We start from the raw sequence: 56,864 nt of genomic DNA, 5'->3' as shown, positions 1-56,864 counted from the left end.
CGTCTCTTGCTATTATATAAAAAAAATCTACCCTAAAACAGGGTAGAAAGATTAAAATCCCAATATTTTCCTCAGTTTTTTGGCCTGCGCCCTGCTTACAGGAACTTCACTTTTATCCTTGTCCTCTAGAACCAGGTTGTATGTACCATTAAAAAAAGGTACTATTTCCTTCACCTTTTGCAGATTAACTATATAACAACGGTGGGTGCGAAAAAACATATTGCCACCAAGGCGAACCTCCAACTCTTTAAGGGTAAATCTGGTAAATAATTTATCACCAAAGGTCTTTATGTAAACATAATCCTGCTCGGTGAATGCATAGAAAATCTCACCTATATCGACAAGAATTGTTTTACCCAGCTTCTCGGCAGGGATTCGATTTATCTTAATCTCCTCATTATAGTCACCAGTCAATTTGTTGGCGTTAGATTCCAACATGTTAGTTACATTTATGGGCTCCATTGCCGCCCTTTCCTGCTGGGCCTTCATCACCCGGTCAATTGCCCGCTTAAGCCTCTTTTCGTCAATTGGCTTCATAATATAATCCACGGCATTTACATCAAATGCTTCCAAGGCATGTTCGTCATAGGCCGTAACAAAGATAACAAAGGGAGGTTTGGGCAATTCCTGAATGACAGCACCCAATTCCAGACCATTCATTCCAGGTAGATTAATATCTAAAAACAGCACCTGATAGTCCAGGGCCTTAATTAAGGCTAGAGCCTCTGTGGCACTGGTGGCTTCCCCAACTATCTCAATGTTATCAAATCGACCCAGCATAAAGCGGAGCTCTTGACGGGCCGGATATTCATCATCAACAATCAAAGTCTTCAACGTCATGCTCAACCCTCCCTTAAATCATCACCATCATTCAACATGAGAGGCACCCGTAACCATACGGTGGTACCAAAACCAGTTTCACTCTCTATATTAAGGCCATGTTCTTCACCAAATAATATTTTTAATCTTTCATGAACATTAGACAGGCCAACACCACTTCCAGAACCAAAGCCTGGTAGAAAAATTTTGGGCATAATGTCTGGCTGAATACCTACTCCATCATCGGTAATGGCTATTTCAATTTCATCTCCATGAAGTTGGGCAGAAATCTGAACAGTACCCTGACCCTCTTTGGGGGTAATTCCATGGCGGATAGCATTTTCAACTAATGGTTGTACTGTGAGGACCGGGATACGGTATTTTAGTAGTGATTTATCTATATTCCTAACAATCCTCAACTTTTCTCTAAATCGAGCCTTTTCCAGCACCAAGTACGTATGAATATATTCCATTTCCTCCGCCAGTGTAATAAAATGGCCATGTCGTTTCAAAGAGTGTCTGAAAAAGGCAGCCAGCCTGATAAGTAACCTTCGTGCGGTCTCTGGATTAGTGCGAATAAACATACTAATGGTATTAATGGTATTAAACAGAAAATGTGGGTTTATTTGTGCTTGAAGGGCATCCAATTCTGCCCTAGTAGCCAATTGGGCCTGGTGATCCAGCTCAGCCAGCTCCATCTGCACCCCTAACAGTTGGGCCACCCCTACTGCCAGTTTGATGACACTGCCGGGAATTTGCCCCTTATGGGTTTGATATAACTTTACAGTCCCTATCACTTCTCCCCTGCAAATAAGGGGAGCAATTACCGCCGATTCCAAAGGACAGTCACAGTCCTTAATGGGGCAGTTAAACTCACTTTTATTTTGAACCACCTTTAATTCGCCGGTAGCTATAACCTCATGGGTGGCCCTGGTTACTATGGAACCCCCCACAGGATGTCGTTCACAGCCAGCCCCAATAAAGGTCAATACCTTTTCCTTATCCGTTATTGCCACCGCAGCAACATCACTAATCTTTTGAATTATCTCTGCTGTTTGTTTGGCAGTTTCCTCATTTAAGCCCCTTCTAAGGAAAGGAAGGGTCTCATTGGCAATCTGCAGTGTAGGCGCAAAGGACTTTTCATCCATGCGAACAGTTAACACCCTTTTTAAGGGTCTCAGACAGATGACAACAAAGGTCCCCCCAAAGCTCACTAGACTAAGCAGTATTACCTCCAGCCAAAATTCAGGCCGATAAATGATAAAAGCAAATCCGATAATCAACTGAACAGCAAGTAGCCTTAGGATTGTCTCCAGTTCTGGCACCCTCATACCTAATTTTTTGTTCAGCCATTGACTTAATAATCGCAATTTTTCCATACCTCTCTTATTCTACATTTCTTAAACAGTTCCTCTATAAATAGAAGGGCAGGTATTGTATACCTGCCGATTCTCTGAATTATTAATTTATAAAGCTGTCTTCTGATTTAACAGCTGTTTAACCACCGTGGGATCAGCCAAGGTGGAAGTATCCCCTAATACCCTGCCCTCTGCAATATCCCTTAATAGCCGTCTCATAATTTTTCCGCTTCGTGTTTTGGGCAGCTCCCAGGCACAAATGATTTCCTCCGGCCTTGCAAGCCCACCAATTTTTTTGGCCACATGGCTCTTAAGATCCTTTTCTAACTCAGGAGCCCAGGCAATACCTTCCCGCAGAGTCACAAAGGCTGATACAGCCTGCCCCTTTAACTCATGCTTACGACCAATTACCGCCGCTTCGGCTACAGCCGGGTGCTCTACTAAAGCACTTTCAACTTCTGCCGTGCCAATTCTGTGACCTGATACATTTATTACATCATCCACTCTGCCCTGTACCCAGATATATCCATCCTCATCCTTGCGGGCACCGTCCCCTGTAAAATACATTCCCTCAAAGCGGCTCCAGTAGGTATCCGCATAACGCTGAGGATCCTTATAAACAGTCCTTAACATAGAAGGCCAGGGCTTGGTTATAACCAGATAACCTGTTCCGCCACGTTCAACCGGCTCTCCCATTTCATCCACCACATCCACTGATACGCCTGGCATCGGCATTGTGGCAGATCCCGGTTTAGTAGGGGTTATTCCAGGCAGCGGTGCCACCATCACACTGCCGGTTTCAGTTTGCCACCAGGTATCAACGATAGGGCAATTTTCTTTTCCGATGTTTTTATGATACCACAGCCAAGCCTCCGGGTTGATTGGCTCTCCTACGGAGCCAAGAAGCCTTAGGGAGGATAAATCCCTTTTATTAGTCCATTCCTCTCCCCACTTCATGAATAGGCGAATGGCAGTGGGAGCGGTATAAAACAAGCTGACCTTGTATTTTTCAATAACTTCCCAGAACCGATCCCTTTCCGGGTAATCTGGTGCCCCTTCAAAGAGCATTACCGTGGTTCCATTGGCCAGGGGTCCATAAACCAGATAACTGTGTCCGGTAATCCAGCCCACATCAGCCGTACACCAATAAACATCCTCTTCCTTAAGGTCAAAAATATTCCTGTGGGTAGAGGCAACTGCAGTTAAATACCCTCCGGTGGTGTGGACAATACCCTTTGGCCTGCCGGTGGTACCGCTTGTATAAAGGATAAAAAGTATATCCTCAGCATCCATAATTTCAGGCTTACAGCCACTAGGTGCAGCCTTCATTACGTCATGATACCAAACATCCCTATCGGCATCCATTTGTGTTTCAGCACCGGTCCTCTGTACCACCACCACTTTCTGAACGCTTGGGCATTCTGCCACTGCCGTATCTACATTTTGCTTAAGGGGTATTGATTTTCCTCGACGCCAAACTCCATCGGCAGTAACCACAACCTTTGATTCAGCATCATTAATGCGATCCCTCAGGGCCTCTGAGGAAAAACCTCCGAATACCAGACTATGGGGAGCACCAATCCTGGCACAGGCCAGCATAGCTATAACCACCTGTGGGATCATGGGCATGTAGATGGTAACCGGATCACCCTTGGTAATTCCCATGCCAAGTAAAACATTGGCAAACTTGGTTACTTCCCGGTACAGATCCTGGTAAGTTAGTACCAGTTGATCCCCCGGTTCTCCCTCAAATATAATGGCGGCTTTATTTCTACGCCAGCCTTCAAGGTGCCTATCAATGCAGTTATAGCAAGCATTAATCTTGCCCCCTACAAACCACTGGGCAAAGGGACTTTGCCACTCCAACACTTTATCCCAGGGCCGAAACCAGTGAAGCTTTTGTGCCTCCTCAGCCCAGAATTCTTCAAAATTTGCACCGGCCCGCTCGTAAATTTGGGCATCCCGGACATTGGCCCGGGCGGAAAAGGATAAATTAGGATGATATATTTGCTCCTCCGGAGCTAGCTGTAAAATTTTTTGGTTAAGCATAACCAGACCTCCCAAGCCTTTATTTTAATCTTATCTTACTTAATTAAGGCCTTAAGGGTAATGGTTTTCCCGTTAAAGGGAATAAAAAACCTCTGTTCCGATGACTATTCCTGCGAACGGAAGAAATCTCTACTTTGTTAGTTCCTTTAAGGTGAGCCAACCGTTGGGGGAAACAATAATGCCAGTTAACAAGGTTATTTTACCGTTCACGAATTTTTAATTAGTCTTAACCCTGGTTTAATTGACCATTAACCAAATCCTAACCCTGCAGCCATAGAATGGAAATAAGACAGGACAAGGGTGGGCTTCATTTGAAAGCATACGAATTATTAAGATCCGTTAAGGGATATTTGTCTAAAATGTTTAAGAAAAAAGGTCTGCTGCTACAGCTATTGCAAAGCTCCTCACTTTTGCAAAGGCTTGAGCTGATGTTAAAACAACGTTCAAATGTATTACTGCTTTATGTAGATGTTGTTGACTTTCATCAGGTACTTCAAGTCCATGGGGAAGCTTTGGCCAGGCGCATACTTAATGTTTTACGTACAGCTTTACACCGCAAGGCAGGAGATTTTTTAAATTGTTCCGGAGAGATAAGTGTGGAAAACCTGTGGGGCGATGATTTTTTGGTTTTATGTAGACTTGATCCTGTTTCCACCCCTGAGCAGCTCAACAAAATGTCTACAGCCATGAGACTTGCCCTGGAAGAAACATTAAAGCAGGAATTAGCAAAGATAACTACCATGTCGGTAAAACTTCACGTGGGTTACTCTATAATAAAAGGCAAACTAGGCAGCAAGCCGGATCAAGCCCTTTATACCGCCCTCAAAGAGGCACAAAAGATAGCTAAGGGGGCGTGGAATCAGCAGACAACCCATCTCCTGGGAGAATTTAACCATATCCTTGCCCAAAAAAATCTTTTGATGGTTTACCAGCCTATAGTCTCTCTGCAAAATGGTGAAATCCTAGGCTGGGAAGCCTTAACCAGAGGACCTAAGGACAGTTATTTTTTGTCACCCCTGGTAATCTTCGGCTTTGCTGAAGAGGTTGGCCTACTGTTTCCCGTGGAAAAGCTTTGCCGGGAGCTTGCTATTAATAATGTGGGATATATGGAAAGTCATCAGAAACTCTTTTTAAACATACACCCCCTTACCATCAATGACCCTCAATTTGTCAGAGGGGAAACTTCTAAGCTGTTGGCGGAAAGTCATCTTCATTCAGCCAATCTTGTCTTTGAAATAACTGAACGACAAAGTATTCATGACTTTGCCAGATTTAACAAAACCTTGGCCCACTATCGCAATCAGGGCTACCGCGTGGCTGTGGATGATGCAGGGGCAGGTTTTTCCAGCCTGCAGGCCATTGCCGAAGTACGGCCTGATTTTATAAAAATTGATTGTTCCTTAGTAAGAGATATCAATACCAACAGGGTAAAAAAAGCCCTTTTAGAGACTCTTGTTACCTTTACACAAAAAATTGGCTGTTCAATCATTGCTGAAGGAATTGAGACAGAGGCAGAATTGGCAACCCTGCACTCCATAGGTGTACAATATGGTCAAGGTTACTTCCTGGCCCACCCCGGGTACCCTAAACCGCCCGTTAATGTCGAGGCCTTAAATAAAATTCATAGTTTGTCCTCCCGCAACCCCACCGGGGTGTGGCAAAAGGCCTTTCCCATTGGAGATATCACCGAACCGGCTATAATGGTTTCAGTGGAGACACCTGTCAGGCACCTGAAGGAATTATTAGATTCCAACGAGCTTATTAATGGGGTGGTTATAACAAATAACAACCGCCCCGTTGGACTAGTGATGAGACATCATCTGGACAGATACCTGGGTACCCAATATGGCGTAGCACTGTATTTTGAACGCCCGGTTTCCTGCATTATGGATATTGATCCCCTGATGGTAGATATCTCCTTACCCATAGAACAAGTATCCCAGCTTTCCATGAACAGGGATAAGCTCAAGCTTTACGATTACATTGTTGTAACTAGAGAAGGACAGCTTTACGGTGTAGTCTCGGTTCAGATATTATTGGATACCATGACCAAAATTCGTATGGAAGTGGCCAAGGGGGCAAATCCCCTTACAGGCCTGCCAGGAAACTTGACCATTGAGGGGGAAATAAACAACCGCCTGTCAGAAATTTCTCCCTCTGCTTGTATATATATTGATTTAGATAATTTCAAATCCTATAATGACCGCTATGGTTTTGAAAATGGAGACAGGTTAATTCTTTTGGCGGCTAGGCTGTTAAGCAGTGTGGTTAAAAAGTATGGCGACCCCCAGGCCTTTGCAGGGCATATCGGGGGAGATGATTTTATTGTGCTATGCCATAGGGACCTGGCAGAGGAAATTTGCCGCCGTTATATTCGTTATTTTGATCGGTTAGTAAAGGGTCTTTATTCCTCAGAGGATCAAGTCCGGGGAGGCTTTTTCGGACTTAATCGGCAGGGACAGGAAAATTGGTTTCCACTGGTTTCGGTTTCTATGGCCATAGTGGACTGCGCAGGCCATTGTTCGCCGGAGGGATTAGCAGAAAAAACCGCCCAGCTAAAGCACTATGCTAAAACTAAGTTAGGCAGCATCTATGTCTGGGATCGTCGCAAAAATGAATTCAGCTCATAATTTGCGTCTGAAATAGAAAAGATCCGCCAATTAACCAAATGGCGGGTCTTTTCTATTTCATGACAATAACATTCAGCAAGTTCGTTTAGGGCAATCTGCTATTTTAGCGTCTATTGATTAGCCTTGAAGCTCTACTTTGGCGGCTCTTCTTTAAACAATGCTGTGGACAAGTATCGCTCCCCTGTATCCGGCAGTACTACCACGATTGTTTTCCCTCTATTCTCAGGGCGCTTTGCCACCTCCAGGGCAGCATATACAGCAGCTCCAGAGGAGATGCCCACAAGCATTCCTTCTTCCCTGGCTAAATGCCTGGCTGTCTCCAATGCCTCAGCTCCTGTTACCTGAAAAACCTCATCCAGTAAATCCATGGCTAAAATATCAGGTATGAAGCCTGCTCCAATACCCTGAATCGGATGGGGGGAGGGGCTGCCTCCTGAAAGAATCGGAGATTCAGCAGGTTCCACCGCCACGGCTTGGAAGTCAGGTTTTCTTTCCTTTAAAGCCTTTGCCACTCCCGTTATTGTGCCACCGGTGCCAACCCCGGCAACAAGAATATCAACCTTACCATCAGTATCCCCCCAAATTTCAAGGGCGGTAGTTTTAACGTGGGCCTTTGGATTGGCTGGATTGGCAAATTGCTGAAGAATTTTTGCCCCCGGAGTACTGGCCGCCAGTTCCTCTGCCCTGGCCACAGCCCCCCTCATGCCTTGTCCTCCCGGTGTTAATACCAATTCCGCCCCATAGGCCCTTAATAGGCTTCGCCTCTCCTCACTCATTGTTTCCGGCATGGTTAAAATAAGCCTGATGCCCAGAACCGCACAGGTCATGGCTAAACCTACCCCCGTATTGCCGCTGGTAGGTTCGATTAATACACTTTCCTTATTTATCTCTCCACTCTCCAGGGCATCCATGACCATGGCATAACCTATCCTATCCTTAACACTACCCCCAGGATTGAAAAATTCTACCTTAGCCAGCACTTCTGCTCCTAGTCCCTGGGTTAGTTTATTAAGTCTAACCAGGGGTGTCCCACCTATAGTTTCAAGGATACTATTATATATTGGCATATTCTCCCTCCAACTTTGTGCTTTGAAACTGTTCTAGTAAGAATAACATAGTTTTAGATAAAATTACCATTTTAAAATCGGCCTACTCTTATTTTGCTCAAATTTCAGCATGGTACACCGGCTGTCAACTTTCTTTTAACTTAGTTTTTAAAATATCTTTAGCTTTTTCCTCTATACTAGAATTCACTACTTTTCTTGTCTCTACTGCTAAATCTACAGAACCTAGAGATTTTGCTGCTGAAATCATATTTATTATGGAGTTTATTGGTTTAGTAAACTTTACCCATATATCAAATAACTACCCTCTTGCTCCTTTAATAGAATTTATCGCTTGTGTCACTTCATTAACAGTTATATTGTTTAGATATTTCTCAATTAACTTTATCAGTCTACTCCGTTCATATTCATTAAACTCAAAAGGATTCTCTTCAGTATGAAGCTTTGACAAAAAAGCAATTAGTATAGATCTCATAATCCTATGCAGATGCATCTCAAAAGTAATATTTTTTGGATTTGAAATTCCTTCTATAGGGAAATTATCATATAGAATTGATATACTCTTATCACTGTGTTCCTCAGATAAGCTCTCAAGCCTTTTTCTCCAAGCTGTTTTTCCGAAACCTCTTGGAGCTATACTACAGATGGTTTAGGCCGTTCTAAAGAACCAACTAATGATGAGAAATAGGGTGGATCTATAAAATAATCTTTTAAAAACTCCTCATTCTCCTTTTAAATTGCTAGTAAGTATTGGTAATAGACATTTCTTGAGAAGTTTCCTATTAATTCTGTCGATAACTTTTTAATAGTGCTTACTAATTTTACACCCATACGTGGGGAAATTATAAAAATTATGTCGAATAGAAATAAAATAACCCGGAAATCAGCAATAAATAGATAGGTACGGTTAGCAAAGATGGGGTTACCGTTGAGACTAACTTCAGTGTTGTGCGAAGTTTAATTCTGCTGGTAATGGATTCTTTTACAATCGGCATATTTATCTCCTCCTTGTATATTTTCTTTGAATACGGGCCCTGACCGGAGGGCCCGCTTCGCAAAAGAAAAAGCCGCCGAACATGTGTCCGGTCGACTTTGAGTTGACTATAAAGAATATTTTCCCAGTTGTCAATAAGTTTTTAGCATTATTTCCAGGTCGCCAGACACCCGTCCTGCTCATCCTGGCCAACTTCCCAGGTCATAGCGGGCCGGGTGACTTGCAGCTTACGGGTCTACTTGCATGTCTCTTATAAAGTATAATCTAGTAATGCCTTTAAGTGTCACACACAAGAGATAATATTTCTAGACTGTGCCATCAAGTAGACGAATACCCAACCCGAAACGCGTCGTTGCTTTAAGGGCTTGTCTAAATATATTTTTGTATTACTCTTAATCCAACGGGCTATTAGATACCTATGTTATAAAACATTCTTGGAGTTCTCACACAAGTGTTAGGGTTTCTAAATCTATAATTACCTTGGCTTTCAGCAAATAATCAAGCCCAATTATTCCGTCTATCTCAAATCCATAATCCATATCGCCAATCTGTATTTTAAAATTAGATATACTTCTAGTCCCTAATTGGAGCCTGTCTATGCACTTTTCATATACAAATTCTGTTCCACCAACGCCTCTGATTTGCCTAATAACATCCAGTGGTTCGGGGCCTAATCCTAAGTCAAGGGCGAGCTCAGCAGCGATGATGGTGGAGGCTGAACCAGTGTCAATAAGAAAATCATTAGAAGTTAGTGCCTTACCCTTATGTGTAAGTGTTGCAGTAACAAAGGGTAATCCATATTTTAATCTAAGATTCATAAATTGCCCTCACACCACTCCAGCGTTGCTCTATGATGTCTAATTCAGGTCGTGATGTATGCACAACATACAATTCTCTTTCTCGATATTTCCGATGTAGTTGTAAATATTGCTGCAATGCTTTGTTATTATCATCGCAAAAATTGTTGATGACGGCTATTTGGTTTACAATTCTCTTGTTTTCTTCGGTATGTGCTTCAATAGCTTCAATCAACAACCACTGATTTGGATAGGTTTTTTTTACTTCTTCCCACGTCATTGAAATTCCCCCGTTCGTTCAATTGGGTGCAATTTTTTCCTGACTATGCTAATACAATCTTACCAGAATTGAATATTAAAAACCACGATTAGAAATAGCATTAGCGTAGTTCAAAGGATACTTCGGTAATTATATTAAATATGAGTATTGATAGATTACCTGTTTGGCTGCAACTTAGGCCGTTATCTACCTACTAATGGCTGTGTGCTAGCTGAATATCTATATGCATCTCAGAAGTTCACCGAATTGATGAATAGACTATAAGAAATGTAATGACCACATTAGCTTTGTGAGCCAATGTGGTCAAAATGTGGTCATAGAACTATTTTATAACTTCCGACCCTTGATTTTACAGGGTTTAGGGGCACTTCTTACATCATGCCGCCCATGCCACCCATTCCGCCCATAGCGGCCATTGGGTTGGCACCGCCGCCTTCTTCAGGCTTATCGGAAATCAGGGTTTCGGTGGTAAGAATCATGGCTGCAATGGAAGCAGCATTTTGCAGAGCGGAGCGAGTAACTTTGGCAGGGTCAACGATACCAGCACCGATCATGTTAACATATTCTTCAGACATGGCGTTGAAGCCAATGCCCTTTTCAGTAACTTTTACTTTTTCTACAACTACGGAACCTTCAAGGCCAGCGTTGTTGGCAATCTGGCGGAGGGGTTCTTCCATAGCGCGCTTAACGATGTCAACACCGGTCTTAGCATCGCCATCCAGAACGATTTCATCTAAAGATGCAATGAGATCAACATAAGCGGTGCCGCCACCAGGAACTATACCTTCTTCAACTGCTGCACGGGTAGCGTTGAGGGCGTCATCAATACGCAGCTTCTTCTCTTTCATTTCAACCTCGGTAGCTGCACCAACCTGGATAACTGCTACACCGCCGGCCAGTTTAGCCAAACGCTCTTGTAGCTTCTCACGGTCGAAATCAGAGGTGGTTTCTTCGATTTGCTTCTTGATTTGAGCAACGCGGCCTTCGATATTTTCTTGCTCACCAGCACCACCAACGATGATGGTTTCTTCTTTCTTAACACGGATCTGGCGTGCGGTACCCAGCATTTCAAGGGTAGTCTTATCAAGCTTCAGGCCAACTTCCTCAGTAATTACAATACCACCTGTAAGGGTAGCGATATCTTCCAGCATAGCCTTACGGCGATCGCCAAAGCCAGGAGCCTTAACAGCAACAACATTTAAAGTACCACGCAGTTTGTTCAGCACCAGGGTAGCAAGAGCTTCACCTTCCAGGTCTTCACAAATGATTAGTACAGGCTTATTGCCGGTCTGAACAACTTTTTCCAGCACAGGAAGGATTTCCTGAACGGAAGCAATTTTCTTATCAGTAATTAAAATATAGGGATCGGACAAAGCAGCTTCCATTTTATCTGTGTCAGTAATCATATATGGGGAGATATAACCCCTGTCAAAATTCATACCTTCAACTACTTCTAAAGTAGTACCGATGCCCTGGGATTCTTCTACAGTGATAACACCGTCTTTGCCTACTTTTTCCATAGCTTCAGCAATCAGGTTGCCAATGGAATCATCGTTTGCAGAAATAGTTGCCACCTGGGCAATTGCTTCCTTGCTCTCGATGGGTTTAGACATAGCTTTAATTTCTTCTACAGCCTTCTCAACGGCTTTTTCAATACCGCGCTTAATGATCATGGGGTTAGCACCTGCAGCTACGTTTTTCAAGCCTTCACGAACAAGGGCCTGAGCTAAAACTGTAGCAGTGGTAGTACCGTCACCGGCAACATCATTGGTTTTGGTAGCAACCTCTTTAACCAGCTGGGCACCCATATTTTCGAAGTGATCGGGTAGTTCGATTTCCCGAGCAATTGTTACACCGTCATTGGTAATGGTGGGAGCACCAAATTTTTTATCCAGAACAACGTTACGACCCTTAGGTCCGAGAGTAACTTTAACAGCCTCAGCAAGGGCGTTTACACCCTTTTCAAGAGCTTTACGGGCATCTTCCCGGAAAATTATTTCTTTGGCCAAGATCTTCAACCTCCTTGAATTGTTTAACGTTAAACTTATTTAAGTTATTCAATTACAGCCAGAATATCCATTTCCCGAAGAATTAAAAATTCTTCTTCATCGATTTTCACTTCGTTACCTGCGTACTTAGAGAAAAAGACTTTGTCACCGGCTTTTAAATCGATGGTTGCACGCTGACCATTCTCCATTAGACGTCCGGGACCAACAGCAATTACTTCACCCTGCTGAGGCTTTTCCTTAGCAGTATCCGGCAGCACAATGCCGCTTTTGGTCTTTTCTTCCTGGGGCAGTGCCTTTACAACTACCCTGTCACTTAATGGTTTAATCACAAAAAACCCTCCTTTAGAATTATTAAGGTTTTTTTAAAATTTCGGGTTATGTTGTTAGCACTCGTTAATGTTGAGTGCTAACACCCAGTAATATAATATAGAACAAGAAAATTAAAAGCAAGCACTCCGAGAGTAAAAATTCCTAAATGAGTACTAATTTATCCAAATTACGGATAGTTATCTTTTAATTTCTCCTTCTACATTAGAATTACTGGTTTTATTAATCCCTTTTAAACCCAATTATATTTTTACCATATATCTGGTTATTTTATACTTTATTTAATAAAAATTGCCATTTTATTTAGGTCGATTTATTTCCGAATTGTTCTACTTTTAAAAGCTACCCTTGCCCGCATTCTCCGCCCCGACCAGATAAAATTTCTAGGCCATGGGGCAGCACAGGCATTATTACCTCCAGGCACTCCCTGACTCCTTTAACACTGCCGGGAAGATTTACTATTAGGGTCTTACCTCTGGTTCCACTAACGGCTCTGGACAGCATTGCCTTGGGAGTCTTCTTAAGACTTTCAGCCCTGATGGCCTCCGCCAGGCCAGGAACATTTCTGTCAATGACAGCCAGGGTTGCCTCCGGTGTGTTGTCCCTAGGACTTAGACCTGTACCACCCGTGGTAAGTATAAGGTCTAAATTATGCAGGTCTGATAATTCGACCAGGGTTGCCTTGATTACTTCCAAATCATCTGGTATAACTCTATATTGCTCAACCTGCCCCAAATTTGCTACCATTTCTTTGATGGTGGCCCCGCTAATATCTTCCCTTTGCCCCTGGGAACCCTTGTCACTCATGGTTATAATGCCTATTCTATACACGTTTATCACCTCTGTTTTTGAACTAACCTTCACAATCCTGATATATTGGGTTAAAATTAAACTAACTCGTATTAATGACCTAGGGGGTTGGGCGATGGTCTGGCACTTAAACAAAACAACTTCAAACATTGTCAAGATTAAGGGAGATAAGATTATCCGTACCGATGACTTGATCGTTCGTGAAGTCCCGGTCACACTGTTTCTTAATGGTAAAGAATTTGTGACTATGGTTTGTTCTCCTGAGGGCCTTGAGGAGCTGGCTGTAGGTTTTTTATGTTCAGAGGGTCTGGTCCAGACACCTGAAGACCTTATTGAAGTTAAGGTTGACTCGGAGAACGGTGTGATTCATGTTCAGGCCTCAGAGGGTGAATCAGAGGCAAAATTCCTCAAGAGAAATATCACTTCCTGCTGCGGCAGGGGAAGGCCGGTTTTTTACTTTGTAAACGACGCCAAAAGCATGAACAAGATAACAAGCAATTTACTTGTTAGCCCCGGACAGGTATGGGACTTGTCCGACAGGCTGGAAGAAATGTCGGTTTTATTCCGGCAAACCGGCGGAGTGCATAATGCAGCCCTTTGTGCACCCACGGAAGTGATACTCTTTTATGAAGATGTGGGTCGCCACAATGCAGTAGATAAGATCTTTGGACGGGCCTTTTTAAACCGCATTCCCCTGGATGATAAAATACTTGTTTTCAGTGGACGTGTTTCTTCAGAAATAATCATCAAGGTCGGAAAAATGGGCCTGCCGGTTATAATTTCTCGCTCTGCTCCCACTGACCTAGGCCTTGAGATGGCCAATAAGCTAGGTATAACGGTGGTTGGCTTTGCTAAGGGTGAACGTATGAATGTCTATACCTATCCTGAACGTATCCTGGGGTAAGAAGGGTAAGGGTAATCCCCTTACCCTTCTTTATTGCTTCGGGATTATTAAAACCCAGTTGTATCTTTTTCAACAAAAGGTACTCTTAAAGATTAGCTCCACTGCCTGATCCACCTGACGGCGAAACTCACCAAAGGATTCCACCAGCCTTACCCCTTCCTCAGTTAAAGAAGCACCCCCACCGGCATCCCCACCGATTTGGGTAGCTACTAAAGGAAAGCCCCAATTTTTTTCAGCGGTTTTTATCTTGCCCCAGGCAGCACGATAAGACATGCCCATAACCCGGGCGGCCTGGGAGATAGATCCATGTTCTTTGACATTGAGGAGTAAATAATACAAACCATCTCCAAAATTGGTACCACCCCGCTCCAACCAAACTTTACTATTTGGTTGAAAGAGCTCCTCAAGGGACTGGCGAAGGTACCTGGAGTTATCCTGTGCCATTTTTCCTCCTATATGCCCTGACGGTACATTACCCCGCCACAATCTCTTAAATCATAGCCCCCTAAAGCCTCTACCTGCTCTTTAAATTCTGGAGTAGCAATAACTTCCAGGAGCCTTTGAATATACGGAGTTTCCCAATATTCACCAGGAATGCAAAGGTCGTATCTTTCCTCCACCACCGGCACAAAGTCCAGTTCCAGTGCGTTAGCTGCAGCCAAAATTCCTAATCCCGCATCGGCATCACCACTGGCCACAGCAGCAGCAACAGCCATATGGGTATATTCTTCTCGACCGTATCCGTAGATAGTGTCTGGATTAATCCCCAGTTGGTTTAGCTTGTAGTCCAGTAATATTCTGGTTCCGGCACCCCTTTGTCGATTTATAAACCTTATACCTTCCCGGGCAAGATCCTCTAAGCCTTTAATGTTAAGTGGGTTACCCTTGGCCACCATTAGACCTTGCTGGCGATAGACCAGGTTTAGCAAAATTGCTGGCCGGTCACCCAATAATCTTTTAAGGTAACTTATATTGTATTCACCTGTTTCCTCATCCAGCAGGTGAGTGCCTGCACAGTGGCATTCACCCTTCTTGATGGCCGACAGCCCCCCAAGGCTTCCTACATTGGCACTGGATAAGCTGGCATCAGGAAATCTCTTGCGCAGGTGATTGGCCAGGATATCTAGGGCCATGTCATGGCTGCCTATAATTACGGTTGTTTGCCTTACCGCCTCTAGGGGTCTCATTAATTCTATTTTTACAGTTTCCCCGGCCCTATATCCCTCGGAAAGTCTTGGTACCCTTAACATGCCATCAGCTCTCACCAGTGACATGATTATGCCTGCCCCCCTAGAAATTGGCGTGGCCACAATTTTTTCTCCCACCTGGCCCAGCTTAACCCTGATAAATTCCTCCACTCCCATGGGGGAAGGCATCTTACGGGAAATAATAGCCTCCGCATATTCAGGTTCTGGAGGAACTGAGCCTAATTTTCGATATATAATTGGACGTACAAATATTTCCATGGTCAGGGCTGCAGAGACCGGGTAACCAGGTATGCCAATCACCGGCTTACCCTTTACCTCCCCAAGGATTACAGGTTTACCAGGTTTAATGGCTGCTCCATGGGTCAGAACTGTACCTAATTCCCTGATTAGCTGGGCGGTAAAATCTTCTCGCCCAGCAGATGAACCAGCATTAATTACTACCATGTCTGCCTCTTCCACCGCCGTGCAAACCGCTTCCTTAAGCTTATCCCAATCGTCCACAGTTATTGCCCGTCTGATTGGTTCGCCACCCCAGGTTTTCACCATGGCCCCAAGTACCCTTGTATTGTATTCAATGATATCACCGGGCTTAAGCTCTGTCCCAGGCTGTACCAACTCGGTTCCTGTGGGCAGCAGGGCCACCCTGGGCCTAGAATAAACTTTTATTTTACCGATACCGCCAGCTAAAATACCACCTATATCCACTGGCCGGATAGTGTGATTGGCGGGCAGGATCATTTCCGTAGCTACCAAATCTTCTCCAATGGCCCTAACGTGCTGCCAGGGAGAGGCGGCGGAGGTGATTTCAAAAACATCATCTTCCACAAAATGAATATCTTCAATCATTATTACAGCATCACATCCAGGAGGCAGCGGATCACCGGTATCCACCACCTGGGCCCTTTCACCCAACTTTATCTGCCTTGGCTCTGCATCCGAGGCACCAAAGGTAAGGGCTGAATCCACCGCAATTCCATCCATGGCAGAAGCGTTATAATGGGGGGAGGAATTGGCTGCAAATATTGGTGCTGCCGTTACCCGGCCTAATGCTTCCTCTACAGCAATTAACTCCGGGTTAGCCGGCTGCAGGGTACCTTTGGCCTCCAGGTGCTTTAGCAGACCCTCCAAGGCCTCCTCCCATGGCCGGTCATCAAGATATACATCTCTTTTATTCCTCATTTGACCGTCTCCTTGCAATATTTTAAGTTAAAACAACCATACATCTACAAGTTCTCCAGCTTCTACCCCTTCTTTGGAAAGGGGTAGGTGAGCCACACCATCGGCCTTAACCATGGTGCTGATTAGTCCGGATTTTCCTAAAACAGGTTCCGCCACTATTGAACCATCTTCTAAGCGGAGTAAAGTTACCCTAATAAAATCATCTCTGCCTGTTGCCGAGTGCATATTACGATTAATGGCCGCCCTCAAGGGAAATACCTTCCTTGCCAGGGGTAACCCAGCGGTCTCAATTATAGGTCTGGCTAAAAGGTCAAAAACAATCATGGCCGAGACAGGGTGCCCCGGCAGGCCAAAGACAGGTTTTCCCTGTACCACTGCACCTATTGAAGGTTTCCCTGGTTTGACGGCAATGCCATGAAATAACACTCCGGGTTCGCCAATGGTTTCAATTACCTTAGCTGTAACATCCCTGGCTCCCACAGAACTACCCCCTGAAACAAGCACTAAATCATTATCATTTAGAGCCTTTTCCATGGTACCCTTTAATGAGTCAAATTCGTCCTCAACTATACCGTATAGTTGGGGAGCTCCGCCCGCCTCCAGAACCTGCCCATACAAGGCATAGGAGTTAATATCCCTAACCTTTCCCAGCTCAGCCTCCTTTGACGGGTCAACCAACTCATTACCCGTTGATATGATCCCTACCCTAAGGGGTAGGTTAACAGGAACCTTGGTAACGCCAACAGCCGCTAATAGACCCAAGTCCTGTGGCCTTATCCGGTGACCGGCCTGCAGAACCACTGTACCAGCCTTTACGTCTTCGCCCCGGCGAACAACATTATCTCCTGGTGCCACCGGTTTGGTTACGCCAATGGTTAGTTCGTCCAATTCCTCAGTATACTCGACCATCACCACGGCATCCGCTCCCTGGGGCAGCATTCCTCCGGTGGGAATTGACCAGGCTTGTCCGGGCGCCACAGTACCAACTGCCTCCTGGCCCATCAATACCTCCCCGGTAACGTTGACATAGGAGGGCAAAGATTCTGTGGCCCCAAAGGTATCCTTGGCCCGGACAGCGTATCCATCCATGGTGGAACGGTCAAAACCGGGAACATCCTCCACCGCACAAATGTCCCTGCTTAAAATCCTATTTAGTCCATTTAGCAGGGGAACAATCTCTTCCCGGTTTCCCTTTGTCAGGTGCTGGGCCAAAGTGCTCCGGGCCTGTTGTACCGTTAGCACATTAAATAACTCCAAGACTACCCCTCCGCTTAAAAACAGCCTAATTCACAGGCCTTTATTTTTATTTTATTCAGATCGCAAATATCTCCTATAACCTTTGGGGGGACCTTAAACTCCCCGGCAATTTTGCGGGCAGCAGTACAAGAAAGCTTTCCTTCTTTAGCCCCTTCCCTGACAGCCTGAACCAGTTTTTCATCATACTCACTCACAAGTTTCTCCCCCTTTTTATTAAATACTATCTTTTGTGTTATTATTACATTACAATGGCAGATTATCCTGCTTGTGCCAGGGCTTGTTATGTCTTTTTTTACATAACGAGCCGATTAATAATTATTCTGGTATTCCCATAATAGAAATAATCAGATACTAAGGAGCGAAGTAAACGTGATTATTGGTCTGACTGGTGAAGCCGTAGATTACGTCGGAACCATACAAGATATAATATGGCTGTTCTTTCCCGGGGCAGAATTATTACCAAACAATACAGCAGGCACATACATCAAGCTGGAATTTGGCAATGAGGGAAACGGACTTTGGGCTGAGGCTCAGTTTTATCATCAGGGTGCTGCCAATGCCTATCGGGAAAATGGCACTCCCCTCACACCTGGGGAAGAGGCCAATGAATTTAAGAGATTGGCCAAACTGGTAATTTATCTTTCACTGGCAGCTGCCACCTCGCAATTGCCAAGTCCCTGGGGTATTATGACCGGCATTAGACCTACCAAGGTGGTTCACCGGCTTTTGGATTTCGGATGGTCCCCGGAAAAGGTGCAGGGGTACTTGGTAGATAAGTATGCCCTAAGTCAGGACAAAGCTCTTCAGATTACTGATATTGCCGGCAGACAGCGCAGCATCATACTTACAGGTGAACAAATGTCAAGGTTTATCAGTATATACATCGGGATTCCCTTTTGCCCCTCAAGATGCCTGTACTGTTCTTTTCCGTCCTATCCCATTAAAAGAAATAAGTTAATGGTAGAAGATTTCTTTAAAGCCTTAATTGAAGAAATTAAGCGGGTCGGCGAAATGATAAAATCCCGGAATTTAATCGTCCAAACAATTTATCTCGGCGGGGGCACTCCGACCAGTCTTAACCTGGATATGCTACTCACTCTCATGGATACAATAAATCTCTATTTGAAGGATTCTAATACCGTAGAATTTACCGTAGAAGGGGGACGTCCCGATACATTAAGCACCGAGGTTCTTACCTTGCTGGCGGAAGCAGGGGTGGATAGGCTAAGTATTAATCCACAAAGTATGGTGGAAAAAACATTAAAGGTCATAGGCCGGGCCCATAGTATTGAGGACATCTACCAGGCAATGGCTATAGCCCGTAAAGTTAAATTTAAAACCATTAACATGGACTTGATCATTGGTCTTCCCGGTGAAACCCCAAGGGATGTTCAAGAGACAGTTAATCGCGTAATTGAACTGGCCCCAGAAAACCTTACCATTCACAGCTTGGCAGTTAAGCGTGCTTCTGATTTAAAGCAAAGGCTGGAGGAATTTCCCCAGGCATCAGCGGAAGAAGCCGTGGAAATGTGGCAAATAACTGCCAATGGAGCGCTGGCCCTAGGGCAGCACCCCTACTATATGTATCGTCAAAAACAAATGGTGGGAAATTTGGAGAACATCGGTTATACCAAACCAGGCCATGCTTGTATTTATAACGTCCAGATGATTGAGGAGCGGCAAACCATCGTGGGATTAGGGGTAGGTGCCGGCTCAAAATGGGTTAATCCCTACGACTTAACCCTGGTTAATGAATATAATGCCAAGGAACCCAGACAATACGTCGATCGGCTGCAGGAATACTTGACTCGGAAGGTAAACTGGCTTGGCAAAGTCGGGTCAAAGGAATAGTGTCTTTTTCATTAAGTCGAAAAAAGATACTGCCACTGACCTAGGGGAAATTATTTTACCTTGATAATTCGTTCTTCTGTTACCACATATTCTACCCTGCAATCATGGGGTTCCATGTAATTGGAGAGATCTTCCATCATTTGCATTTCATATGCCAGGGCGATTGTTACTGCACCTGGTCTAACCCTGGGCAGAAACCTATCATAATAGCCTCCACCGTAGCCTAAACGGTTTCCCTTGGGGTCAAAGGCCGCCCCAGGAACAACAATTAAATCAAGGTCCTCAGCTGAAATCGGCAAAAATACAGCGGGCTCTAAAATACCATAGGGTCCTGGCACCAGTCCCCCTGGATAGCTCAAAAGCTTCGCTGCCTTCATGGATTTTTTATTTGAATTTACCACCGGGACAGCTATTTCTTTGCCATCTTGCAAGGCCCTCTCTATTATATGGCCGGTTTGTACTTCATTTTTAATGCTTAGGTAAGCCATCATTGTGTTGGCTTTTAAGAAAGCATCAAGGACCAGCAGCCTTTCCGTAATCAAGCTACTCCTATTAAAGGCATCCTGTGGACTTAATAGTTCCCTGGATGCCAGAATCTGTTTTCTCAAACTCTTCTTTTCCACTTCTTCCTCCAATGCTAACCGATGAGAAAAAGTCCCTCCCCTGTGGGAGGAACTTTTATTTAGTGATCATATAAGGTATACTTCATCTCCTGGCACAATGCGAATTCCCTTTTCCTGCAAAACCTTAATGGCTTCGTCAACCTGCTCAACTCGGAAAACTATTAAAGCTGCGGTGGCAGTTTGAGTTACAAAGGCATAAAGGTACTCAATATTAATCCCAACCTTGTCCAGGTGCCGTAAAATACTGCTCAACCCACCTGGCTGATCTGATACTTCCACTGCGATAACATCAGTGGTACTAACAGTAAAGCCTGCTTCTTTAAGAACCTGATAAGCCAGCTGTGGCTTGTTGACAATCAGGCGAAGTATCCCAAAATCCGTGGTGTCAGCAATAGATAGTGCCCGAATGTTGATATCGTTTTCACCCAGTACCTCCGTGACCTTAGCCAGACGACCCTTCTTATTCTCCAAGAAAATTGAAATCTGTTGTACTCGCATTTCAATACCTCCTTTATAATCAGGTCTATAATTCACGTTTGTCAATTACCCTCTTAGCCTTACCCTCACTGCGCGGAATGGATTTTGGCTCCACAAGCTTAATCTTAGCAGATATACCCAGGACACTGAGAATTCTCTCCTTTAATCTCCGCTCTAAAACTTCTAGGCCGGCAATCTTATCTGAGAACATTTTGCTGGAGAGCTCCACCTGAATCTCCAAATCATCCATGGCTGCTTTACGGTCAACCACCAGCAGGTAGTGGGGTTCTGTTTCCCCAAATTCCAGTAAAACACTCTCGATCTGGGAGGGGAATACGTTTACTCCACGAATAATCAGCATATCATCGGTACGTCCGGTAATTCTTTCCATGCGCACGTGTGTTCGTCCGCAGTCACATTTTTCCTCATATAGCACAGATATATCCTTGGTGCGGTAGCGAATCACAGGGAAGCCTTCTTTAGTTAAGGTTGTAAATACCAATTCACCCTTTTGACCGTAAGGAAGTGGTTGCTCTGTCTCCGGATCAATTATTTCAGGAATAAAATGGTCATCAAAGATATGCAGACCCTTTTGATGTTCACACTCCATGGCTACCCCAGGTCCTAGAACCTCGCTTAAGCCGTATATATCATGGGCCTTGATGCCAAGTTTTTCTTCTAACTGAAGCCTCATATTGTTAGACCACGGCTCAGCACCAAAAATGCCTGCCTTTAGCTTTATATTTTCCTTAATACCTGCTGCAATAATCTCATCGGCCATGAACATGGCATAGGAAGGTGTACAGGTGAGGATAGTTGTACCAAAGTCCTGCATAAGCATCAGTTGGCGAGCTGTATTACCACCAGATATGGGAACAATTGTGGCGCCTAGCCGCTCAGCCCCATAGTGAATGCCAAGTCCACCTGTAAACAAGCCGTAACCATAGGCATTTTGGACAACATCCTCCTTTGTGCCACCAGTCATAGCCATACACCTGGCAACCAAGTCAGCCCAGGTATCCAGGTCTTTTTTAGTGTAACCCACCACAATTGGCTTTCCGGTAGTTCCTGAGGATGCATGCATCCTGACAATTTCACTGCGGGGTACAGCAAACAAGCCAAAGGGGTAAGTATCCCTTAAATCCTTTTTAGTGGTAAAGGGTAGCTTCCTCAAATCATCCAAAGATTTAATATCTCCAGGGGATATACCCTTTTCCTGAAAAGCCTGACGGTAAAAGGGAACAGAAGTATAAACCCTTTCCACCAGTGCCTTAAGTCTTTTTAATTGGAGTTCAGCTAATTGCTCACGGGACATAGTTTCATGATATGTATCCCAGTACTTGCTCAACTATTTACACCTCCATACTTCCATTCTTTTAGTCCTTACTAACTGTATAAGTTTTATTGTATTCTACAGAAAGCCTTGAGTTCCTACCTGGCAAACTATGATAACAAAATTTTTACCTGTCCGAACACAAAAGTAATGTTCGTTTTATTCAACAGTTATATTCACAACAAAAATCCTTGATTGTCAAGTTATTAACAGACTTATCCACATTATCCACAGTAATTGTTCCACAGAACAGTGGAAAAACCATGCTGCAGTCACGTTTATGTATACTTAAAATTATCCCTTTGAAGCTAATATTTGTCCTGTCCAAGGGTAAGTCCCGGTATAGCATTCAATGAAAGGGGTGCAAAATCTCCCCGTAAGTACTTATAATAGCCCGCACAGGCAATCATGGCAGCATTATCGGTGCATAAGTTCAATGGTGGAAAGAAAACTTTACATCCGGCCTCACCGGCCTTTTCCAGCAGCAAATTTCTTAGCTCACCATTTGCCGCCACCCCCCCTGCCGTGATAATTGTTTTGACCCCGGTTCGGCGGGCAGCAGAAATTGTTTTATCCACAAGGACCTCAACAACTGCCCGTTGGAAGCTGGCAGCCAGATCTGCCCTGTTTATTTCTTCATTAAGCATTTTAGACCGATTTAAATAATTAAGAACTGCTGACTTCAGTCCGCTGAAACTGAAATCTAAGCTGCCCTCCTCCAGAAATGCCCTGGGGAATTTTACAGCCTGTGAATTACCCTGCCTGGCCAGATTATCTATCAAGGGCCCCCCAGGGTAGCCAAGGCCCATTGCCCTAGCCACCTTGTCAAAGGCCTCACCTGCAGCATCGTCCCTGGTTCGCCCCAGGAGTTGATATTCTCCCCTATTGGGCAAATAAACAATATCCGAATGTCCTCCTGATACCACCAGGCAAATTAGTGGAAATTCCAGCCCAGGCTGAGCTAAAAAATTTGCACTAATATGTCCCTCCAAATGATTCACACCGATCAACGGAATATCCAAGGCATAGGATAATGCCTTGGCAGCAGCTACACCAACCAGTAATGCACCTACAAGACCCGGTCCATAGGTAACAGCAACTGCTGTGATATCCTTTAGGCTAACCTCGGCCTTCTCAAGGGACTCAATAATTACAGAATTAATGTTTTCTAAATGTTTCCTGGAAGCAACCTCAGGTACCACCCCGCCGAATTTTTGATGCACTTCTATTTGAGAGGAGATGATATTTGAGCGGAGCTCTGCTCCATCCACCAACACCGAGGAAGAGGTTTCGTCACAGGAGGTTTCTATTCCTAATATAATTACGCTCATAAGTCCACCCTTTTATAATGCTTAAATTATTACAGTTATACCCAATCCCATATAGTGCTATTATAACAGTCTCTCTGAGCAACTAGAAGCTTCTCATAAAAATAGATTTAGCTTTTTCAGTTAGCAGGAAATATCGTGCTAATATCCAATTTTATAATTTATACTGGAAATTGCGCTGTGGATGGAGTGATTTGTTCATATGGATATATCCAAATACCTGGCAGGGACTAAACTAAATCCCCTGGCTAAAGAACCATTATATCTGCAATTAGCAAACCTGATAGAGGTAAAGATTAAAAACCATGAAATACAACCTGGTACAAAACTGCCCCCGGAACGGGAACTGGCTTCTCTACTTGATGTAAGCCGAACTACAACCATTAACGCCTATCGTCACCTTGAACATCGTGGTTTTGTAAAAACAAGGGTGGGTAGTGGTACATATGTATCAGATCCCTTAGCGGAAATGGGTAGTGAGCGGCCAGGTATTCCTTGGCCACAACTATTTATTCCCTACAATCAATCACCTTTTTCCTCTATTTTAAGGGAATTAGTGGCAAACCCCTTGGGTTTGGAAAGCATATCATTGGGCACCGGCATGCCGGATCCAAAGCTATATCCCCTAAAAATATTCCAGAGCTTAATGGAGAGTGAGCTTAATGCCCTCAATTTAGCAGATCTTGGCTATATACCAACCGAGGGTTATACCCCCCTGCGGCAAACCTTAGCAGTCTATCTTCGGAATAAAGGAATAAATGTAACTGCTGAAAACGTAATGATCCTCTCAGGAGCACAGCAAGGACTTTACCTGATTACCAAAACCATTTTGGTGCCTGGTGATTATGTGGTGGTTGAGTCTCCAACCTATATCGGTGCCATTCAACAATTCCAAAATGCTGGCGCACGACTTTTGACCTTACCCTGTTCTGAGCATTTCCCATTGGCCCTGCTGGAGGATTATTTAATTCGTTATCGCCCTAAGCTGCTTTACCTAATTCCTACCTTTAAAAATCCCTCCGGCCGTGTAATCCCGGAACATCAGCGTCGGGAGCTTTTACAATTGGCAGCCCGACATAGATTAGTTATCCTTGAGGATGACCCTTACAGTGAATTATATTACCAGGACGCACCCCCACCATCCCTAAAGGCCCTCGATAACTACGATGGGGTAGCCTATTTAGGCACATTTTCTAAAATTTTATTTCCAGGCTTGCGTACAGGCTTTATTGCAGCTAATCCCTCCCTAATCAATAGATTAGCTTTAGAAAAACAATATGTTGACCTCCACAGCAATAATTTAACCCAGTGGCTGGTGCAGCTTTTTTTAGAGCAAGGAAACTTGTCCGACCACCTCGCTATGGTAAGAAAGGAATATAAAAAACGCCGGGATACCCTGGTCAGGGTTACCCAGCGACTTTGTGGTGACAATCTCACATTCCTTCCACCCCAGGGAGGCTTTTATCTCTGGTGCAGATTAACCAAAAATACATCTTCTACCAAACTATTACACGAGGCAACTAAAAACGGTATTTCTTTTGTTCCTGGCCAAGCCTTTTATCCTACTCTTGAAGGCGATCAGGAACTGCGTCTCTGTTTTGCCACTCATGATGAAACAGTTTTGATAGAAGGAGTTAAAAGGTTAGCAAAAAGTTTTTCTCAAATTCACAAAAAGGGTAAATACACAGGTTCGGCAATATCCTCTTCTGTTCATCCAATAATCTAATGTTACTGTTCCAGGCAAGGGAATTCTACCCACATAATTATGGCATCCTCATTTGTATCTGTATAATATTTTTTGCGAAGTCCCTTTTCTTTAAAGCCAAGTTTTTTATATAGTTCCCTGGCAGCCATGTTGGAGGGGCGTACCTCAAGGGTCATCCTGACAGCCCCTCTAATAATAGCCTGTTGTATCATTTCCAGCATCAAGGCTTCTCCAATACTTTTTCCCCTGTATTCTGGATGAACAGCCACATTAGTTATATGGGCCTCATCTAGCACCAGCCACATACCGGCATAGCCTATTACCTTATCCTGTTCCTTTGCCACCAGATAATAGGCAAAATTGTTGCTCAAAATTTCATAAGTAAAGGCCTGCTGCGACCAAGGAGTGGGAAAAGAAACCTGTTCAATCTCTAAAACCCCTGGGATATGATCCACTGTCATTTGAACCAGCTGAACACCCATTATAGCACCTACTTCCTACCCTGGCAGGCTAGTTTAACCTCAGCCTCAGATAACCTTACATACTGGGCTTGAAGTTCTAATGGCCCAACACCTCCGCCCCTGGCCATTTCTAAATGACCAATCTCAGCCACTGCACCACCCCTGGGCAGCATGGCAGACTGTGGAGCAAAAATAGCCCGGTCTCCTAATAGGCTTAGGATCTCCTCCCTATATTCTACAACCGCATCCCCCAGAAAAATGACTGTTTCCTCATATCTTGATAAGATAGAGGCAAGGTCTTTTACACTAAGGGCTAGAGGCCCCTCTATGTTATGGGGTCTACCTAAGATTGCACCCCTAAAAATACTAGTATAAACTTCATTTTTACGGGCATTTAAGATTGGGCAAATCAATTGCCCCGAAGAAACCACCGGCAGCGCCAGCGCCTCCAGGGTAGAAACTCCAACCACTGGGACTCCCCAGGTCAAGGCTAAGGTTTTTGCAGTTGTCAGTCCAATGCGGAGTCCTGTAAAAGAACCTGGGCCAGAGGATACCGCCACTCCATTAATTTGTTCTTTCTTTATGCCAGCCTCCTCAATAACTGCTTTAATCATGGGCAGTAGATTTATTGAGTGGGTGCGGCGGTTATTAACCAGTCTTTCAGATAAAATCATTCCTCCCCCACCAACAACAGCAACGCTGGCCACAGGAGTTGCCGCTTCAATTCCTAATATGTACAAGATTACTCAACTCCTCCAGTAGCAGAAGATAACGTTCTCCCAGTGGTATTAGCTTAATCTCACGCAGATCCTCTGAATCTTCATGCCTACTAATAAAAACATCCAAGCGTTCCTGGGGCAATACTTCCTGAACCCTCTCTGCCCACTCAATTAGACATATGCCTTCACCATAAAAGTATTCCTCATAGCCAAGATCATACATCTGTTCCGATCCATCTAATCGGTATACATCAAAATGGAAAATCGGCATTCGACCATGATATTCGTTAATAAGTGTAAAGGTAGGACTAGTTACGGGAGCCTTAACTCCTAACCCCGCCGCAACTCCCTGGGAAAAAGCAGTTTTTCCTGCCCCTAAGTCTCCATTGAGGCAGATAACATCTCCCGGCATAAGTAATTTTGCCATAGCTTCTGCTAAAGCCCTTGTTTCAAGGGGCGAATTGGTCTTAATGACCAAATTATTTGCTACACCCAATAGATCACCTTCATTCATACTAGCTGCAATTAGCTTATTAGATTAGCGCTATTAGTACCTAACTCAACAAACTATCGTTATTATATAGCAAAGATTCCTATCTGTAAAAGACTCACAAACAAAACTCCAAGGTATTCACCCCGGAGTCAAATACTGTTCTCAGATTTGAAATTGCCCACCTCTGCTTAATAGTACCATAACTAAAAAGCCTATGGCTAACCAAAACCACCATTTTTTGTAAATTTCTGTTTTAGCCTTTTGTTCGGACATTATGATTTCCCTCCGTTATATCAATTAGTTATATATTACCCAGGTACAAGTAGCTTTAGTCAAAGGCTATATCCTCTAATTTGTCACATCTTGCAGGAATATCGCATATTTTACCATATCAGAAATAAAGGAAGTGAATATATGTTTTCCCCGGATATTGACCCCGCAATTTTAAAGCGTTATCTTCCTACCATGTCTAAAGAGGATCTGGAAGATATGCTCAAGAAAGTGGAAGAATGCCTGAGATATGAAACCAATGGGCAAAAGCTCATGAGAATAATGGATAATCAGACCATACTTGAGAAGGCAATTGATACCTATTACAACTGCTAAGCCAGATAGCAAAGACCCCTATTCAAAAGGATAGGGGTCTTTGCTAATTAGGAGGGAAGAAAGAATCGAAACAGCTGATAGGTCAGAGAAAACAATGGCCATAGGGCAAATACTGCCAATATGATGCCAGGTGTTTCACCCAAACCCAGCTTGTTGGTAATTGCCGGTACATGCCTCATAAGCCTAAAGGCTGCCCAAATCCAAAACAAGAAAGTAGTAATTACAAAAATAATCGTAACAATCTGATATAAAAGGGCATTAATGCTCAAAATAATTCACACCCCTAATGATACTCTTACAAGTATTGCCAGATACAAAGAATTAAAACATCTTGCTATTTTTTTTATAAAAGTATAATATATAGTTACTATAACGCCGTACGATAACGAGGTGCGATAATGTTAAGGGAATTGTTTTTGGGGTTTATACGGGTTCATATTCTATATCATGCATCACTGGCACCGGTCTATGGTCTTGAGTTAATTCGAGAATTGGAGGATCACGGTTATCATGTAAGCCCAGGTACCATGTATCCCATCTTAAGTAAGCTAGAAGCCGATGGACTGCTTATTTCCGAAAAGATTAACGTTGAAGGAAAGATTAGGAAGTATTATAGCCTGACCAAAGAGGGCTGTGCTATTTTGGAAGAAGCAAAGGTAAAAGTCAAGGAGTTAGCCTTGGAAATATTCGAGGAAAGGTAGCTATGATGTTATTTAGATTTGAGGGTATTACTTATACACTGGGTCTTCGTCAAGAACGGAAAATATCTGTTTCCGGTTCCCTTAATGAGGGCTTTGCCCTAATTGTCCGAGGCCCCTCAGGTGCCGGCAAATCTACCCTGCTCCGAGTATTAGCCAAACTGCAAACCTGTTTAGCCGGAGAAGCTTATTTGGAGGAAAAGAGTTGGCAGGAAATCCCTGTAACCACGTGGCGCTCTAAAGTGCATTACCTTTCCCAAAAGCCAGCCTTATTTGATGGCACCGTTGCAGAAAATCTAGCAAGGCCCTTTGGAATACTCGCAGGGACTAAGAAACAATTTGATCCGAACCTGGCAGCTAGATTAATGAAAGAACTGTTGCTTCCCTCGGATTTATGGGACCAGGATGCAAGAACTTTATCTGGTGGCGAAGCCGCACGACTTGCCTTTATTAGATCCTTGCTCATCGATCCCATGGTATTACTATTAGACGAACCTACTGCCTCCTTGGATGAGAAGTCCCGGTGTGCTTTTTATGAGGTTTTATCTCGGTGGCTGGCTCAACCAAGTAAGGCAGCCCTGCTTATATCTCATAATAATGACTTTAGAGAGCTTTCTCAATTAGCGTACCTTGATATTGATAGTAATCCAAGGAGGTAATAAATATGGACCATTCAACTATTCCCATATCTAATCTCCAACTGGCTTTCTCAGTTTTGCTAATCCTGATATCAGGTGCCATATCGTCATTGTTAAAATTAGGCTTACTAAAACCTCTTTTATGGGGTTCAGTGCGCACCTTTATACAACTGACCCTTATGGGTTATGCTTTAACCTATTTATTTATAATTAATAATCTATGGCTTATTTTAGTTATCGTCACGTTGATGTGTTACATTGCCTCTAAAACTGCAGTAAAAAGAACTCCCAATGTTCCAAATTACCCCTCTATGTTGGCCTTTTTTTCCTTATTGGCCAGTACCTTTTTGGTGGGTTCAATAGTTACGGGATTAATCATCTCCCCCGAACCATGGTATTCCGCAAGAATTGTCATTCCTATCTTTGGCATGATATTAGGAAATTCCATGAACGGCATAGCTTTAGCCTTAGACCGCCTATATAGCGAAGCTAGGTCCCGTTCGACAGAAATTGAAGCACTGCTTACCTTCGGGGCCACTCCCTGGGAAGCCATTCGCCCTAGTCTGCGAGAAGCTGTCAGGGCAGGTATGACACCTACTATTAATTCTCTGATGGTGGTAGGGCTAGTTAGTTTACCTGGGATGATGACTGGTCAAATATTAGGTGGCGCAGACCCTCAAGAAGCGGTACGTTATCAAATCGTTGTAATGTTAATGATTTCAGCAGCGGTTGCCATAGGCTGCCTATTACTGGTGGGCCTATCTTATAAAAAACTTTTCAACAAGGATGGTGCCTTGGAACCTTTTATTCTACACAGCCGACAATAAATAACATTAGGGATCTGTTTCTGCAGATCCCTAATGCCAGTATAGATGTTAGCCCTAAGCTTTGTCCTAATAAATATGTCAAAGAAACCATAATTTAGGACATTAATCCCATTTACTTACAGTACATAATTCATTTACACTATATAAAACTTCAATTTCAGAATATTTCTCTAAGCATAATTTTCCAGACAGGCTTGTTCAAAAGAATTAAAGTGACTTTTAAACTCTTCCAGCAGGTGTTTTATTTCCTCTACATCAAAGGGCTTACTCATACACCTAATAGCACCCTTCTTAAGGGCAAGGGTAGCAGTATCATCAGCACTATAGGCGGTCATCATTACAACCTCTGTTCTAGGAGAAATCTTCTTTATTTTACCTAATGCTTCAAGTCCCCCCATAACAGGCATGCGAACATCCATAAAAACTAAATCTGGTTTAATAGTTATTACCTTATCCAAGGCCTCGACACCATTTTGAGCGGTATATGCTTTATGCCCAGATTCCTTTACCAGAATCTCTAGTAAATAGCGTACCCCCGCTTGGTCGTCTACTATTAAAACATTCAGCGCATTATCCATTTTTTCTACGCCTCCCGACAAATTGTGACATTGTTCCATAAAAGTAACATATTACCATTTTTTATATAGTTTCGACGGCAAGTCAAATATTCCTTCTTAAGATTAAAAACTTTGTACAATTTTTTTCTTGTTAGGGAATAACTTGTTGTCCCGATACTAATAGTGCTACTACTTGATAGTTTGGGTCGAACAAATGTCGGTCAATTATTATTATATCTGCATCTTTACCAGGTTCTAGGGAACCAACCCTTTTATCTATTCCCACCAGCCTTGCTGCGTTAATTGTTATTGCTTTTAATGCTTCTTCCTCTGGCAATCCACCCTTTACAGCCAGCCCCGCAGAAAGGGCCAGATAATTGACCGGAACTACCGGATGGTCAGTCATAATAGCAAATTGAACCCCAACCCTATACAAGGCCATAGCTGTCTCCAGGCTTCTATTCATTAATTCCACCTTAGCACGGCTGCTTATTACCGGGCCCACCACTGCCTTTACACCAGCTGACGCTAGCCAAGGGGCTATTAGATGTCCTTCAGTACAGTGTTCAACTATTAACTCCACATTAAATTCCCGAGCAATTCTCACGGCTGTCATTATATCATCGGCCCGGTGGGCATGAACCCTGAGGGGTATCTCTCTATTCAATACTCTGGCCACAGACTCCATCTTTAAACATCTTTCGGTAAAAATATCTTTCTCGTGGGATTGTTCCTTCTTAGCTAAGTAATTTTGTGCCTTAACTAAAGTCTCCCTTAACAGTGCCGCAGAGGCCATCCGGGTTGAGGGCATTTTCTGTCCCTTGCCATACACCCTTTTAGGGTTTTCCCCAAGGGCACATTTTAGCCCAGCCGGAAACCTAATGATCATATCATCCATAATTTGACCGTAGGTCTTCATGGCCACCATTTCCCCACCGATAATATTGGCACTGCCAGGACCGGTTACTACAGTGGTGATCCCTGCTGCAAGGGCATCCTTAAAACCAAGGTCAGCTGGGTTTATAGCATCAATTGCCCTTAAATGGGCAGTTATAGGATCTGATACTTCGTTTGTATCGTCCCCCTCAATTCGAAATACCTCCTCCATAATACCCACATGAGTATGTGCATCTATTAATCCTGGCATAACAATTTTACCCTTTGCGTCAATAATCTTCATATGATCTGAAAGAGGGATATCTTTACCTACTGATACTATTCGACTTCCTTCAACCAATACTGTACCCCTAGAAATAGATTGGCCAGCCATAGTCATGACATGGCCGTTTACAATTGCCAGCATAATTTACCCCCTGATTATTACATTACTTTCTTGTGGAATTAACAAAAGCTTTAAATATATTAAGAATTCTTTCATCCTTATCCCACATGCATTCCGGGTGACATTGGAGCCCAACCACAAATTTGTGCATTAGGCTTTCTATTCCTTCTATTACACCATCATTGGACCAAGCGGTAGCCCGAAAACCTTCTGCCACCTTGTTAACGGACTGGTGATGAAAGGAATTAACAATAGTTTTCTCTCCAAGGATGGAGGCCAGTTTACTGCCAGGTAAAGTTTTTATGGTATGGGTTCCATGCCACCTGGGACCAGATTGATCATGCTTAAGAGGTTTTGCAATGGATGTTACTATATCTTGAAAAACGTTTCCACCGGCTGCAATGTTTAATAGCTGAATTCCTCGACAAATGCCAAATATAGGAGTATCCTTTTCTAATGCGTACTTAGTTAGGCTTATTTCAAATAAATCTCTCTGGGGACATATATCCCCCATGGCTGGTATTGGTTCTTCTCCAAATAGTATTGGATCAACATCCACTCCTCCAGAAAGGAGCAAGCCATCAATAGATTGGATAATCTGTTCAGAGTGTCTTTCAGATAATACACTTGGTAGGATAAATGGAGTTCCTCCAGCAGCCTCTACTGCCTCAACATAGTACCTACTTAAGAAGGTCCTTCCCGCTTCCCTGTCATAGGAACTTGTTATACCAATAATTGGTGCCATAATTTTCCCCCCCAAAGAAAAACACGCCTAAAACATTGTCCTAATGCGTGCCTTCAATACTTTTCCTTAATCCATTCCATAATATATTACTTTTAAGCGCAAAAATACACCCCTTTTGGAGTGTATTTACTGCTCAAATTTCCACTAAACCTAAACTTATTTCCATGGCTCTGTTCACCTTATACATAAGTTCCTCGTTTAGGGATGAAACCTTTTCAAACAACCTACTTTTGTCAATTGTCCTTAGCTGTTCCAGCAGTATCACGGAATCCTTTTCCAATCCGCTAACCTTAGCCTGGATTTCCACGTGAGTGGGTAGTTTTGCTTTGGCAATTTGAGAAGTAATAGCTGCGATAATTGTTGTTGGACTATACTGATTCCCGATATCATTCTGTAGAATTAATACGGGCCTGATGCCACCCTGTTCCGAACCAACCACAGGGCTTAAATCAGCAAAAAATACGTCTCCTCGCCGGACATGCATGGGTAAATTATCCCTCCGCTTTGGCCAGCTCATAACCAAGATTTACATTTTCCATCCTCTGATACTCGATGGCCAGAGCCAGATTTAATTTTGCCATTTCCAGGTAACCCTTTTTCATTTGTTCCCTGAGAATGCGGCGTTTCCTTTCTGCAATGTATAATCTCATTGCTTCCCTAATAAACTCACTGCGGTTGACGCTTTCTGCCTCGACAATATCGTCTACTTCTGCCAGCAGACTGTCGGGTAGGCTAATCATGATTCTTTTGATTTGAGCCTGAGACACCTACCGGACCCCCCTGTCTTCAATACTTATTATATATACCATTATATATACCCAATTACGGGTAAATTATGTCAGATAACTATCCGGGGCATCCTTGGCTGCACCGGGTCCCCGATCAAGGGATATTTTCCCTGTGCGAACCATTTCTACTATCCCATGTTCCCTGAGTATGGCACAAAGGGCATCAATTTTTTCCTCGGTTCCAGTAAGTTCAATAACCATTGTTTCACTATTGACATCTACCACACTGGCCCTGAAAATATCCACAATATTTACAATATCGGCCCTTCTGCCGGCATCTCCTGCCCGAACTTTGATTAATGCCAATTCACGATTAATAGAATCCGAGGAAGCCAATTCGTGTATTTTTATTACATCTACCAGTTTACTAAGCTGCTTGACCACCTGATATAAAATATGGTCATCACCCTGAACCACCAAAGTTATTCTGGTGATATTGGGATCTTCGGTATAACCTGCTGCAATACTTTCTATGTTAAACATTCTTCGACTTAAAAGGCCCGAGATTCTGGCCAGAACACCGGGTTTGTTTAATACCAGCACGGCCAAACTATGTCGCATCAATAAACCTCCTCAACAACCCGGTTGTTACACACAAAGCCGGTAAAAAATCTTAACAAGCTGGGGCCAAAATTACTGTGCAGCTTGATTTGTTAATATTTCTATAATTCTTTGATAGATTCCTTTATATCATCCAATGTAATATATGGATGCTTATTCAGTTACCTTATCGCCACAGGCAGGGCAATATTTTGCCTCTTCGGGCAACTCTGCATTGCATTTAGGACATATCGGTGGTTTAGGTGTGAGTTTAGCAATTTGTTCATTTAACATATCAATTTCTTTTTCTAGACCCTGGGTACTTTGGTTTAGGCGCTGAATTTCTTCCCCAAGGCCCTCTTCTCCCTTGAAGTTTCTATAGCTTAGCTCACCGATAGCCTCCAGGTTGTTCTTAACAATTTTTTCTAATTTATTAACTTCGTACCTCATTTTGGTTACTTCCAGCAATTCCCCTGACCTTCTTGTTAAACCTTTAGCCTTTTCTCCAATGTCCTTTGCCTTTTCACCGATGTTCTTGATGAATTCCATAAGACATTCCTCCTTTATTCAAGGTCTATAATAACTGCACTCTCTTCGCAGTTGGGAAACTGTGGACAATTGACACATTCTTTCCAAACCTTTTGGGGCAAATCCTCTTTATCAATTAATCTAAATCCACATTTAGCAAAAAAACCAGGCTTGTAGGTTAATGCAAACACCCGTGGTAGTTCAAGGTCCCTTGCCTCTGCTAAAAAAGCATTTACCAGCAGCCTACCCAAGCCCCGCTTAACATATTCAGGAGCAACTGCCAAGGCCCTTATTTCAGCTAGATCATCCCATAGGACATGTAAGGAACCTGCAGCAATCACCCTATTATCAGTCTCAACTACCAAGAATTCACGAATCCCCTCGTAAAGGGTTGTCCTGGCCCTGGCTAGCATTTGGCCCTCTGTTGCATAATGACTGATTAATTTGTGTATCTCTTCAACATCCGATATCTTAGCTTTTCTGATATGCACCCTTACATCTCCTCAACTGCAAATAGTATATGTTTCTTTATATATTCGCCACCTTGTTTAGATACCCTGCTAGATTCGTCATATTTAGATAGTTTACTAATTTGTAGTTTTATTCAGTCCTAAATTATCTTGCCATCAGTAAGGATGTTTTTCAAATAGCTTCACCAATAAAGCACCGGCAGCAAAGCCACCTATGTGAGCCAAAAAGGCCACCGGCTGAGCTCCGGAAATATTAATGGTCTGACTAATAATTTGCAGCACAAACCAAATCCCTAAAAAGTATAGGGCCGGTATACGTATAAACTGAATAAAAATAAATATTGGCACCAGTGTTAATACTCTAGCATGGGGAAATAGAATAAAATAGCCCCCGAGAACACCGGCTATAGCTCCGCTGGCACCAATTAAAGGTATGGTAGAAGCAGGTTCAGAGAGTACATGGGCTAGGGTTGCAATATAACCAGTAATTAAATAAAAGATAATAAACCTGGCCTTGCCCAGCCGGTCTTCAACATTATCTCCAAAGATCCAAAGATAAAGCATATTTCCCAGAAAATGAAACCAGCTGCCGTGCAAAAACATGGCTGTGGTCATTACAGTTATTTGGCCAAATATACTCATGTCAAATAGCCTTGCTGGTGTTACCCCGAATATATAAATTAGTTGCTCTACACCCCTGCCTAGGGATTGCTCAAAAAACCAGATCACGGCATTAATAATTATAAGTGTAATGGTTATGATAGGAAACCGCCTGGACGGTATGTCATCCTTTAAGGGAATCAATATCCCACCCCCTGCCTATTGTGCTATTATTATATTCTATATTATTTTATAAATATTAAAATTTGCTTAAACTTTAATTAGAAAACTATGTCTAAGGGCTATATCATCCAATAGCCCGCAGTTGCCTGCGGGCTATTCTTAAAGAGTCTATTGACCCTTTACACAGGGTCCTTTTGGATCAAGGTTTGATAATACCTTGGGACTTACCTCCCGCCAAGTCTCGCCTAAAGGCTTTAAAAAATCTTCCTCTAATCGTTTCATTTCCATGTCAAAATCTTCAACTGGTCCATTGCCTTCTACGATGGTTTCCATATTTTTGTGGGCGTCCTCTGAAAAAACCTTAAAAATTATCTTGCCTGTGGTAGGCTCCCTTTTGGATAATACCTTGAGTCTTTTGCCATCTAAGTCCCCAACCAGTATTTTATGTAGTTCTTCATCTGGTGCTTTGTAAATGTATATGTCCTGTTCCGGCAAGCGCTGCATTTTTCGCCCTCCAAATTATAGTATGTATTCCTTCCGCTTAGCTGGGCGGCTATCTAATTCCTCTTTCTTATCCTCATATCCAGGTCTGCCCAGGAGCGCATAGGTGGCATTTTTCCCTTCCTCCACCCCTGGTTGATCAAAGGCATTGATATTTAGCAGTTCCCCAGCAAAGGCAGTTTTAATCTCTAGTAATTGGATCAACTGACCAATGGTAAAGGCATTTACCTCAGGCAATGTAATGGTACAGTTTAGACGTTGTGCTTTCATAAGAGCATATTCTGTTGCCAGCTGTTCTGCGGTGATTAGTTCCTCCATAGTATGCCCACCCAGAAAGGCAACTGCAGGGATATCCAAAAATATTTTTGGAATTTCCATGCTGATGCGGTACTTACCAACTCCTAAGAATGTAACTACCTTATCAAAGGGACCTTCAGTATACAACTGCACCTGGGAATGCTGATCAGTTGTTCCCAAGGCTTTAACTGGCGTTTGGCCGGTATATACTTCATTATTGCTGAGATCCATTCTTTTACCCAGGCTTTCTGCCCATAGTTGTGCGTACCAATCAGCAAAAAACTTAAGGGAATCTGCATATGGCATCATGACTGATATATTTTTACCATTTTTCATTGCTAAGTATTGTAATACAGCAAGAATATAGGCCGGGTTTTGAAAAACTTCCTCTTGATCACAAATTTTATCCATAAAGGCTGCCCCGGCTAATAGCTCTTTTATATCAATACCACATACTGCTGCCGGCAGCAATCCAACAGGAGATAGCTCAGAAAAACGACCTCCAACTCCTTCAGGAATGATAAAGGTTGTATAACCCTCCTCCTTAGCCAGCCTTATTAAATTGCCCTTTGCCTGATCTGTGGTGGCTATTATATTTTTTGCATAATCACTGCCCAACTTTTCCTTAAGCATTTTGCTCACAATCATAAATTGAGACATGGTCTCAGAGGTACTGCCAGATTTGCTTATGACATTAAAAACGGTTTTTTGCAAGTCAATAATGTCAAAAAGAGCTTGCATCCTTTCAGGATCAACATTGTCAACCACGTAAAACCTTGGTCCGACCCTCTTTTCTGCCTGCAGTTCATTATAGTGCAAATGATTTAGGGCAGTCTGCACAGCTAAAGGCCCTAACGCCGATCCGCCTATTCCTAACACTACAAAAGCTTCGTAACGTCCACGGATATCTTCTGCAGTTTTATTAATTGCTTCAATTAGATCATCCTGGTTAAAAGGCAACTCCCTCCAGTCCATACCGCCTTTTTTACGTTTTTCTCGCATATTATGGTGGGCCAAACGTATCTGGCTATCTAAACTGGCAATTTGTCTTCTTGAAAATCCTTCCTCTGGGCCAATAAACTCTTCCATCATATTATTTATGTCTACCCTAATTCTCATTTCTTCCTGCCAATTGGGCTGTTGATAATTATTCATCCCTCAATCCTCCTTGTTACCTGTTCCAATTCATTATTTTTCCTCAATACCTGAATTACCTTCAAAATGGATAAGTTAGTTTACCCCTTTTACCAACAAATCACAATTAATTCCGACATATTGTTTTTATACCCTTGCATTTAGAATTCTTTGTAACAAAATAGACCGCTTACTCATAATGTGGTAAATAAAGGAAAAAACAAAGTTTGGAGGTATGTGCTTTGTTTAGAGATGAAAATGTTACTAACCAGCCCCAGGCTCAATCAGTGCCAGCTGATTCCCAGGATGTGGCCCAAACCGGTATGTTACCGGGTCCCGGCATAACTCCCCCATCTTATCAACCTATTCATGGACCATCAACCGGATACTTGCCTGGAATGCCCATCCAGGGATTGGAGTTAGCCCGTGTGTATATCCCCTTCCAAAGGTTTGGTCCTGTCTTTGATCTAACCCGGGCCTTAGATCTTGGCACCTTGTTCCCCGAATTATATCGGCCCTATCCTTACTAAATGTTGGAGGTGAAGTTTAATGAATCCCCGTCATCAGGTACAATTGCTCAGGCAAATTCAAGAGCTTGAATTTGCCACCTTGGAGCTTAACCTGTTCTTAGATGTCCAACCACAGGATCAACAGGCATTGGCCATGTATAATAAACTACAATCGGAATTAATGCAATGTGTGCGAACCTACGAACAAGCCTATGGTCCACTCCTAAATTTCGGGTTCTCCCCTAACATGCATGACTATTGGAAATGGGTCGATTCACCCTGGCCTTGGGAGATAAAATATTAGAAAGGATTTGTGATTATGTGGGTTTATGAGAAAAAACTACAAATACCCGTAAGGGTTTCGGGGCCTGACCCTCGCTTGGCAAAATACATTATAACTCAATACGGTGGTCCAGAGGGTGAATTATCGGCTTCCCTTCGTTATTTAAATATGCGTTATACCATGCCTACCGGCAGAGCAAAAGGGGTACTGACAGATATCGGTACCGAGGAGTTAGCTCATATGGAGATTGTGGCAACCTTGGTGTATAAGCTTATCGAAGGTGCCTCTATTGAGGCTATTAAGGCTGCCGATTTAGGCGCCCACTATGCTGACCACGGCAGAGCCCTTTATTGGGAAAATGGTGCTGGAGTTCCCTGGATTGCTGCCTATGTTTCAGCCACAGATGATCCTGTTGCAGATCTTCATGAGAATATGGCCGCTGAGCAAAAAGCCCGGGCTGTATATGAGAACCTTCTAAACTTAACTGATGATCCCTGTGTTAAGGATGTACTCCGATTCCTCAGGGAACGGGAAGTAGTGCATTATCAACGCTTTGGCGAGACTTTAATGTATGTGGAGGAATACTGCCGCCAGAAGAAAATTTACTAATATTACATTTAACAATTCTCAAGCTATCCCCATGAATAAGGATAGCTTGAGCTTTTTCTATTTATATTATTGTAATAACCTGTTCTTCCCTCAGGAATACTAACCTCTGGAGGGAGGTGAGAGAATTGATTATCAGTCGAAAACTAATGGCTATATTTCTATTCGTTTTTTTGGTGACTTTAATTGTTGGCTGCACTGCCGCCCGTAAGCCGGAACCAGATGCCAATAGAAATCCAGCTGCCCAGGAAAATCAGCAGGCCCAAACCTTAGCAGCAGAAGCCGCCAGGGTCGAGGGGGTAAAGGAAGCCTATGTGGTTGTTTCAGGCAATATGGCCTTGGTAGGACTAAGCATTAACCGGGATGTAACCGATGCTGAAACAAACCGCATCAAGTCTGAGGCAGGTCAAAGGGTACAAGCAGCAGATGGACAAATTACAGACGTGCGGGTTTCTACAGACCCTGATACTGTGGTCAGGATAAGAAATATTTTCAATGGAATTGGCCAAGGTAGACCCCTTTCTAGTTTTGAAACAGAGATAACTGAGCTTGTAAGGCGAATTGCTCCAACAAAAGAGCAATAAACAATAGGTCCCTTGATACGTCAGGGGACCTATTGTTTATTTTTAAAGTATAATATTCCTTCTAATACTCCGCCAGCAATGGCCAAGGCTTTATCAGAAACTGTATAACAGTGCCTCTCCTCGCAGCGGGGATCAATATCACCAATTTTTAATCCCTTATACACTTTAATACCGTCCTTGATTAAGCCCCTTAAAATACCGCCAATTTCAGCCTTTATGGGATAGGAACCCACATATCCCAGAATATCACCAGCTTTTACAGTACAATTGATTTCTACACAAGCATTAAAGGTTCCGTTGGCAGGAGATCTCACCAGTCGCTCCTTAGTATATCCGTTAACTGCACCTGGCAGCCCGGTATCTGGCTGGGCTGTACCCTTTAAAATCAAACGTCCTAGGTAATGACCCCGGTTTGTTTCTACGACTGCATGAACGTCTACCCCTGCGGTGAATCCCGGTCCCAGACCTATTACTATTGGAGCATCAGTTATAGTGGTGCCGGTATTGCGCTTGGCTATAATTGCATCCACCAACACAGTCGGTTTTAATTTTAAGGCTTCTTCGGCGGCAGGATCGATCAATATCGGTATATCCCCTTTATTAATCACCTTTATGGCCTCCTGATGGTCCTTGACTAGCCGGGCCGTCACCCCTTCCACACTATGTTTGCCTTCATAGACTGCTTCAGCAAAGGAAACACTTCGACGCACCATCATAGGCCTAGCAATTTCAGTCATGACCACCTGCATCCCACATTTTAAAAGTCGGTATGCCACTCCGCTGGCTAAATCCCCAGCCCCTCTGATCAATACAATGTTGTCCATTTAGACCAACCTTTCAATAAAGACATCCATCTGCCCACCGCACACCATACCTTCATCGGCGGCGGTAGCAGCATCCATCATCACCCTATGTAGTTTTGCACCATGGGAATCAAACAACATCAGGGCTTCTCTACGCACCTCAGCTTCTCCACAACCACCACCAATGGTACCTATACATGTACCATCGGGCAATACCAGCATTTTTGCACCTGTCTTCCTTGGTGTTGAGCCCTTAGTACGAACAATAGTGGCTAATACCACTGGTAGCAGTTGTTCTTTTGCCTTTAATATTTGTTCTAGCATTTCCCATTGCTGTCTGCTAGAGGTTAGTGCAATTTTCCCACCTATTACTCCATTTTTTGCTGCCACCAGTTGTGCCGCAATACTTACGGCTATTTCTTCAGGGGTTTCTGCACCAATAGCAATACCTATGGGCATGTGCACCTGGTTCACAACTTCTGGGGAATATCCCTTACCAATCAGATGCTCTTTTACCATTTTAACTCGCCTTTTACTTCCTATCATACCGATATAGGCTGGCTCAAATTGCAAGACAGCTTCTAAGCATTCCAGATCATGCTTATGACCCCTGGTAACAATAACAACACTGGTACCCTTGTCAATTTTATGCTGCCGCAGGGCCGATTGGAAGCTATCACAGATCACCAGCCGGGCAGCTGCAAACCTCTGCTTATTGGCAAATGCCGGCCTGTCATCCACCACAGTAATTTCATACTGTAAAAGTGAGGCAATATTCACTAAGGGTTGGGCAATATGTCCCCCGCCCAATACTAGAAGCTTGGCCACAGGGTGGTAACATTCACATAGTATATTTACTAAACCTGTATTTGTTTTAATTTCTACCACCTGGGCACCCTTCTGGTTTAGCATGCTTTGCTTGTGCCGTTGAATAGCAGAGGCCAGTGGCGACTCTAACAATTCACCTGCAAGCTGGGACTCTGTAATCAGCAGCCTCTTTCCAATAAATTGTATATTGGTTTGATCAGCTTCAATAACGGTAGCCACTGCCAGACTTTCTTTATTTTCAATTATTTGCTGCATAATTCTAGCTAAAAACCTCCTGAAAGCATTAAAATGATTAGAAATAATCAAAAACCCCCGGTTACAGAATAACTTCTGCTCCATTTGTGGTCAACTCTTAATTGTTTATAAATTAACAAAATACCCCGGGAATAACTTCAATTATATTATCAAAAATTGTTAATAGTAGTTTAGAAATATACATGATTTGTTTTTAGCATTAAATATAAACGCCAAACATTTCATGTTTATTTTATGTAATCTTTGGCAATGTAAATGTTGGAACAAGTTTGATTTGCAAATATCGTCGTTTTTTGATTTAATAATAAAGGTAGTATTAGGTATTAACGGAAGGAGTTAGTATAAGTGAATTTTCCTACCCTGAAAATTGGACGGTTTATCCCCAAGTATCCCATAATTCAAGGAGGCATGGCTGTAAGAGTTTCCACCGCCCCCCTAGCGGGTGCAGTTGGTAATGCAGGTGGAATAGGAGTCATCGGTGCCACCGGGATGGAGCCAGAGGAATTACGTGACGAAATACGTCAAGCCAGAGCCATCTCACCTAACGGAATCATAGGAATAAATATTATGTACGCAGCCAGAGAGTTTGCCAAAATTGTGCGTACTGCAATAGAAGAAAAGATTGATATAATCTTTACTGGGGCCGGGTTCTCCCGGGATATTTTCTCCTGGGGCAAGGAATCCGATACACCAATAGTTTCTATAGTATCTTCAGCAAAGGTTGCTAAAATGGCTGAAAAGCTTGGTGCCTCTGCAGTTGTGGCCGAGGGAACTGAGGCCGGAGGTCACCTTGGCACCGACCTTTCAATTAAAGATATCCTGCCCGAAATAAGGAAGGCTGTAAAGATACCTGTCATTGCTGCCGGAGGTATTACTGATGGAAAGGGAATTGCAGAAATGCTCCGGCTTGGTGCTGACGGCGTCCAATTAGCTACCCGTTTTGTGATGAGTGTGGAATGTACAGTATCAGATGCCTTTAAAAAGCATTATATGAATGCCACAGCCGATGATGTCGTAACTATACTTAGTCCAGTTGGGCTCCCTGGCCGAGCTCTAAAGAACAGTCTAGTTTCACGTATTCATAGCGGTAATGCCCCTGAACCGGAAAACTGTCAGGTATGTTTAAAACATTGTTCTCAGTCTTTTTGTATTATGGATGCTCTGATGAACAGCCGAGATGGGAATATTGAAGACGGTCTGGTTTTCTGTGGACAGAACGTTCACCGTATAAAGGATATCCTGCCCGTTAGCACGATTTTTGACCGGTTGATAACAGAGGTTGCCGAAGCCTAAGGTTGATTTTTTCCTAATCCTGGTGTTATACTGAAATTGCCTCTAATTTTTCATAATGCTGACTGTGGCATTGGTAATTAACATTTGTTAGCACAGAAGAAATTTAGGGAGTTTCATTATTCGGGGGAGATAGGTTTGGTATTTTCTGACAGAACTCTAGTTTGCCGGGATTGTGGAGCAGAGTTTTTATTCTCTGCCCGCGAACAAGAATTTTTTGCTGAAAAGGGTTTTCAAAATGATCCTTCACGCTGCCCTTCCTGTAGAGCGGCGCGCAAGCAACGCACCCAAGGCAATGAAGGTTACCGTCCGGCCCAGCGGCAATTATATGAGGCTGTGTGTGACGACTGTGGTGTAACCACTCAGGTACCATTTCAACCAAGCGGTACAAAACCAGTTTATTGTCGCGAATGCTTTCAAAATATTCGTAACAGATAAACTTAACTAGGTAGTTATACCGAATGCTATTGCATTCGGTTTTATTTTTATGAGAAAGAAAAAGATGAGACTTACCATGTCTCACCTTTCTCCTAACATTTTTGACCTTTTCATGCTAAACGTACAAATCTTCAGTACTAATTTTTCTAGCTTCAACCCCGCCCCTAACTGACTCTTCATAGTCAATTTCACTTTCAAAACTCTCCCCCGTGATAAAATCAATTGAAACACCACAGGTATCGGCTATTAAGTTAAGTGGTTCCCACTCCGGGTACATTAATCCTTTCTCAACTTTTTGTACCCATTTTGAAGTTTCTCCTATTTTAAATGCCAGCATTTTCTGGGTAAATTCCTGTCCACTTCTTTTGGCCCTATGTTCCCGGGCTCTCTTTACTCTGAGGCCTAATTCCTTTGGGCTATACACTAGTTGCCGCCTCCTTTTTAAAATTACTTATCGTTATTATTTGCTTAACTGTCGTTGGTATGAGTGGTAATTTTTTAAAAGAATTATTTTACCAAATTTGGTTATTTACTTATGTTAAATTAACATATTATATACTATACCAAGGAAAAACAGTAAAGGAGGCAACATCATGCGAAGACACAAAACCATCACAATTAGTATTCCTGAAGATCTGGTCGATTATCTCGACAAAAAAATTATCCAAATTAATCGGAGTTCCTACGAAGAAACCAACCGCAGCCAATATATTCGATTATTAATTAAGAAAGATATGGTAAATTTCAATACCCCCATGTCCTCTTCCTTGAATAACAATAATTCAGAGGAATTAAACGGTACCGACCTGGATTATTATAATACCCTTTTAAACCTGGGGGGATACAAAAGATAGGTTAAAACAACACGTCTGTAATGGTCGGATAACTCCGGCCATTTTTGTATTTAAATAAAAAATAGGGTGGATATTACATCCACCCTAGAATTACTTAATTTTTAAATATTCAACCTCGTCATATCTAAGTTCAAATTCTATATCCTTTCCTTTATACGAACCCAAATCCGAAAATTCAATGGACCTATCGTTGCGATCCTTTAGGGTGGCACGTTCTGCTATGAGGAACATATGTGTTACTCCATTTCTCGTACCATTGTCTTGGTAAATATACGCCCGCCCCGCCGATATTTTTTCAAGATTGCCGGTCAGCTTAATTCTTTCATAATTAGTTACCTTGATTCTAGTAACTTTACTGCTTTCCACTCTAACCTCAGCCTCAGAGCCAATTATGATTTTATCCAGATAGTTACCGTTATCATTTACTACCGTTACATCATCATCCAAGGTATAGAGCGTAGTATTACCATTTCTCTCGATCTTTATCTTATCTTCATTAATATCCAGCTCGGCTATGATTCCACTATAAGAACCGTTGGAGACAGATGAGCTAGTACCTAAATTTATTGTAATTACTTCATAATTCTTATTAAGAATAACTCGAACATTGTCTCCGCTGCGGAGGCTTCTAAAGGTTCGACTTCTACCATCCTCCCAAACAGTCACATTGCTAACTACATCATAGGTTCTCTTTCTGTCACTGCTATTTTTAATTTCTATGGTTTGGTCGTAGGTATCAATATGGGTTATTTCACCTTCGACTACTTCGGTATCCAAAACATCAATTTTTGTTACATAATCCCGGGAATTTGTTGTTAACTTAACATAATCGTGTTCATTAATATAATCAAAGCTACGTTTACTACTGTTATTGTATCTATAAACCTCTACATTATCATTAACATCATAGGTCTTTTCCGATCCGTCTGACTTTTTAATAGTGATGCGGTAGGTGCCAGAGGTCTTTATGTAGGTAACCTCCCCTTCTAAGTCAGACACAGAAGAACTATTATCTAGTAATTTAATATTGCTTGCCTGTTGTTGATCCGTGATTTCTATTTCTACAGTATCACCTTGTTCTATATCACTTCTGCTGATAGTATAACCATCTTTGTCTTTGATTTTGTAATTACTGGTAAAAGGATAGGTCCGATCATAGCCGTCAGCATCTTCGATGGTAATCCCAGAGGAACCCACACTCACCACGTGGCCAAAGACCTTAGGTGTTTCACTTAATGGCACAATATTTGTTACGAGGCCGCCGACCTTTTCAAGGGCTACCCTCTGACCCCTGGCAAAATTAGTATACCCGGAGCTAACTGATGTCCTATCAATTTGTTCACTTGTACCATCATCATATCTAACGGTAAAGTAATCTAAAAAGGAGTTTATAATGTAGCCTTTTGACTCTTTACCAGACAAAAGTAGCTTTATCTCTGAAATACTCCCTCCCGAAAACTTAACCTCCGCCCTTGTTCCACTGGTTAATGATGTTAAGTCCTTGAGATAACCATTTTGACTTATTATCACCGTACTTAATAAAGGATAAGATGTAATGGAACCATTGTCGGGTTGAAAAGTAATTGTTAAAGGATTATTTACTTGCAGACCTTGTATAGTGCCTGTAAGGGTGTTCTGAGTAGGAATGCTAGTTACAGGGGGATCAACTGTCGAAGTACTAGCTGAGGTATCAGCCAAATATGTAACTTTGCCTGTCGAATCTAAAACCACCTTAACATTGTCATTAGCTTTAAAGGCACCAATTGTACCCTTGCTCCCACCCCTGAATAGTTCGGCATCACTGGCCAGGGAAAGGGTTAAGGTTTGTCCTCCCTTTGTGACTGTAATCTTTTTATTTGTTGAATCTACAGAGCTTACCTTGGCCACATAGTAATTACTGGCCTGAGGATTTATTTTGCCGTTCTCAAATAGTCTAGCAATAATTACAGCCATTTCACCCCTGGTTACGTTAGCATTTGGCTCAAACTTATTATCTGTTTTCCCAACCATTACCCCATGCTTCACGGCAGCAGCCACAAAGGGCTGCAGACTGCTGGCAATTGCTGCATTATCAGCAAAGTTCAGCTGATAGCCATCTGCACTAAGGTTTAATGCATTGGCAAAAAGCACGGCAATTTCAGCCCGGCTGGCCGGATGCTTGGGCTGCATAGTTGGAATCCCCGACTTAGAGATATATCCCTTGTCTGCGGCAAAGGCTACATTTCTTTTACCCCATTCTGGAAAATCAGCGGGAAAGTTATATCCACCTGGTGACATGGCATAACCATCTGCTTCGTTTCTAAAGCCCAGGGCCCTGTTTAGTAAAATAATTGCTTCCATTCTTGTAACCGATTCCTTGGGAACAAACAAGTCATCAGATCGCCCCACCATGATGCTTGCAGCATTACATTCGGCAATTGACTGCTCCCACCACTGCCCCGCGGTATCTTTAAAGCCGGCCCCCCAGGCAGAGGATAAAGGAACCAGTAAAGCTATCAAAAAAGTAAGCAACTTGAGTCTCAATGTCATTACCTCCATAATCATTTATTCTATAAAATCTGGATAGCCAGTAGAAATTCTTACCTATTTTGACGATTAATTTAGTTAATTCGTTACAAACTTTATTATTCCTGTTAAAAATTTTGGAAAAAAAATGGGCATCCCAACTAGGATGTCCTGATTACCTTTGATTAGAAATTGAATTATATACTTGATTCCAAGTTCTGCACCTGGTTCCTTTCCATGGCCAGAAGCGATTGTGGGGGGCATCATATAATATAACGTCAATGCCTCCAGTTGCCAACTGGTAACCGTTATGAATGTTATCTTCAATCATTAGCCTAACCTTGAGTTCTTTACAAACATCAAGCTTATCATGGGAATTTAATAAATGGAGTCCCCTGTAGGGAATACCCTGCTGGTGTAGCCATTTTTCAGTGATTTCCGCATAACGAGGGTTCCTGGCAGTTATTATATGAACTTCCCAGCCATCATTAACTAACTGTTTAATATTCCTTCTGGCATAGGGAATAACCGGACTGGTGCTAATAATCTCTTCTTCCCTTTGCTCCATCAAATTGATAAAATCATCTTCTGTGATAGAGTAGACCTTACACAGGTTATATTGGTAAATCTCATCCCCAAGTAATTTTTTACCACTATGGGTGTTTAGGGTGTCCACTAAAAGGTTTAAATTATCAGCTATGGTTCCGTCCAGGTCTATACCAATTTTCAAAGTCATCCACCTCCCACGATGCACAAGTGTAGTCCACTAAGTAATTATATTATAGCTATTCTTTGTCTAGTCTCTTCAATATTTCCAATTGCCAATAATGTAAAATTTGAAGTTCTCTAAGCCTCTTATGAATTTCACGTTCCTTTTTAATAGCCACCGTTTCCCCTAATTGATATTTTAATCGGTATATTTCTAGCTTCGTATCCTCTATGGCCCTATCTAATTCTTCTCTATTCATACCCTTCACCTCAGCAAGAAACCTAATCAAACATTCGTCAATTGGGGAATAACTCCTGCAGTACCCTTTTATTTTATTAAATTAATCATTCAATCATAAATGTATATTATGCAAAATTAAAAGAACTGCAATTTATGCAGCTCTCCATTTCTTGGAGCCGACGATGGGACTTGAACCCACGGCCTGCTGATTACGAATCAGCTGCTCTACCACTGAGCTACGTCGGCTTAATCTATACATGCAGGACTATTTTACCACAAGCTAAAGTTTGGCTGCAATATTTGCTGTTCTGCTGATTTTCTAGGTTGTGTAATAACATTATAAAAAATAAAAGTTCCGCTGGTAAGCAGAACTTAAATTGGAGCTGCTAACCGGGATTGAACCGGTGACCTTATCCTTACCAAGGATACGCTCTACCTACTGAGCTATAGCAGCAATATTATGGTGGGCGATGACGGGATCGAACCGCCGACATCCTGCTTGTAAGGCAGGCGCTCTCCCAGCTGAGCTAATCGCCCGTTGCAAAGGTTATGTTAACAAAAATTACATCCTAAGTCAATGAAATATTTTGCCACAGGTTATAGCTGAATCTGTTATCTATTCTTTTTGATGTCTAGAGGAACTAACATTTTGTTTATACTCTCAAGAGAAGATATTACTTGGGGGATTTGAGTGAACAAAATCCTATTTGATTTTCCTATTTACCAGGATAGAATAGCTGTTTTCTTAGCAATTAAATACTTTCTAAAAAATCAAACGGGTGCGTCAAGGGACTCTATGCTGGAGTTAATGACAATATTTCTAAGTAAATATGGAATTAAAAGATTTCTATTTGACAATTTCTCTATACGCCTAAATCAAAAATCAAAATTAGCATATATCTATGGTCTGCAAAAAGCAGAAAGCAATTTTTGTCCGGGTTGTGGTACCTACATATTTAAATACGACAGTCCTGTAAGAATATTAAGCATAGAAGAAAATATAAACGATAGAGTAACTTACGGCTGTGCCTGCGGAGAAATTTTTTTTCGCATAGAGCTAAATAAATAATTATATTTTAATAAAATTTTAATGTTGACTAAGACAAGATATTTTGTTATTATATGTCTTGTCAGTCACTAAGGGCGATTAGCTCAGCTGGGAGAGCGCCTGCCTTACAAGCAGGATGTCGGCGGTTCGATCCCGTCATCGCCCACCAAACTATGGAGCTGTGGTGTAGTGGCCTAACATGCCTGCCTGTCACGCAGGAGAACGCGGGTTCGACTCCCGTCAGCTCCGCCACTTTATAGAACCAATACCAATGGTATTGGTTCTTTTTCATATAGTCAGTTTTCTGGTCAATTTTTCTTGTTCTAAAAACTTGTATTGTTGCACATTATTAAATATTAAGGATGATTTAAATAACCTACCTCCTCCTATGTATCCGCCCTTGCCTCCTGGGCGGTTTTTTCTGCAGAAATAAAAAAGGCAAGCAAAATACTATTGCCGCCTGCCATAATAATAATCCTTAAATTTATTAAACCCGGGCATTAACCGGGTTTGTCCATTATACTTGATTGGCAAAAATAATCAGGGTTATTATTAATAATCCCCCGCAAATGCCTGCTAAAATCTTTTTAAAACCATTGTTGGCTTCGGCAAACTTTTCTTCTTTTACCTGATGGATAGTTTTCTTCTCAATGTTTCTCTTTATTTTTCGCATTTCTATCCTCCTCTCCCGCAGTTGATTATACCATTTCTATATTAAGTTTCAATTAATTTTTTCAGTGAATTGTTTCCTGTTTACCTAAAAATATCTTGTTGATATTTCTGTTGCTTAGAGGAGTTTTCTATTTATTACAGAACAACTAAAAAAAATACTATATGCGGGTGATCAAATGGGTAAATTAGTATTGATCATTATTATAATACTTAGCTTAGTTATATTATCAAAGTGGTCGAAACGCAGTCATTGGAAGGATTAAAATTGCCCCCTACAAGACAAAATAGTCTTGGGAGGGATTAATATGATCATGGACTCAAAGGGCCTTTGCCACCCCTGGTGGGTTTTTCCCACAGCCTTAGCCTTTGGTTTTGGTATCGCAGTTATTATGGGAGCCCCCATTGGAAGACAGGTAAACAGGGCTTTTTCGGTTTGCCAACAGCAACCAAGAAAACCGTATTAAAGGCTAAGTGGGCCCTTCGGGGCCCACTTAAGCTATATTCGGGTTTTAATAATCCCTCACGACTCCTATCCCCGCAGTGGACAGCTATCATAGTAAATATCCTCCACCAATAATTTACCACTGGCATCTTTTCTTAAATGATAGATTCTGTATTCAAAGTTATCCAAACCCTCTTCTCCCCATAAAGGTAATTTGCACTGGACAACTGCATCTAATTCACTTAGCTGAGTTACTATAAACTCCTTGCAATATTGCAGCGGTGTCATTCCTTCACTAAAGAAGCCTACATATTTACCCCTTTCAGAACCGCCCTGCCAGGTATTATCAATATATTTTTGGCTCCAATAATCCCTTAGGAGTTCCTCCAGGTCTTCTTTATCAATTAGCTTAGGGGATGCTTTTACCCTGCACTGTTTAATAAATTCTTGATTATTATAGTACTCAGCCCTCATCATTTGCCTGTCTGCCGCTAATAGATGTCTTATTACACCTTCATTAGTCATTTCCGGATGGGTATAAAAGGATACCCACTCATTATTAATGTCCATGGATAATTCTAAACCTACTAGCCTTGCCAAGTCTGTTGCAGCCAGCATAGTATTAGCGCCTATTAACTGAGGTGCGGCATCTTGTTTGATCTCAATACCATTATGTACTAATTTAGGCTGCCATAGATATATTTCAATTTTAGACTTCTCCCTTGTTGCCGATATCAATCCCTGATCTTCATTAAAGGTTACCTGATAGCCCATCTCCCTAAGCAAGGGCCTGATTGGCACAATTAGCTTACCTTCAATACTAACAATACCCTCACCCTCCATCACTATTTGACCATCAAGATCAATCCCCGAGGCGTAAACAGGCGATGAAGCAAAGATTAGTAATAATACTAGCATTAACGAAACCACAAGTCTTTTTCCCATAAATACCACCCCACATAATAATCCTTGTTGAATTTTATGCAGGTTAATTAACATTTATTACCATTTATAATGTTATATTATGTCTAATAGCTAAAATGTCTATAAAAAAAATAACCCAAGATATCCCGGGTTACTATCCACTATACTTTATGCTTTCGATTTTCAGCAACCGTCTCTTCCAAGAAAGTCCGCTGCTAAAGCCACCTAAGCCTCCGTTTGAGGCTAACACCCTGTGACAGGGAACTACCAGCAACCAAGGGTTAGAACCAACCGCCCCGCCCACTGCCCTGGCCCCTTTAGGTTTGCCAATTTCCTTTGCAATATTTCCATAGGACAAAAATGATCCATAGGGTATTCGGGAAACCACTTCAAGAACACTTCTCTGAAAATCTGTTAACCTGTCCCAACATAACTGTACGTTAAAGGCCACCGATACCCCATTAAAATAATCTACCATATCCGAGGCCAATTGCTGCTGATATAGACCCAGATTCATACCAATGGGCAGGCTGCGGAGTTCCTCTCCAACATAGCGGCCTAAAGTAGCTATGGCCTCCCCTTTCTCCCCATGGGGCAAGGTTAGCCCTGCCAATTTTTCCGATTGCCACAGGGCGGCACAATAACCCTCTGAAGTTTCTATCACTTGTATTCTCATACTGATGCACCCCCTTGCTTTTGTTCATTGCTTAAGCCTTGTGGTTCCAGTGTCTTCTGGGAAGTAATAAAAACATATAGCCCTACAATTATCACACTACCTCCGAAAATTTGAATCATTGAGGGCACTTCACCAAATATAACCAAAGCTAAAATTGTTGCTCCTATTGGCTCCCCAAGTATACTAACCGATACAACCGCTGCCTTTACATATTTTAAGGCCCAGTTAAAAAGTGAGTGACCAAATATTGTAGGAACTATTGCCAGACAGATAAACCATACCCAGGTCATGGATGGATATGGGTAAAAAGCCGAGCTAAAGACCAAGTTAAGTAGCAGCAATACAACGGTAGCCGTACCATAAACCAAAAATGTATAGGGTAGGAGCGACATACCCGCCCGGAGCTCCCTGCCTATCAAAACGTACCCAGCAACAAAGAACGCCCCTGATAATGCTAGTAAGTCTCCCCATAGGGCCGACCCACCTACGGTAAAATCATTTATACCGATAATAATACTGCCCCCCAGGGCCAGAGCAGCCCCTAGCAAACCCCTTTTCCCAACACCTTCCCGGTAAAATATATATCCTCCAATAATTACAAACAGAGGGTGCATTGTGACAAGCACCGTTGAACTGGCAATAGAAGTATAATTAAGTGAAGTAATCCACACTGCAAAGTGGAGTGCCAGCAAGGCTCCCGCTAAAGCTGCCAGGCAAAAATCCCTCCTGGATATTTTTCTTAATTCCGTTCTACCAGTAAAATAGGTGGGAACAGCTAAAATAAGTATAGTAAACCCTAACCTATAGAAGGCAATTACCAAAGGAGGAGCTTCAGCTAGTTTAGTGAAAATACTGGAAAAGCCTGCAGCCAGCACCCCAATAAGCACCACTATATAAGGATTTATCCCCGGTTGCCCTATATTGCCCACGATTAATGACCCCCTGTCAATGTCATTAGTTATTGTTCTGCACCGGGGTATATATTTCCTCTTAACTATAGATTTTAGTTGCAGACACCCGCTCCTGCTAATCCCTCCTTAATGCCACAATGGGATCCAGTTTTGAAGCTTGATTTGCGGGATAGATACCAAAAAACATTCCTACTCCTGCAGAAAACGTAAAGGCCGCCAGCACAATCCACCAGGATATCAGGGACGGCCAATTGAATACTTTGGCCACCAACATTGCCCCACCGCAGCCAATAATAATGCCAATAATCCCTCCTAAGATACATAAAACTATTGCTTCTATTAAAAATTGCACCAAAATATCTCGCCTTTTTGCTCCAAGGGCCATTCGAATACCAATTTCCCTGGTCCTTTCAGTAACTGACACCAACATAATATTCATAACTCCGATACCACCTACAAGCAGGGAGATGGCTGCTATAGAACCTATAACAAGAGTCATAATACCGGTAATCTTGCTGGCAGACTGCATTTCCTGCTCCATGCTAAATACTGCATACCTGTTCGGTGGAGCGTTGTGCCTTCGTTCTAAGATTAGTTTTGTTCTATCCATTGCCTGGTAAACCATATCTCTCTCGGAAGCACTGCCAACCAATTGATTTATAACTGTCCAGCGGGTTGCATTATGTAGCACCGAAATGGGAACATAGGCTCTTTTGGAACTGTCGAAGCCTAATACTGAGTCTCCTTTTTTCAATACACCCACAACAACCACAGAGGTGTCGTTAAAAATGACCCTTTGTCCCACCGGATTCTCCGGACCAAATATTTCATTGGCTAAATCCGCATCCAAAACCACAACGCGCCTGGCCACTGTCTCATCCTCATCATTAAAAAACTTTCCCCATTGCATCTCCAGATTCCTGATATTTAGGTAGTCTGCTGTCGTTCCAATTATTTGTACCCCCTTTTCCCCAAGGGGGCCTCTCATTTTTGCCTGGTGGTAGCGAACAGGAGCAAGATATTTAACCTCGGGAACCAGGTTCTTTATTACCGAGACATCAACCATGTCAAAGTCCCTGCCTGTTGAATATTCTCCTTCCCGGTAGTTTACATAAACTTCAAATAAATTGGTGCCGTAATTCTCCATTTCTTTCATGATCATGGCTCTACCGGCCTGACCGATGGCAACCACGGCAATTACCGCCGCAATCCCAATGACAATACCAAGGGTAGTCAGGAAGGACCTGAGCTTATTATTGCGGATTCCCTCAACGGCTATCAGTAAATACTCACTAAAATTCATGGGTTACCCTCCCTTCAGTAAGGGAGTTTAATATATCCCGAGCATCTATAGGATTAACAGTTGCTTCGTCACGTACCAGCTGCCCGTCTCTAAAAAAAATTTGCCGCTCGGCATGCCGGGCAATATCAGGTTCATGGGTAACCAGTACTATGGTAGCCCCCTCCCGGTGGAGTTCTTGAAAAATTGCCATTATCTCTTCACCGGAGCGTGTATCCAATGCCCCGGTTGGCTCGTCCGCCAATAATACGGCCGGTTTATTCACCAAGGCCCGGGCAATGGCAACCCTTTGGTTTTGTCCACCTGATAATTCATTTGGTCTGTGCTCAAGACGATTACCTAAACCGACCCTCTCCAGGGCCTTTGCAGCCCTCTGACGCCTCTCTGAGGGCTTTATCCCCGCATAAAGCATAGGCAGCTCAACATTCTTTAGGGCCGAAAGCCTAGGTAGTAGATTAAAGGTTTGAAAAACAAAACCAATCCTTAGGTTACGTACTATAGCTAGCTGATTGTCATCCAGTGTTGAGACTTCTTGACCTGCCAGTTGGTAGGCACCACAGGTAGCCCTATCTAATAAGCCCAGCAAATTCATAAAAGTAGATTTACCAGAACCGGACGGTCCCATGACTGCTACAAACTGTCCCTGTTCCACATGTAAGGTTACCCCTTTAAGGGCCTCTACACCTAATGAACCATTTATGTATGTTTTGCCCAAATCAACAACTTTTATCATTTTTGATCACCAGCAGATACATTCTGACCATCCTTCATGGTCTTAGGGGGATTAAGTATAATAACCTCACCAGGTATCAACCCAGATATAACTTTATCATATAGCTCATTTCCCTTTTCAGTTTGTACCGTACGTTCCCTAGCCACTCCGTTTTCTACTACATACACTATTTTTTTGCCGCTCATCTCAACTATTGCCTCAAAGGGAATAGCTAGCATCTCATTTTTTTCCATGGTTGTAATGGTTAAATTTACTGTGTAGCCGGGCTTTAGACCTGTGATATCACCATCCAATTGTATTGTTACAGGTACATTAACAATATCACCTTGACTGCTCTGCTGGGCTATTGCTGCTGATGAAACACGGGTAACCTTACCACCATAAATTTTTCCAGGTATGGAAGCGCAGATAACCTCAACTGATTGGCCTACCTTAAGATCACCCGCATCAATTTCATTAACATAGGCAGTTACCTCCAGTTCTGAATCACTGCCCACCACAATTAAGCGGCTACCTTCCATAACCCTATTGCCCTTTTCTGCCCCCACAAATAAAACAACACCATTTCTTTCGGCAACAAAAGTTGCTAAATCTAACCTCTCTTTTGCCTGGGCTACCTCTTGAAGACCTAAGTCCACCTGTGCCTTTAGGGAAGCTGTCTCCCTGACCGCAGAACCCAGATTATATTTAATCAGGGCTTGCTGATAATCAACCTCTGCCCTGGCATATTCCACTTTGGCAGCCTCCACCTGTTCAATGGGAATTGCTTCTCCCTGGAAAAGATAATTAATACGTTCTAAGTTATTCTTGGCTTTATCATAAGAAGCCTCTGCCTGTTTTAAGGCCAACTCATCGTCAACTGCTTGGGCCCTGGCCAAGCTAGCCTCCAATGCTGCTAATTTAGCAACAGCTTGTTGATACTGTCGTCCCAGCTCATTGGTGTCTAATCTTCCAAGTACTTGACCCTTTTCAACCCTGTCACCAACCTTAACAGACAGTTCCATCAGGGTGCTGTCCACCGGTGTAAAAAATTCCTGCTTTTCGGTAGACTCTAACCTGCCATTAGTGATAATACTCTGCTCAATATCTTGTTTTTCTACTTGAATTGTTTTTATTGCCCCTAAGGCTGTGTCCTTTTTGGGCACTAACAGGCTTGCAAGGGTTATCAATATTGCTATTATTAGTAAGATTTTAACCCATCTGGGCCAGCCTTTGACTTTAAACTTAAGCTTTGTAAATTTGCCCACTGGACGCTGGGATTCTAACTCCATTTTTTTACCTCCACTTAAAAATAATCTTCTTAACTTAGACGATTATATCAGGAAAACATTTCACCTTTTTGAATTATTTTCATATTTTTTGCAGAAAAAAATCTGGTCTTTGCTAAACCAGATTTTTTATCCGTACCTTTTAACATTTACTTTTTATTTTTGCTATGGCCTCCTTGGCCAACTCATCCACTGATTTGATAAACAGTTCCCTATTTTGATATACTTCCAGCTTTTCTTTATCATCAATTAAACCTTGCACCGTAGGCAAAGCTGCCTTGACTCCTATCTCCCCCAAGGCCCAAGCGGCATAACCCCTTACTTCCGGCCTAGGATTAGCTAGAAAATTCGTAAGTAGAGGAATATATCCTATGACCAGCAGTGGGTCCGCTTGCCCTATCCTACCTAATGTCCAAAGAATCCCCCTGTGAAAAATATCCTCCCCTGAAGCGTTAACAACAACAGGCACAAATTCCCCAAATGCCTTGGGATGGTGATAAATGATTTCTCCTATTGCTTCCGGGGCACTCCAGCCGGCACTCCCTGATTCGTCGTTCATAGACCATAATAATCTCCTGATCAGTTCCCTAACTGCCTCAGGATTATTGATATACAAGGCCTTGCTTATAAGTCCTAAGCCTTCAATGGCATGCCAACGTTCCTTTCCATAAGGATGGTATAAAAAGCTTAGGACATATTTGATTACTCCCTGATTACTAACTGCTCTATGGGCTAATTCCTCAAACTTGTTTTCCTTCAGCAGCAGAGCAACTTCGTTTCTTAAGGACATTGAGATCACCACCACAAATAACTTATGCACCAATTATAACTGTAAAGGTTAATACTACAATTCAATTTAATGTTTTCTTAATATAAGTGTAAGGGTATTGTGATATCCCTAGGATAAAATGAAAATGTGTAAGCAACTACCCTCCTTAGTCCCGACCTCCAAAACAGGAGGTCTTTTTTACGTCCAAACCTACCAAAACATGGTATAATTAATTTATTGCTTTAAAAAGAGGTGACAAAGAAAAACAAAATCAAGGAGGTATCATCGTATGTTAGATTTCTGGTTCACCGAAAATCACACTAATAGCTATAAGGTTTCCTGGCGGGTAACTAAGCTGCTGCATAGTGAAACTTCTGCTCTCCAGGAAATTGCAGTCATTGAGTCTCCGGATTTAGGACGTGCATTACTTTTGGATAATGTGGTTCAAACATCTACCCGTTTTGAATTTATTTACCACGAAATGATTGCTCATGTTCCACTAATGATTCACCCAGCTCCTAAAAAGGTATTGATTATAGGAGGGGGAGACGGAGGTGTTGCCAGGGAAGTAATAAAGCACCCTACCGTAGAACAGATTGACCTTATTGAAATTGATGAACGGGTAATACGGGTATGCCAAGAGTGGATGCCAGATCTTAGCTCCGTTCTATCATCAAAAAAAGTAAATATACTTATCCAGGATGGTTTGCAATATATAAAAAAATTGTCAAACCATTACGATATTGTTATCATTGACTGTACCGACCCTAGCGGTCCCTCCCTTGAACTCTTTTCAAAGGAATTTTACCAAGATGTTTTTGACGCCTTAAAAGCTGATGGGATATTAGTCTCCCAAACCGGCTCACCAATTTTCAGCCCTCACTTTAGACAGGCACTAAAAAACCTCCAGGAAGTATTTCCCCGAACCAGACCTTATCTAACCTGTGATCCCACATACTTTGCAGGTTATTGGAGCTTTACCATCGGCTCTAAAGAATATGGCCTAGAAAATATTATTAACGATAGATTCTCCAGTTTAAACACACTGTTTTATACCCCTGAAGTGCATAAGGCTGCTTTTGTAATCCCTAGGTATATTCAAAATATTATTGATTAGGCTAAGGCCAAATCAAAAAGGCGTCTGGGAA

Annotated in this window: 65 protein-coding genes and 5 tRNA genes; 20 read left to right on the top strand and 50 right to left on the bottom strand. The window is 42.6% G+C overall.

The window, feature by feature from the left end:
- Positions 1-51: 51 nt before the first annotated feature.
- The 3 genes from P6N53_RS00350 to acs all read right to left on the bottom strand — a co-directional run bounded on the left by P6N53_RS00350 (position 52) and on the right by acs (position 4,226).
- Positions 52-840 (bottom strand): LytR/AlgR family response regulator transcription factor, encoded by a 789-nt coding sequence (locus P6N53_RS00350; RefSeq protein ID WP_304540257.1) that lies wholly within the window; start codon positions 838-840, stop codon positions 52-54.
- A gap of 2 nt (positions 841-842) precedes the next feature.
- The gene (locus P6N53_RS00345) at positions 843-2,198 is read right to left on the bottom strand and encodes a histidine kinase (protein ID WP_304540255.1); all 1,356 of its coding nucleotides are present in this window, start codon (positions 2,196-2,198) and stop codon (positions 843-845) included.
- Between the two features lie 87 nt (positions 2,199-2,285).
- Positions 2,286-4,226, bottom strand: coding sequence for an acetate--CoA ligase (gene acs / locus P6N53_RS00340; RefSeq protein WP_304540253.1), 1,941 nt, complete (start codon positions 4,224-4,226; stop codon positions 2,286-2,288).
- A gap of 311 nt (positions 4,227-4,537) precedes the next feature.
- On the opposite strand from acs, the gene P6N53_RS00335 reads away from it, so the two are divergent.
- Positions 4,538-6,856 (top strand): EAL domain-containing protein, encoded by a 2,319-nt coding sequence (locus tag P6N53_RS00335; protein ID WP_304540251.1) that lies wholly within the window; start codon positions 4,538-4,540, stop codon positions 6,854-6,856.
- Between the two features lie 131 nt (positions 6,857-6,987).
- Here the strand turns inward: P6N53_RS00335 and cysK are convergent, their stop codons facing one another.
- The 7 genes from cysK to P6N53_RS00300 form a co-directional block, all read right to left on the bottom strand.
- On the bottom strand, positions 6,988-7,923 hold the full coding sequence (gene cysK, locus P6N53_RS00330) for a cysteine synthase A (protein ID WP_304540250.1): 936 nt from the start codon (positions 7,921-7,923) through the stop codon (positions 6,988-6,990).
- Between the two features lie 848 nt (positions 7,924-8,771).
- Positions 8,772-8,915: a hypothetical protein gene (locus tag P6N53_RS00325; protein WP_304540249.1), complete on the bottom strand. Its 144-nt coding sequence runs from the start codon at positions 8,913-8,915 to the stop codon at positions 8,772-8,774.
- Between the two features lie 442 nt (positions 8,916-9,357).
- On the bottom strand, positions 9,358-9,732 hold the full coding sequence (locus tag P6N53_RS00320) for a retropepsin-like aspartic protease (protein ID WP_304540247.1): 375 nt from the start codon (positions 9,730-9,732) through the stop codon (positions 9,358-9,360).
- Positions 9,722-9,991, bottom strand: coding sequence for a hypothetical protein (locus P6N53_RS00315; protein WP_304540245.1), 270 nt, complete (start codon positions 9,989-9,991; stop codon positions 9,722-9,724). The genes P6N53_RS00320 and P6N53_RS00315 overlap by 11 nt, the downstream gene beginning before the upstream one ends.
- A 371-nt stretch (positions 9,992-10,362) precedes the next feature.
- Positions 10,363-12,003, bottom strand: coding sequence for a chaperonin GroEL (gene groL, locus P6N53_RS00310; protein WP_304540465.1), 1,641 nt, complete (start codon positions 12,001-12,003; stop codon positions 10,363-10,365).
- A 41-nt stretch (positions 12,004-12,044) separates the two neighbouring features.
- Positions 12,045-12,329, bottom strand: a complete 285-nt coding sequence (groES, locus tag P6N53_RS00305) for a co-chaperone GroES (protein WP_304540244.1) — start codon at positions 12,327-12,329, stop codon at positions 12,045-12,047.
- Positions 12,330-12,669: 340 nt separating this feature from the next.
- A complete protein-coding gene (locus P6N53_RS00300) occupies positions 12,670-13,158 on the bottom strand; it encodes a MogA/MoaB family molybdenum cofactor biosynthesis protein (protein ID WP_304540243.1) in 489 nt (162 codons plus the stop codon).
- 94 nt (positions 13,159-13,252) lie between these two features.
- On the opposite strand from P6N53_RS00300, the gene fdhD reads away from it, so the two are divergent.
- Positions 13,253-14,041: a formate dehydrogenase accessory sulfurtransferase FdhD gene (fdhD, locus tag P6N53_RS00295; RefSeq protein ID WP_304540242.1), complete on the top strand. Its 789-nt coding sequence runs from the start codon at positions 13,253-13,255 to the stop codon at positions 14,039-14,041.
- A gap of 69 nt (positions 14,042-14,110) precedes the next feature.
- Here fdhD and P6N53_RS00290 read toward each other — a convergent pair whose 3' ends face one another.
- Genes P6N53_RS00290 through P6N53_RS00275 form a run of 4 tightly spaced genes read right to left on the bottom strand, consistent with a single transcriptional unit; the run spans position 14,111 to position 17,879 of the window.
- Entirely contained in the window at positions 14,111-14,485 is a 375-nt protein-coding gene (locus tag P6N53_RS00290; RefSeq protein ID WP_304540240.1) for a winged helix-turn-helix domain-containing protein, read from the bottom strand.
- An 8-nt stretch (positions 14,486-14,493) separates the two neighbouring features.
- Entirely contained in the window at positions 14,494-16,428 is a 1,935-nt protein-coding gene (locus P6N53_RS00285) for a molybdopterin biosynthesis protein (RefSeq protein WP_304540238.1), read from the bottom strand.
- A gap of 27 nt (positions 16,429-16,455) precedes the next feature.
- Positions 16,456-17,685, bottom strand: coding sequence for a molybdopterin molybdotransferase MoeA (locus tag P6N53_RS00280; RefSeq protein WP_304540236.1), 1,230 nt, complete (start codon positions 17,683-17,685; stop codon positions 16,456-16,458).
- A gap of 14 nt (positions 17,686-17,699) precedes the next feature.
- Positions 17,700-17,879: a hypothetical protein gene (locus tag P6N53_RS00275; RefSeq protein ID WP_304540234.1), complete on the bottom strand. Its 180-nt coding sequence runs from the start codon at positions 17,877-17,879 to the stop codon at positions 17,700-17,702.
- Between the two features lie 175 nt (positions 17,880-18,054).
- Between P6N53_RS00275 and hemZ the strand changes: the two genes are divergently transcribed.
- Positions 18,055-19,536 (top strand): coproporphyrinogen dehydrogenase HemZ, encoded by a 1,482-nt coding sequence (hemZ, locus tag P6N53_RS00270; RefSeq protein ID WP_304540232.1) that lies wholly within the window; start codon positions 18,055-18,057, stop codon positions 19,534-19,536.
- A 50-nt stretch (positions 19,537-19,586) separates the two neighbouring features.
- Here the strand turns inward: hemZ and P6N53_RS00265 are convergent, their stop codons facing one another.
- The 4 genes from P6N53_RS00265 to tsaD all read right to left on the bottom strand — a co-directional run bounded on the left by P6N53_RS00265 (position 19,587) and on the right by tsaD (position 23,300).
- Complete coding sequence (locus tag P6N53_RS00265; protein WP_304540231.1) at positions 19,587-20,159, bottom strand: 5-formyltetrahydrofolate cyclo-ligase; 573 nt, start codon at positions 20,157-20,159, stop codon at positions 19,587-19,589.
- A gap of 66 nt (positions 20,160-20,225) precedes the next feature.
- Positions 20,226-20,657 carry an ACT domain-containing protein gene (locus P6N53_RS00260; RefSeq protein ID WP_304540230.1) on the bottom strand — a complete coding sequence of 144 codons (432 nt, stop codon included), beginning with the start codon at positions 20,655-20,657 and terminating at the stop codon, positions 20,226-20,228.
- Between the two features lie 25 nt (positions 20,658-20,682).
- Entirely contained in the window at positions 20,683-21,984 is a 1,302-nt protein-coding gene (locus P6N53_RS00255; protein WP_304540228.1) for a phenylacetate--CoA ligase family protein, read from the bottom strand.
- A gap of 293 nt (positions 21,985-22,277) precedes the next feature.
- A complete protein-coding gene (gene tsaD, locus P6N53_RS00250) occupies positions 22,278-23,300 on the bottom strand; it encodes a tRNA (adenosine(37)-N6)-threonylcarbamoyltransferase complex transferase subunit TsaD (RefSeq protein ID WP_304540226.1) in 1,023 nt (340 codons plus the stop codon).
- 199 nt (positions 23,301-23,499) lie between these two features.
- Here tsaD and pdxR point away from each other — a divergent pair, with 199 nt between their 5' ends.
- A complete protein-coding gene (pdxR, locus tag P6N53_RS00245) occupies positions 23,500-25,023 on the top strand; it encodes a MocR-like pyridoxine biosynthesis transcription factor PdxR (RefSeq protein WP_304540225.1) in 1,524 nt (507 codons plus the stop codon).
- Between the two features lie 2 nt (positions 25,024-25,025).
- On the opposite strand, the gene rimI is transcribed toward pdxR, so the two are convergent.
- Genes rimI through tsaE form a run of 3 tightly spaced genes read right to left on the bottom strand, consistent with a single transcriptional unit; the run spans position 25,026 to position 26,678 of the window.
- Complete coding sequence (gene rimI, locus P6N53_RS00240) at positions 25,026-25,484, bottom strand: ribosomal protein S18-alanine N-acetyltransferase (RefSeq protein WP_304540223.1); 459 nt, start codon at positions 25,482-25,484, stop codon at positions 25,026-25,028.
- Positions 25,485-25,492: 8 nt separating this feature from the next.
- On the bottom strand, positions 25,493-26,203 hold the full coding sequence (tsaB, locus tag P6N53_RS00235; protein ID WP_304540222.1) for a tRNA (adenosine(37)-N6)-threonylcarbamoyltransferase complex dimerization subunit type 1 TsaB: 711 nt from the start codon (positions 26,201-26,203) through the stop codon (positions 25,493-25,495).
- Entirely contained in the window at positions 26,184-26,678 is a 495-nt protein-coding gene (gene tsaE, locus P6N53_RS00230) for a tRNA (adenosine(37)-N6)-threonylcarbamoyltransferase complex ATPase subunit type 1 TsaE (RefSeq protein WP_304540221.1), read from the bottom strand. The genes tsaB and tsaE overlap by 20 nt, the downstream gene beginning before the upstream one ends.
- 411 nt (positions 26,679-27,089) lie before the next feature.
- On the opposite strand from tsaE, the gene P6N53_RS00225 reads away from it, so the two are divergent.
- Positions 27,090-27,281: a hypothetical protein gene (locus P6N53_RS00225; RefSeq protein WP_304540219.1), complete on the top strand. Its 192-nt coding sequence runs from the start codon at positions 27,090-27,092 to the stop codon at positions 27,279-27,281.
- 47 nt (positions 27,282-27,328) lie between these two features.
- Here P6N53_RS00225 and P6N53_RS00220 read toward each other — a convergent pair whose 3' ends face one another.
- On the bottom strand, positions 27,329-27,550 hold the full coding sequence (locus P6N53_RS00220) for a hypothetical protein (protein WP_304540218.1): 222 nt from the start codon (positions 27,548-27,550) through the stop codon (positions 27,329-27,331).
- A 129-nt stretch (positions 27,551-27,679) separates the two neighbouring features.
- Here P6N53_RS00220 and P6N53_RS00215 point away from each other — a divergent pair, with 129 nt between their 5' ends.
- From P6N53_RS00215 to P6N53_RS00205, 3 genes are read left to right on the top strand one after another with little or no spacing between them, the layout of a single operon-like run.
- Positions 27,680-27,982 (top strand): PadR family transcriptional regulator, encoded by a 303-nt coding sequence (locus P6N53_RS00215; protein ID WP_304540216.1) that lies wholly within the window; start codon positions 27,680-27,682, stop codon positions 27,980-27,982.
- A 2-nt stretch (positions 27,983-27,984) separates the two neighbouring features.
- On the top strand, positions 27,985-28,638 hold the full coding sequence (locus P6N53_RS00210; RefSeq protein WP_304540215.1) for an ABC transporter ATP-binding protein: 654 nt from the start codon (positions 27,985-27,987) through the stop codon (positions 28,636-28,638).
- A gap of 5 nt (positions 28,639-28,643) precedes the next feature.
- A complete protein-coding gene (locus tag P6N53_RS00205; RefSeq protein WP_304540213.1) occupies positions 28,644-29,444 on the top strand; it encodes an ABC transporter permease in 801 nt (266 codons plus the stop codon).
- Between the two features lie 170 nt (positions 29,445-29,614).
- Here P6N53_RS00205 and P6N53_RS00200 read toward each other — a convergent pair whose 3' ends face one another.
- From P6N53_RS00200 to P6N53_RS00150, 11 genes are all read right to left on the bottom strand, one after another.
- Entirely contained in the window at positions 29,615-30,022 is a 408-nt protein-coding gene (locus P6N53_RS00200) for a response regulator (protein WP_304540211.1), read from the bottom strand.
- Between the two features lie 130 nt (positions 30,023-30,152).
- Entirely contained in the window at positions 30,153-31,304 is a 1,152-nt protein-coding gene (locus tag P6N53_RS00195; RefSeq protein ID WP_304540209.1) for an amidohydrolase, read from the bottom strand.
- A 22-nt stretch (positions 31,305-31,326) separates the two neighbouring features.
- Positions 31,327-32,028, bottom strand: coding sequence for a gamma-glutamyl-gamma-aminobutyrate hydrolase family protein (locus P6N53_RS00190; protein WP_304540208.1), 702 nt, complete (start codon positions 32,026-32,028; stop codon positions 31,327-31,329).
- 133 nt (positions 32,029-32,161) lie between these two features.
- Positions 32,162-32,512: a type II toxin-antitoxin system PemK/MazF family toxin gene (locus P6N53_RS00185; protein ID WP_304540206.1), complete on the bottom strand. Its 351-nt coding sequence runs from the start codon at positions 32,510-32,512 to the stop codon at positions 32,162-32,164.
- A 7-nt stretch (positions 32,513-32,519) separates the two neighbouring features.
- The gene (locus tag P6N53_RS00180) at positions 32,520-32,795 is read right to left on the bottom strand and encodes a CopG family ribbon-helix-helix protein (RefSeq protein ID WP_304540204.1); all 276 of its coding nucleotides are present in this window, start codon (positions 32,793-32,795) and stop codon (positions 32,520-32,522) included.
- Positions 32,796-32,861: 66 nt separating this feature from the next.
- Complete coding sequence (gene ilvN / locus P6N53_RS00175; protein ID WP_304540203.1) at positions 32,862-33,377, bottom strand: acetolactate synthase small subunit; 516 nt, start codon at positions 33,375-33,377, stop codon at positions 32,862-32,864.
- 153 nt (positions 33,378-33,530) lie between these two features.
- The gene (locus tag P6N53_RS00170; protein ID WP_304540201.1) at positions 33,531-33,905 is read right to left on the bottom strand and encodes a zinc ribbon domain-containing protein; all 375 of its coding nucleotides are present in this window, start codon (positions 33,903-33,905) and stop codon (positions 33,531-33,533) included.
- Positions 33,906-33,919: 14 nt separating this feature from the next.
- Positions 33,920-34,375: an N-acetyltransferase gene (locus tag P6N53_RS00165; RefSeq protein ID WP_304540199.1), complete on the bottom strand. Its 456-nt coding sequence runs from the start codon at positions 34,373-34,375 to the stop codon at positions 33,920-33,922.
- Positions 34,376-34,510: 135 nt separating this feature from the next.
- Positions 34,511-35,158 (bottom strand): rhomboid family intramembrane serine protease, encoded by a 648-nt coding sequence (locus P6N53_RS00160; RefSeq protein ID WP_304540197.1) that lies wholly within the window; start codon positions 35,156-35,158, stop codon positions 34,511-34,513.
- A 147-nt stretch (positions 35,159-35,305) separates the two neighbouring features.
- Complete coding sequence (locus tag P6N53_RS00155; RefSeq protein ID WP_304540195.1) at positions 35,306-35,641, bottom strand: hypothetical protein; 336 nt, start codon at positions 35,639-35,641, stop codon at positions 35,306-35,308.
- A 15-nt stretch (positions 35,642-35,656) separates the two neighbouring features.
- Positions 35,657-37,090, bottom strand: a complete 1,434-nt coding sequence (locus tag P6N53_RS00150; RefSeq protein ID WP_304540194.1) for a glucose-6-phosphate isomerase — start codon at positions 37,088-37,090, stop codon at positions 35,657-35,659.
- Between the two features lie 221 nt (positions 37,091-37,311).
- On the opposite strand from P6N53_RS00150, the gene P6N53_RS00145 reads away from it, so the two are divergent.
- The 4 genes from P6N53_RS00145 (at position 37,312) to P6N53_RS00130 (ending at position 39,051) form a co-directional block, all read left to right on the top strand.
- Positions 37,312-37,599, top strand: a complete 288-nt coding sequence (locus P6N53_RS00145) for a spore coat associated protein CotJA (protein WP_304540193.1) — start codon at positions 37,312-37,314, stop codon at positions 37,597-37,599.
- A 19-nt stretch (positions 37,600-37,618) separates the two neighbouring features.
- On the top strand, positions 37,619-37,882 hold the full coding sequence (locus P6N53_RS00140; protein WP_304540192.1) for a spore coat protein CotJB: 264 nt from the start codon (positions 37,619-37,621) through the stop codon (positions 37,880-37,882).
- 15 nt (positions 37,883-37,897) lie between these two features.
- On the top strand, positions 37,898-38,470 hold the full coding sequence (locus tag P6N53_RS00135) for a manganese catalase family protein (protein WP_304540190.1): 573 nt from the start codon (positions 37,898-37,900) through the stop codon (positions 38,468-38,470).
- A 116-nt stretch (positions 38,471-38,586) separates the two neighbouring features.
- Positions 38,587-39,051, top strand: a complete 465-nt coding sequence (locus tag P6N53_RS00130; RefSeq protein WP_373322957.1) for a YhcN/YlaJ family sporulation lipoprotein — start codon at positions 38,587-38,589, stop codon at positions 39,049-39,051.
- A 29-nt stretch (positions 39,052-39,080) separates the two neighbouring features.
- Here P6N53_RS00130 and yqeB read toward each other — a convergent pair whose 3' ends face one another.
- On the bottom strand, positions 39,081-39,875 hold the full coding sequence (gene yqeB, locus P6N53_RS00125) for a selenium-dependent molybdenum cofactor biosynthesis protein YqeB (protein ID WP_304540186.1): 795 nt from the start codon (positions 39,873-39,875) through the stop codon (positions 39,081-39,083).
- The gene (locus tag P6N53_RS00120) at positions 39,876-41,021 is read right to left on the bottom strand and encodes an XdhC family protein (protein ID WP_304540185.1); all 1,146 of its coding nucleotides are present in this window, start codon (positions 41,019-41,021) and stop codon (positions 39,876-39,878) included.
- A gap of 261 nt (positions 41,022-41,282) precedes the next feature.
- Between P6N53_RS00120 and P6N53_RS00115 the strand changes: the two genes are divergently transcribed.
- Both P6N53_RS00115 and P6N53_RS00110 read left to right on the top strand, forming a co-directional pair.
- Complete coding sequence (locus tag P6N53_RS00115; protein ID WP_304540184.1) at positions 41,283-42,230, top strand: NAD(P)H-dependent flavin oxidoreductase; 948 nt, start codon at positions 41,283-41,285, stop codon at positions 42,228-42,230.
- A 135-nt stretch (positions 42,231-42,365) separates the two neighbouring features.
- Positions 42,366-42,665 (top strand): zinc-ribbon domain containing protein, encoded by a 300-nt coding sequence (locus P6N53_RS00110; RefSeq protein ID WP_304540182.1) that lies wholly within the window; start codon positions 42,366-42,368, stop codon positions 42,663-42,665.
- 115 nt (positions 42,666-42,780) lie between these two features.
- On the opposite strand, the gene P6N53_RS00105 is transcribed toward P6N53_RS00110, so the two are convergent.
- On the bottom strand, positions 42,781-43,089 hold the full coding sequence (locus P6N53_RS00105; protein WP_304540181.1) for a helix-turn-helix domain-containing protein: 309 nt from the start codon (positions 43,087-43,089) through the stop codon (positions 42,781-42,783).
- Between the two features lie 169 nt (positions 43,090-43,258).
- Here P6N53_RS00105 and P6N53_RS00100 point away from each other — a divergent pair, with 169 nt between their 5' ends.
- Complete coding sequence (locus P6N53_RS00100; RefSeq protein ID WP_304540179.1) at positions 43,259-43,519, top strand: ribbon-helix-helix domain-containing protein; 261 nt, start codon at positions 43,259-43,261, stop codon at positions 43,517-43,519.
- Positions 43,520-43,609: 90 nt separating this feature from the next.
- On the opposite strand, the gene P6N53_RS00095 is transcribed toward P6N53_RS00100, so the two are convergent.
- The 6 genes from P6N53_RS00095 to P6N53_RS00070 all read right to left on the bottom strand — a co-directional run bounded on the left by P6N53_RS00095 (position 43,610) and on the right by P6N53_RS00070 (position 47,510).
- Positions 43,610-46,042, bottom strand: a complete 2,433-nt coding sequence (locus P6N53_RS00095) for an S-layer homology domain-containing protein (RefSeq protein ID WP_373322956.1) — start codon at positions 46,040-46,042, stop codon at positions 43,610-43,612.
- Positions 46,043-46,199: 157 nt separating this feature from the next.
- Entirely contained in the window at positions 46,200-46,754 is a 555-nt protein-coding gene (locus tag P6N53_RS00090; RefSeq protein ID WP_304540175.1) for a 5' nucleotidase, NT5C type, read from the bottom strand.
- Positions 46,755-46,809: 55 nt separating this feature from the next.
- Positions 46,810-46,992: a hypothetical protein gene (locus P6N53_RS00085; RefSeq protein ID WP_304540173.1), complete on the bottom strand. Its 183-nt coding sequence runs from the start codon at positions 46,990-46,992 to the stop codon at positions 46,810-46,812.
- 152 nt (positions 46,993-47,144) lie between these two features.
- Positions 47,145-47,219: transfer RNA gene (locus P6N53_RS00080), tRNA-Thr, on the bottom strand.
- 132 nt (positions 47,220-47,351) lie between these two features.
- A tRNA-Thr gene (locus P6N53_RS00075) sits at positions 47,352-47,427 on the bottom strand.
- A gap of 7 nt (positions 47,428-47,434) precedes the next feature.
- Positions 47,435-47,510: transfer RNA gene (locus P6N53_RS00070), tRNA-Val, on the bottom strand.
- Positions 47,511-47,664: 154 nt separating this feature from the next.
- On the opposite strand from P6N53_RS00070, the gene P6N53_RS00065 reads away from it, so the two are divergent.
- From P6N53_RS00065 to P6N53_RS00055, 3 genes are all read left to right on the top strand, one after another.
- Positions 47,665-48,042 (top strand): hypothetical protein, encoded by a 378-nt coding sequence (locus tag P6N53_RS00065; protein ID WP_304540171.1) that lies wholly within the window; start codon positions 47,665-47,667, stop codon positions 48,040-48,042.
- Positions 48,043-48,114: 72 nt separating this feature from the next.
- Positions 48,115-48,190: transfer RNA gene (locus P6N53_RS00060), tRNA-Val, on the top strand.
- Between the two features lie 6 nt (positions 48,191-48,196).
- Positions 48,197-48,273 (top strand) — tRNA-Asp (locus P6N53_RS00055).
- A gap of 265 nt (positions 48,274-48,538) precedes the next feature.
- On the opposite strand, the gene P6N53_RS00050 is transcribed toward P6N53_RS00055, so the two are convergent.
- Complete coding sequence (locus P6N53_RS00050; RefSeq protein WP_304540169.1) at positions 48,539-48,694, bottom strand: hypothetical protein; 156 nt, start codon at positions 48,692-48,694, stop codon at positions 48,539-48,541.
- A 304-nt stretch (positions 48,695-48,998) separates the two neighbouring features.
- Between P6N53_RS00050 and P6N53_RS00045 the strand changes: the two genes are divergently transcribed.
- The gene (locus P6N53_RS00045) at positions 48,999-49,157 is read left to right on the top strand and encodes a hypothetical protein (protein ID WP_304540168.1); all 159 of its coding nucleotides are present in this window, start codon (positions 48,999-49,001) and stop codon (positions 49,155-49,157) included.
- A gap of 65 nt (positions 49,158-49,222) precedes the next feature.
- Here P6N53_RS00045 and P6N53_RS00040 read toward each other — a convergent pair whose 3' ends face one another.
- The 7 genes from P6N53_RS00040 to P6N53_RS00010 all read right to left on the bottom strand — a co-directional run bounded on the left by P6N53_RS00040 (position 49,223) and on the right by P6N53_RS00010 (position 55,737).
- On the bottom strand, positions 49,223-50,080 hold the full coding sequence (locus P6N53_RS00040) for a stalk domain-containing protein (protein WP_304540167.1): 858 nt from the start codon (positions 50,078-50,080) through the stop codon (positions 49,223-49,225).
- A 133-nt stretch (positions 50,081-50,213) separates the two neighbouring features.
- Positions 50,214-50,735 carry a methylated-DNA--[protein]-cysteine S-methyltransferase gene (locus tag P6N53_RS00035; protein WP_304540165.1) on the bottom strand — a complete coding sequence of 174 codons (522 nt, stop codon included), beginning with the start codon at positions 50,733-50,735 and terminating at the stop codon, positions 50,214-50,216.
- Positions 50,732-51,664 carry a DMT family transporter gene (locus P6N53_RS00030; RefSeq protein WP_304540163.1) on the bottom strand — a complete coding sequence of 311 codons (933 nt, stop codon included), beginning with the start codon at positions 51,662-51,664 and terminating at the stop codon, positions 50,732-50,734. The genes P6N53_RS00035 and P6N53_RS00030 overlap by 4 nt, the downstream gene beginning before the upstream one ends.
- 97 nt (positions 51,665-51,761) lie before the next feature.
- Positions 51,762-52,949 carry an ABC transporter permease gene (locus P6N53_RS00025; RefSeq protein ID WP_304540162.1) on the bottom strand — a complete coding sequence of 396 codons (1,188 nt, stop codon included), beginning with the start codon at positions 52,947-52,949 and terminating at the stop codon, positions 51,762-51,764.
- On the bottom strand, positions 52,939-53,679 hold the full coding sequence (locus P6N53_RS00020; RefSeq protein WP_304540161.1) for an ABC transporter ATP-binding protein: 741 nt from the start codon (positions 53,677-53,679) through the stop codon (positions 52,939-52,941). The genes P6N53_RS00025 and P6N53_RS00020 overlap by 11 nt, the downstream gene beginning before the upstream one ends.
- Complete coding sequence (locus tag P6N53_RS00015) at positions 53,676-54,950, bottom strand: efflux RND transporter periplasmic adaptor subunit (RefSeq protein WP_304540159.1); 1,275 nt, start codon at positions 54,948-54,950, stop codon at positions 53,676-53,678. The genes P6N53_RS00020 and P6N53_RS00015 overlap by 4 nt, the downstream gene beginning before the upstream one ends.
- Positions 54,951-55,089: 139 nt before the next feature.
- A complete protein-coding gene (locus P6N53_RS00010) occupies positions 55,090-55,737 on the bottom strand; it encodes a DVU0298 family protein (protein WP_304540157.1) in 648 nt (215 codons plus the stop codon).
- Positions 55,738-56,005: 268 nt separating this feature from the next.
- Between P6N53_RS00010 and speE the strand changes: the two genes are divergently transcribed.
- Positions 56,006-56,833: a polyamine aminopropyltransferase gene (gene speE / locus P6N53_RS00005; RefSeq protein WP_304540156.1), complete on the top strand. Its 828-nt coding sequence runs from the start codon at positions 56,006-56,008 to the stop codon at positions 56,831-56,833.
- The last annotated feature ends 31 nt before the right edge of the window (positions 56,834-56,864 follow it).

The sequence above is a fragment of the Desulforamulus aquiferis genome, from assembly GCF_030577015.1.
Taxonomy (GTDB): domain Bacteria; phylum Bacillota; class Desulfotomaculia; order Desulfotomaculales; family Desulfotomaculaceae; genus Desulfotomaculum; species Desulfotomaculum aquiferis.
Note: the sequence above shows the minus strand (reverse complement) of the source record. Positions and strands in the feature narration are given on the sequence as shown.

Bases quoted from the DNA above. Each gene is read 5' to 3' on its own strand.
- cysK (WP_304540250.1), bottom strand. From the start codon at position 7,923: ATGCCAATATATAATAGTATCCTTGAAACTATAGGTGGGACACCCCTG.
- speE (WP_304540156.1), top strand. From the start codon at position 56,006: ATGTTAGATTTCTGGTTCACCGAAAATCACACTAATAGCTATAAGGTT.
- P6N53_RS00200 (WP_304540211.1), bottom strand. From the start codon at position 30,022: ATGGATAATGCGCTGAATGTTTTAATAGTAGACGACCAAGCGGGGGTA.
- P6N53_RS00020 (WP_304540161.1), bottom strand. From the start codon at position 53,679: ATGATAAAAGTTGTTGATTTGGGCAAAACATACATAAATGGTTCATTA.
- P6N53_RS00350 (WP_304540257.1), bottom strand. From the start codon at position 840: ATGACGTTGAAGACTTTGATTGTTGATGATGAATATCCGGCCCGTCAA.
- P6N53_RS00085 (WP_304540173.1), bottom strand. From the start codon at position 46,992: ATGAATAGAGAAGAATTAGATAGGGCCATAGAGGATACGAAGCTAGAA.
- P6N53_RS00190 (WP_304540208.1), bottom strand. From the start codon at position 32,028: ATGGCACCAATTATTGGTATAACAAGTTCCTATGACAGGGAAGCGGGA.
- P6N53_RS00185 (WP_304540206.1), bottom strand. From the start codon at position 32,512: ATGCATGTCCGGCGAGGAGACGTATTTTTTGCTGATTTAAGCCCTGTG.
- P6N53_RS00290 (WP_304540240.1), bottom strand. From the start codon at position 14,485: ATGGCACAGGATAACTCCAGGTACCTTCGCCAGTCCCTTGAGGAGCTC.
- P6N53_RS00225 (WP_304540219.1), top strand. From the start codon at position 27,090: ATGTTTTCCCCGGATATTGACCCCGCAATTTTAAAGCGTTATCTTCCT.
- P6N53_RS00345 (WP_304540255.1), bottom strand. From the start codon at position 2,198: ATGGAAAAATTGCGATTATTAAGTCAATGGCTGAACAAAAAATTAGGT.
- P6N53_RS00315 (WP_304540245.1), bottom strand. From the start codon at position 9,991: ATGACGTGGGAAGAAGTAAAAAAAACCTATCCAAATCAGTGGTTGTTG.
- P6N53_RS00285 (WP_304540238.1), bottom strand. From the start codon at position 16,428: ATGAGGAATAAAAGAGATGTATATCTTGATGACCGGCCATGGGAGGAG.
- P6N53_RS00040 (WP_304540167.1), bottom strand. From the start codon at position 50,080: ATGGGAAAAAGACTTGTGGTTTCGTTAATGCTAGTATTATTACTAATC.
- P6N53_RS00010 (WP_304540157.1), bottom strand. From the start codon at position 55,737: ATGTCCTTAAGAAACGAAGTTGCTCTGCTGCTGAAGGAAAACAAGTTT.
- P6N53_RS00195 (WP_304540209.1), bottom strand. From the start codon at position 31,304: ATGCTGGCAATTGTAAACGGCCATGTCATGACTATGGCTGGCCAATCT.
- P6N53_RS00150 (WP_304540194.1), bottom strand. From the start codon at position 37,090: ATGAATAATTATCAACAGCCCAATTGGCAGGAAGAAATGAGAATTAGG.
- P6N53_RS00215 (WP_304540216.1), top strand. From the start codon at position 27,680: ATGTTAAGGGAATTGTTTTTGGGGTTTATACGGGTTCATATTCTATAT.
- P6N53_RS00025 (WP_304540162.1), bottom strand. From the start codon at position 52,949: ATGAATTTTAGTGAGTATTTACTGATAGCCGTTGAGGGAATCCGCAAT.
- P6N53_RS00320 (WP_304540247.1), bottom strand. From the start codon at position 9,732: ATGAATCTTAGATTAAAATATGGATTACCCTTTGTTACTGCAACACTT.
- acs (WP_304540253.1), bottom strand. From the start codon at position 4,226: ATGCTTAACCAAAAAATTTTACAGCTAGCTCCGGAGGAGCAAATATAT.
- P6N53_RS00100 (WP_304540179.1), top strand. From the start codon at position 43,259: ATGCGAAGACACAAAACCATCACAATTAGTATTCCTGAAGATCTGGTC.
- P6N53_RS00260 (WP_304540230.1), bottom strand. From the start codon at position 20,657: ATGCGAGTACAACAGATTTCAATTTTCTTGGAGAATAAGAAGGGTCGT.
- pdxR (WP_304540225.1), top strand. From the start codon at position 23,500: ATGGATATATCCAAATACCTGGCAGGGACTAAACTAAATCCCCTGGCT.
- yqeB (WP_304540186.1), bottom strand. From the start codon at position 39,875: ATGGACAACATTGTATTGATCAGAGGGGCTGGGGATTTAGCCAGCGGA.
- P6N53_RS00035 (WP_304540165.1), bottom strand. From the start codon at position 50,735: ATGAGAATACAAGTGATAGAAACTTCAGAGGGTTATTGTGCCGCCCTG.
- P6N53_RS00050 (WP_304540169.1), bottom strand. From the start codon at position 48,694: ATGCGAAAAATAAAGAGAAACATTGAGAAGAAAACTATCCATCAGGTA.
- P6N53_RS00325 (WP_304540249.1), bottom strand. From the start codon at position 8,915: ATGCCGATTGTAAAAGAATCCATTACCAGCAGAATTAAACTTCGCACA.
- P6N53_RS00120 (WP_304540185.1), bottom strand. From the start codon at position 41,021: ATGGAGCAGAAGTTATTCTGTAACCGGGGGTTTTTGATTATTTCTAAT.
- P6N53_RS00210 (WP_304540215.1), top strand. From the start codon at position 27,985: ATGATGTTATTTAGATTTGAGGGTATTACTTATACACTGGGTCTTCGT.
- P6N53_RS00140 (WP_304540192.1), top strand. From the start codon at position 37,619: ATGAATCCCCGTCATCAGGTACAATTGCTCAGGCAAATTCAAGAGCTT.
- tsaD (WP_304540226.1), bottom strand. From the start codon at position 23,300: ATGAGCGTAATTATATTAGGAATAGAAACCTCCTGTGACGAAACCTCT.
- fdhD (WP_304540242.1), top strand. From the start codon at position 13,253: ATGGTCTGGCACTTAAACAAAACAACTTCAAACATTGTCAAGATTAAG.
- ilvN (WP_304540203.1), bottom strand. From the start codon at position 33,377: ATGCGACATAGTTTGGCCGTGCTGGTATTAAACAAACCCGGTGTTCTG.
- P6N53_RS00045 (WP_304540168.1), top strand. From the start codon at position 48,999: ATGATCATGGACTCAAAGGGCCTTTGCCACCCCTGGTGGGTTTTTCCC.
- P6N53_RS00135 (WP_304540190.1), top strand. From the start codon at position 37,898: ATGTGGGTTTATGAGAAAAAACTACAAATACCCGTAAGGGTTTCGGGG.
- P6N53_RS00170 (WP_304540201.1), bottom strand. From the start codon at position 33,905: ATGGAATTCATCAAGAACATCGGTGAAAAGGCAAAGGACATTGGAGAA.
- P6N53_RS00205 (WP_304540213.1), top strand. From the start codon at position 28,644: ATGGACCATTCAACTATTCCCATATCTAATCTCCAACTGGCTTTCTCA.
- P6N53_RS00015 (WP_304540159.1), bottom strand. From the start codon at position 54,950: ATGGAGTTAGAATCCCAGCGTCCAGTGGGCAAATTTACAAAGCTTAAG.
- rimI (WP_304540223.1), bottom strand. From the start codon at position 25,484: ATGGGTGTTCAGCTGGTTCAAATGACAGTGGATCATATCCCAGGGGTT.
- P6N53_RS00155 (WP_304540195.1), bottom strand. From the start codon at position 35,641: ATGCAGCGCTTGCCGGAACAGGACATATACATTTACAAAGCACCAGAT.